Below are 57,671 nucleotides of genomic sequence, written 5' to 3'. Positions count from 1 at the left end.
CAATGAATCTTTTAATAACTTAATTATCTTCTAGTAATATATCTTTTAAAATTTCAAGAGCTTCATTTATCTCCTTGTAGCTAATAGTTAAAGGTGGTAAAAATCTAAGTACATTCTTTCCAGCAGTCAAAATAAGTAATCCTTTTTTTCTAGCTTTTTCTTCTATAGTGCTAGATTCAATAGTAGTTTCGATTCCTATCATCAAGCCCATACCTTTTGTCTTTACTACGATTGTACTATTAAAATTTTCAATAGATTTTCTTATATAATCTCCTTTTTCTAACACATCTTCATAAAATCCTTCTTTAGATATTTCATCTAACACAACAGAAGTTGCCACCATAGCTAATAAATTCCCTCCAAATGTTGTACCTTGGTCTCCTTTTCCTAAAACTTTTGAAAATTTTTCATTTACTAATACTCCTCCTATTGGTATCCCTGCGCCTAAACCTTTTGCAATTGTAACAATATCTGGTTTTACATCAAAATATTCATATCCAAAAAGTTTCCCCGTTCTTGCTATGCCACATTGAACTTCATCAAATATTACTGCTATGTCTTTTTCTTTACATATTTTTACAAGTTCTAAAATATAATCTTTTTCAAGAACATTAACTCCACCTTCACCTTGAACTGCTTCAAGAATTACTGCACAAACAGTTGAATCAATATTATTTTTAAAATCTTCAATATCGTTTTTTTCTACATATTTAAATCCTTCGGGAAGTGGATAAAAATATTTATGGTACTTATCCATACCAGTTGCCATCAAAGACATCATTGTTCTACCATGAAAAGAATCCTTTAAACTTATGATTGTCCCTCTTCCTTCACCATATTTATCACTACTGTACTTTCTTGCTATTTTAAAAGCAGTTTCATTTGCTTCTGTTCCAGAGTTACAAAAATATACTTTATCCAATCCACTTATATTAATTATTTTTTCTCCTACAGACAATACTGGACCATTGAAATATAAGTTTGATGTATGTAATAATTTATCCACTTGCTCCTTTAAAGCAGTTTTTAAATTATTATTACTATATCCAAGAGAAGACACTCCGTATCCGCTTGTAAAATCTATATATTTATTGCCTTTAGTATCAAAAAAGCAACTACCTTCGCCATAATCTATAATAAAATCAGGTTGGCTATATGTATTTATGAAATATTCCTCCCATTTTGAAACTATATTATTGTTATTTATCTTCATTTTTATCATCCTCACTTAAGTTATAATCTTTTTTATATTTAACTTATTTTCTTATTCATTTTCTTTTCTTATTAATGTGCCTATTCCACTATCAGTAAATAACTCTGTTATTATAGAATGAGGAACTCTTCCATCTAAAATATGAACTCTATTTACCCCATTATTCAAAGCGTCTACACATCCATGTATCTTAGGTATCATGCCACCAGTAATTATACCTTCATCAAATAGCTTATCAACATCATCTAGTATAACTTCTGTTATCAATGACTTTTCTTCATCTGGATCTCTTAAAAGACCTGGCACATCAGTAAGAAGTATCAGCTTATCTGCATTTAATTCTTTAGCTATAGCTGATGCTGCTGTATCTCCATTTATATTATAGGTCTCACCATCTTCTCCTACTCCAATAGTTGCAATTACTGAAATATAGCCTGATTTCAAGCAAGATTCTATAAGTTCAACATTTACTTTCTTTATTTCTCCAACAAATCCTAGTTCATAATTTTTATATGGGTCACATAAAATCATATTATTATCTATCCCACAAAGCCCTACTGCTCTTCCGCCTTTTGTATGTATCTTGTTTACTAAGTCTTTATTTACCTTTCCAGCTAAGACCATTTTTACAATTTCCATAGTTTCTTCATCTGTATATCTAAGCCCATTTACAAATTTACTTTCTATATCTACTTTAGCAAGCATTTTATTGATTTCTGCTCCTCCACCATGTACTAAAACTATATTTATTCCAACATAACTCATAAGTACAAGGTCTTCCATAACAGACTCTTTTAAACCATCTTTTTTCATTGCACTTCCACCATACTTAACTACAATAGTTTTGCCTTGATGCTTTTCTATATATGGTAAAGCTTCTATCAGTGTATTTGCTTTTTCTATATCAATCATTAAGCATTTCCTCCTAGTTTCTATAACTTCCATTTATTCTTACATAATCATAACTTAAATCACATCCCCATGCATTTCCTCTAGCATTTCCCATGTTCAAATCTACTAATATACTTATTTCATCATCTTCAAGAATTTTTTTCGCTTTTTCTTCATTAAAATCCAACCCATTTCCCTGTTTACATACTTCTATATATCCTTTCATGCTTTCAAAAATAATATCTACTTTTTCCATATCTATTTCTTCACCCGCATATCCTAAAGCACACAATATTCTTCCCCAATTTGCATCAGCTCCAAATACAGCTGTCTTTACCAAGGAAGAAGATATAACTGTTTTTGCTAACTTTACTGCATGTTCTTCACTTAGTGCTCCATTTATATAGCATTCAATTAATTTTGTACATCCTTCTCCATCTTTAGCAACAAGTTTAGCAAGTTCTATACAAACATATGTAAGCGCACTTAAAAATACTTGATAATGTTCATCTTTTTCATCCATTCTCTCATTTTTCGCTTTTCCATTTGCCAAAATCATTACCATATCATTAGTACTTGTATCTCCATCTACACTAACTCTATTAAAACTTTTATCAACTGCACTTTTTAGAGCTTCTTTTAAGAGAACGCTATCGATATTTGCATCTGTCGTTATAAATCCCAATGTTGTTGCCATATTAGGATGTATCATTCCTGAACCTTTTGCCATACCTCCAATAGTTATTTTTTTATCTCCATACATTATTGCTACTGCTATTTCTTTCTTTATAATGTCAGTTGTCATAATTGCTTCTCTTGCTCCAATATGACCTTGTTTACTGAGATTACTTACTAACTCATCCATATTTTTTTCTATTAAATCTATATTTAGTGGTTTTCCTATAACACCAGTAGATGCAACCAAAACATCATCTTCTTTAATATTTAATTTTTCACTAGTAAATTTAGCCATTTTATATGCGTTTATAAGACCTTCTTTTCCATTAAATGTGTTAGCATTAGCACTATTGACTATAATCGCTTGTGCTTTTCCATTTTTAATATGCTCCTGTGTTACATAAACTGGATTTCCTTTAACTTTATTTTGAGTAACTACTGCTGCTGCATCACATAAAATATCTGAATAAACTAAAGCTAAGTCCCTCTTTTCTTTATTTTTTCTTAAGCCACAGTGAATTCCTGAAGCAACAAACCCTTCTGGAACTGTAACTCCACCTTTTATAATCTCCATTTTTATCCTCCTAATTATATGAGTTTAGTATTTTTCTATTCCTAAAATGCTGGTGCAATATGCTTTAAGCCTGTAGTCTCCTCAATTCCAAACATTATATTCATATTTTGTACGGCTTGCCCTGCTGCCCCTTTAATCATGTTGTCTATAGTTGAACAGATTATTAATGTATCTTTATTTTCATGTACTGATATTACACATTTATTTGAATATACAACATTTTTTAAAGAGGTTATCTTATCTAATGGGAGTATTTCTACAAATTTTTTATATTCATAATAATCAGTTAATTTTTTATGTATATCACCTATAGATACATTATCTTCTTTTATGCAGTATATAGTTGATAGTATCCCTCTATTTACTGGAATTAGATTTGGTGTAAAAACTACATCTACATCTTCTTTATACGCTTCACTTAGATTTTGTTCTATTTCTGGAGTATGTCTATGTTTTCCTATTTTATATGCAGTTATATTCTCATTAACTTCTGTAAAATGACTACTTGTTGATAACTCTCTACCAGCTCCTGTAAGACCTGATTTAGAATCAATTATTATATTATTATTTTTTATTAATTTAGAACTTAATAATGGCATCAATGGTAAAGAAATACTAGTAGGATAACATCCTGGATTTGCAACTATATCAGCACTTTTTATATCTTCTTGATATATCTCACTTAATCCATATACAGCTTTTTTGTGCAAAATTGTATCTATAAAAGATACTCCATACCATTTACTATATATTTTTTCATCTTTTATTCTGAAATCAGCACCTAAATCTATGACTTTCTTTTTAGATTCAATTGCTTTTATTGCAAACTTTTCACTTACACCATGTGGAAGAGCAGTAAATACAACATCACACATATCAATTACTTTTTCGTTTTCTATACATGTCATACTGTTTTCATAACCTATACTTGGGTATATATCAACTATGTTTTTGCCAATGTATGAATTTGAACCTATAGCTGTAACTTCTACTCCTTCATGATTTATTAGTAATCTTAGTAATTCTACACCAACATATCCAGTTGCTCCAATAATTCCAGCTTTTATTTTGCTCATTTTATTTCCTCCGTTTTATAATTATTTTAAGAATATTTCGAATTATTTTTTTAAATTAATATTATTATTTAATAATCATTTGATAATATATAAGTTTAAAACTATCTAACTAACAATAAAAAGCCCCTTAGCATTATAATGCTAAGAGGCGAATTTCCGCGGTACCACTCTTATTGGTAAAATTACAATTATAATAATTCTTATGAATTAAAAAGTATTTGCAAATGTATATTTAAAATTAAAAAAGCCTCTTGGTCAAAGACCAAGAGACGAATATACACCCGCGTTACCACTCTAATTGATAAGATAATCTTACCCACTCTAATCTCTTAAGGCGAGACTCACCAATTACCATACTACTAATTCTGGTAACTTCCTCCAAAGCTCTATTCACAATAAAATTCATTACTAGGCTTCCACCATCCCTAGCTCTCTATCAAATCCTTTTATGCTACTTTCTTTTTCATAGGATTTCAATTTCTTTTCTTGTTGTTTTATATAATAATTTATTTTTAGTAGTTTGTCAATATTATTTATAAATTTTTGGAAATTTTTTCTAGGTTGTTAATTTCCACCATTTTGTATCCGAGTTACGATATAACTTAAAACCACATCTTAATAAAACATTTTGTGAATCTGTATTGTAAGCATCAGTTTCAGCTATCACAGAAGAAACATTTGGTTGACTTAATCCCCAGCTACATATCTTTTTAATAGCTTCTGTCATATATCCTTGTTTTTTATAATCCTCACCTAATCCATAACCAATCTCAATTTCACCATAAGAATTTGGCACATCTTTAAAATCGGCTAATCCTATAATTGTACGGTTTTCATTTAACATAATAAACCAAAATGTATAAAACAATATATTTTTTTCATCTTTTTTAGCAATATTTAATTGTCCTTTTACAATATCATAAAAAAAACCAGTCATTGGTTCTGCACAATAAATGCATTCTAATTCCTTTTCTAATTCTGAATTATTGGAAGTCCAAAGTTCAAGTTGACGAAGTGATAGTGGAATTAGAGTTAATCTTTCTGTTTTTAATATCATTTTTTCTCCTTTTAAGAGAAAGACTAAAATTGTTATCAAAGAATTCTTAATCATACACAACAATCGTCTTTCTGCTGATTTTCTTTTTAATCTGATAAAAGCTCATCTATCACATGAAATTTCATTTATTAGTACTATTAGTTCTATATTTTCTAACAGGCTATAAAGTATATTAGTATCATAAATTTTACTACTCAATATCTTTTTTTATTTCTACAACATCCTCAATTTTACAATTGTAATTATTGAAAATAAAATTGATGGAAATTAACTGATAAAAGTATCATTATTAATTCAACACAGTTGAACAACAAGTGAGAATACATATAGATTTGTGTAAATATATATACATTCTAGCTTGATACTATATATGTGATAATTAGTTGCATAATATCGAGAATGATCTATATTTTTATAAGTTTAAGAATTATTTTTTAGAGAGTGTATTCCATTTATTAATACTTTAGAATCTATTTTTAAATATCTAGAATACATCCAAACAATTGGACTACGAAGCCTACCTCTAGAGCAAACAATTATTATCTTTTTACTATTGTTATCGCTAATAGATAGAAGCCTATCTTTTATTTTTTTACGATTTTTTATTAAACCATATAAGACAACAATTCCTGCGATGGGTTTATTCCTGTGCAGGAAGTCATATTCTTTTTCATTAATAACAGAGATATTATGTTCTAATTTGGCTATACTACCATATTCTATCGATGTACGTACATCAACAGTTACTTCATCAACGATTTCACTATGTTTTATTAGATATTGTGGACATAATTTTTTCATGTATACATCTAAAGTCTGCATAAGTATCTCTCCTTAACTCTTTGCATAATATATTAATTTATTATACTATAAGCAAGTTCACCTTTACAGTTGTTTATTAATATAAATTTATAATTATTATAAAAATATCTTAAATATATCATAGGATTTATATGAAGCTTTTACAATTTAGAGTGGAAATCACACTCATTTAGGTTGAATGGATAGCACAAATAGTATATAAAAAACATTGATACATACACATATAATGTTAATATAAGTATATGGAGAATAAATATAGAAGAACTCAAACAACAGCAAAGGATACTACTATTAATGAAAAGCTTACAATAGATTTAAAATTACTTCCTTTCTTTTGAAATTTTCAAATAAATGAAATTATTCCTTCCCATGTAAGAAAGTGCCAAAACTAATTATTAAAAGTTAATTACAGTCAAACATATCTAAAAACAATACACAACCATCTTGTTGCAATGTTTAGTTATTCTGTAAAATATTATAATTTGACTAGTGAATAAATATACTAACAATAGCAGAACATTTATGACATGAAAAAATTGAAACAACATGGAATGTATATTCTCATTTATGTCCAAACAAACACCTAAAAATTGCACAAAAACTAGAAGATTTAAATTTATATCTTATTTTAATTAAGTTTTAAAAACCTTTACTATCTAAAAATTTTTCAATTTTTTTTTCAGAAAGTATCTCATTAGTTATAAATTCTCCATTGAAAAAAAGACTATATGTAGTAAATGGTGCAGGAGCATTTTGTGCTTCTTTTGCTGTTTCAAATTTTATAAGATTTACTTCAACACCTCTAGCATTCGCAATTTTTTTTAAAATAGGAGTATATTTTGCAGTATATGGACACTGATTACTGTAATATAAAACTATCCCATTCTCCTTTGATTTACTTTGTTTTACACAATCTTTAAAGCATGGAATAGGTGCATTATCAGTAAATGGAAAATACAATAACTCATAACTTGGTTCTGATGTATCTGCCAGATAAAATCCTTTATATTTTAAATACTTAGAATCAGATAAAAATGGTAGCTTTTTTTCAGATGAAAGTACAACTAACCCATATTTTCCTTTTGACTTTGCATCATCAATGCATTTTTGTAGTAATAAATTAGAGTATCCTTGTCCTTTAAATTTTCCAGATACCCAGAAACAATTAATATACATATAATTATCTGCAGTAATAGGACACCATGCATTTTCTGCTGGTATATATTCTATAAAAACTTTACCTCTTTCATCTAATCTTTTAAATACAAGACCTTTGTCAAAATTACTTTTCATCCAATATTTTTTAGAAGAAACACAGTTTTCTCCCTTTTTTTCAGTAATTGCACAACATACATGTTCATTATCAATATTATTTGAATTTATATCTATAATCTGCATATTACCTCTCCTTCTCTCTTTACAAAATAGTTTTCATATATATACTATATCTTTAATTGTACTATTATATATATGACACTTATATGTCATATATATTTTCATTTTATATTAAATTATTTCAAATTTATCATTATTAAATTATATGTAAAATTAAATAAATTTTTATGTTCTAACTATATTATATATGGATTGTTTTATTAATCACCTTTAAATTCAAATTTAATAAAACAATTTATATTGAAATAAATATATTTAAGGTATATAATTATAAGAAAAATTTTTAATAATAGAGGTGTTGTTTATAATGTGTGAAAAGTACCTAATAAGAGAATTAAAAGAACCTGATATTAGAAGTGCATTGAATTTAATTTGGAATGTATTTGAAGAATTTGAGTCTCCAGATTATTGTGCTGAAGGAATTAAGTCATTCCATGAATTTATAGAATATAACTCTATTATTGAAAAAGTCAAAGAAAAATCTATTTTCTTTTGGGGCTGTTTTGATTGTGAAAAGTTAATTGGGGTTTTAGCTATCAGAGACCTAAATCATATATGTATGTTATTTGTAGATAAAAATTATCACAAATGTGGTGTTGCAAAAAAATTAATGGCTATAGGTGTAAAGTATTGTACTGAAAACAGAGATGATTTAACTGAAGTAACTGTAAATTCATCCCCTTATGCTGTTGAAGTTTACCATAAATTAGGATTTAAAAATACTAATGCTGAACAGATTGTCAATGGTATACGTTTTACTCCAATGAAACTATCAATATCAAATTAATTTAACAAAGAAATATATCAAAAGCAAATCCACTTAAAGTTTTTAAAGTTGATTTGCTTTTAGATTAAATTTTTAAAGTACACTATTTTTCTTTAAGTTTTAAGTAATATACTTTGAAAGAATCTTCTAGCAAAGACATTAATATTTATTTTTTTACTTCTTATTTTCTAATCCAATCTATTAATTAAATCAACTATATTATAATTTATTGATATATATGTAATGTTGATTATTAATTCTATCATTTACATTAATATTTAGCGATATATTTAGTCATACTTTTTATGAATACCTAATAGTACAGTATCAACAGTGTCAGATAGACTTTTTATGGCTTCTTCTGAATCTAAAAGAGCTTTTCCAAGTTGCAAAGTTGAATATCCATGAATCACACTCATCAACAAATTTAATACTTCATCTATATTCTTTGTTCTTAAATTACAAGAAAGAATAAGTTTTTCTAATAGCGATTTATATTCTTCAAATATCTCTGATGTTTCTTTGTTCCCATGCCAAATAGCCCATTGAATTGTTTCATAAACCCCAGGATGAGCAATTATAAAATTAAAATATGCAATACTTACAGACTTTATAGCTGTATCTCCAGAATCACCAATAGCAACTTTCTCCATCTGTTTATTCATTTTCCTCATACCATTATGAGCAACCTCTCTCAACAAATCATCTAAGCTTTCTATATGATTATATAAAGAAGGTGTACGTATACTTAGTTTTTCTGCAACAACTTTTAAAGAAAGCTTGTTAAGCCCATCTTTATCAGCTATATCAGATGCTACCTGTATTACTATATCTCTACTAACACGCATGATTATACCTCTCTCAACTAAAATTAATTACTTTATTAGTTTAACTAATCTAATTAGCTTCGTCAACAATTAAGACTTATAAAAAACTTTATATTGAGTGCAATGTTGACAATTTAATTTTAGTTTAATATAATACTAACTATATTAGTATTATAACTAATTAAATTAGTATTATAGATAATTAAATTAGAATATTACAGTATAATTTTATAGTTTAATAGATATATCAATAGATACTATATATTAAACTGAAGGGAGATTTTTATGGAAAAGAAATATTTTCAAATTCATGGAATTCCTTCAATTCTTTGGGGAAATCCTTCAAACAAATTGTATATTTATATACACGGACAATGTGGTTATAAAGAAGAAGCCGAAATTTTTGCTAATATCGCTGTTAATCATGGATGGCAGGTTTTAAGCATTGATTTACCTAAACATGGAGAACGTAAAGAAGAAAACATTTCGTTTGACCCATGGAATGTTGTTCCAGAGTTATTAGCTATAATGAAATATGCAAAATCTAATTGGAATCAAATTGCATTATATGCAAATAGTATTGGTGCATGGTTTAGTATGTTAAGTTTTGAAAATGAGAATCTGGAAGAGTGTGTTTTTGTATCTCCAATTCTCGATATGCAACAACTTATTTCTAATATGATGCTTTGGGCAAATGTATCAGAAGAACAACTTAAACATGAACTAATTATTCCAACTTCATTTGGTCATACACTTTCATGGGAATATCTGCAATATGTCAAAAAACATCCTATTACTAAATGGAACACTACAACAAGAATACTATATGGTAAACATGACGAACTTACAGAACTAAGTGTGGTAGAGAAATTTACACGCCATTTTAATTGTAATTTAACAGTTATAGCAAACGGGGAGCATTGGTTTAATACACCAGAGCAATTAAAAGTATTAAATAAATGGACAAATACTTTATTTGAGTGAAGATAATTTCATTATTACTATTTATCTATAAATTAGAATAATTATTCTATCAATTCACTTTATCTTAATATCATTAAAATAAGCGATAATAAAGTTAAAATTATTCCAACTAGCACAATATTATTCAACATTTTAGAACTTATATTCTTTTTCATATAAACTTACCACCTTAATATTCTTATTTATATATACAATAATATTTTTATATTTTAATCAATATTTTTTTATTGAAAAACAATAAATTATATATTATAATCAATAATATAACCTATATTAAGGAGATGGTATTTATGAGTACAAAATTTTTTAGAAATATTCTAACAGTGTTTTTGTACATTATGTTAGTAAGTATGGCTGCAACAGGTATAATATTCTTATGTATGATACCCATATCTTTGTATAATTTTAGCTTTGAAAAATTGATTATTACAATTGTTAGAATTGTTTATTTTTCTGACTATTATATAGTTATTTTATTCCTAACTTTTATAATTAATAGCACTAAATACTCACCTTTTATACTTGAAAATGTTAAGAGATTTAAAATAATGGGATATTGCTTATTGATAAATACTATAATTGAATGTATCAATGGTTATAGTGTAAATGCTGGTCCTATAAAAATATTTGGAACTGATAATGGAGGAATTTCACCACTTATGGTCATCTCTTTTATCTTTTCACTAATGTGTTTTGTAATTGCTGAAACATTTAATAAAGCTATAAAAATAAAAGAAGATAACGATTTAACGATATAGAGGTGATATTATGGCAATTATAGTTAATCTAGATGTAATGATGGCAAAAAGAAAAATATCACTTAAAGATTTGGCTGAAAAAATAGATATTACAAATGCTAATTTATCAATTTTAAAGACTGGCAAAGCAAAAGCTATTAGATTCACCACTCTAAATGAAATTTGTAAAGCTTTAGACTGCCAACCAGGTGATATACTTGAATATGTAGAAGATGATTAAGAAAAGAGTGTCTAAAACACTCTTTTTGATTATCACCTATAGCTTTTATTATTTTAGTGGAACATTTAGACATGTTGCCAAATCTTTTTCAGGTGTACTAATAGGTATTAAATTAAATGTATCAACTAAGTATTGTAGTACATTTGGACTTATAAAGGCTGGTAAACTTGGCCCTAAATAAATATTTTTTATATCTAGTGATAATAATGCTAATAAATCTGCCACAGCTTTTTGCTCATACCATGATAATATTATTGAGAGAGGAAGACTATTCACATCTGTATCAAATGCATCAGCTAAAGCTAAGGCTATTCTTACTGCTGAATAAGCATCATTACATTGACCAACATCTAACAACCTAGGAAACCCCGCTACTTCACCAAAGTTTAATTTATTAAATCTATACTTTCCACATGCAAGTGTAAGAATTATACAATCTTTAGGAACTTGTTTAGCAAACTCAGTATAATAGTTTCTTCCAGGTCTTGCACCATCGCATCCTCCAATAAGGAAGAAATGTCTTATATTTCCAGATTTAACTGCATCTACTATTGCTGGTGCATTACTTAATGTAGCATTATGTCCAAATCCTACTAATATTTCATATGGTTCTTCACTTTCTTCAAACCCACCAAGTTCTAGTGCTTTATTTATTATTTCACTAAAATCTTTTTCTCCATTTTCACTTTTACCTATATATTTTACACCATCCCATCCGACGACACTAGTTGTAAAAATTCTATCTTTATAAGAATCTCTTGGTTTCATTAAGCAATTTGTTGTCATCAGTATACATCCTGGTATAGAATCAAATTCCTTCTGTTGATCTTGCCATGCTCCTCCAAAGTTCCCTACTAAATGAGTATATTTATTTAATTCTGGATATCCATGACAAGGAATCATTTCTCCATGAGTATATATATTTATCCCTTTTCCTTCTGTTTGTTTAAGTAACATTTCCAAATCTTTTAAATCATGTCCTGAAACTATTATAAAAGGTCCTTTTTTTATTTTTACATTTACCTTATGAGGTTCTGGATTTTTATAAATGGTAGTATTAGCTTCATCTAGTTTTTGCATTACAGCAACACTCATATCACCCGTCTTAAGAGTTAATGTTATTAAGTTTTCTAAAGAAATATCATCATCTGTAATTGCTGATAATGCTCTAAAATAAAATTCATCTACCTGATTATTATAATATCCAAGCTCTCTAGCCTGATGCCCATAAGCACTTATTCCTTTTAATCCATAAAGTATTGTCATTCTTAGTGAACGTATATCAGGGTTTAAACTTTCATCAAACATTATTCCAGCTCTTTTAGCATCTTCTATCATTTGACTTCTTGTTTCACTTAAATTATATTCAGCATACTCATTGTTTACAATAGGTTCTTTAATTTTTTTTCTTAATCTCTGCTTTATTTCTTGTGATTTTCTTAGCATATTTTCATGTACATCACCATCAAAATTTACATTTGTTAAAGTCGTAAATAAACTATTTTCTACAAAAGAAACTATATCTTTATCTATTTTTTCTCCATTATCTAACAAAACTTTAGCATAACAACTTATACCTTTTAATTGATAGATTAATAAGTCTTGAAGTGCTGCTATTTCTGGCGTTTTACCACAAACCCCTATTTTTGTACATCCTTTTCCACCAACAGTTTGCTCGCATTGATAACAGAACATTGAATTTTCCATATATTTATACCTCCTCTTTACCTTGTTACATAGTTTACCCATATATGTTATATATTATAAAAATAGTAAATTAAAATTGCATCTTCAAATGTACATACTATGATAAGTATTCTCTATAATGCAAGTAAGTAAATTTAAAGGTACTCCTAAATTATTTTAGATATGATTTAAAAATTTAAGTAAACTATTTTTAAATTTATTTGATTTTAAAACAAGAATGTTGAATAATAACTCATTCTAATGTATTATTGTAGTTGTAGAATAAAACTAAATCGGCAAAACTAGAGAAATTTAGTGACGCAAAGCTATAGGGACTAAGACTTATAAATTAATTTATGAGTTATGTCAGACAGTCTTAAAAATATATTTTTAAGACTAATAATAACCAAAAATGTTAACTAAAAAATATAATTGAATAGACATTCCTATTAATCTATGATATAATAATATTTGTGGTAATACACAATTAAATCAAGTATATCTTGATATAGGTTAATAGGAGTATTTTTAATGAATAATGGAATAGTGAAATGGTTTAATAATGAAAAAGGATTTGGGTTTATATCAATAGAAGGTGGAGATGATGTATTTGCTCATTTCTCAGCTATACAAACTTCAGGATTTAAATCATTAGAAGAAGGTCAACAAGTAAGCTTTGATATAGTTAAAGGCGCTAGAGGTCCTCAAGCAGAAAATATAACTATATTATAATATATAGATTTTTCGGGAAAGACTCTTTTGAGGGTCTTTTTTTATTGATAATTTAAGCAAAATCTTATTTAAATAAAAAAACTGACTGTCAGTTAAATGTCAGTCAGTTTTTTATAGTATTTTTACTCAAAAACTGATGGATTTGAGATTTTTAATAATTAATCATACTTATTAATATATAAACTTTACTCGTATACAGAATATCTCTTCCAGATTTGCTCTAAGTCATCGAAGTGCTGTTTAATATCTTCTTTTTCTTTCATACCAACAGAGATTGCAAGAGCATTTGAAATACTAAGTGCTGGAACTAGTGAATCTACAAATGAAGCCATATTACTCTTAACCAAAAGAGTATTGTCTGCAAGTGCTGCTACTGGTGCAAATAAACTATCTGTTAATGAAATTACATGTGCTCCTTTTTCCTTAGCATAATTGACAATTTGATAAGATTTTTTTGAATAACGTGGGAAACTAATTGCAACTATAACATCTTCTTCGTTTATTCTTACAATCTGTTCAAATGCATCTCCCATATCCATTCTAATTATATGGACATTATCAAGTATTATATCTAAGTAAAAACCTAGGTATTGAGCTACTACAAAAGAACTTCTCATACCAAGTATATATATTTTTCTTGCCTTTAAAAGTTTATTAGAAGCTTCCTTAAATGCTTTTTCATCAATTTCTTCTAATGTTGATCTTATATTATCTATATCACTCTTTAAAACTTTGTTCAATATTGCAAAATCATCAGAATAATCATGTGCCATTTCAACTCTTTGTACTGTAGTTAATTTATTTTTTATGAGTTCTTGAAGTGCAGCTTGTAATTTTGGATACCCACTATAGCCTAGAGCATTTGCAAACCTTACAACAGTAGATTCACTCACTCCTACAGTTTCACCTAATTTGCATGCAGTCATGAATGCAACTTTATCATAATTATTCAAAATATATTGTGCTATAAGTTTTTGCCCCTTACTTAACCTCGTGTATTGAGATTGTATATTTGATATCAAATGTTTACTATCTTTCATTTCATTTGTTTCTTCCATTTTTTTCTCCTTTTAGTTATATAAACTATTTTCTTTTTATCACTACTAATATTTTTTCTAAAAATTTTATTATTTTAGTTTTTATCTCAGCTTCTTAAACTCATAAAATTCTAACTTTTCTGTACCTTATACTTCACATAGTATTTTCGATTAAATTTATTATACCATCTTTCCTTGCATTTTTTAAGATTTATTCAATATTTCTTTTAAAATTTTCAATTTTTACTCATTTAAAAGTTAAATATTTTATTTTGCATATTTAAGTACATTACTTACTTCAAAAGTAAATTATCATATACTTATTATTTAAAGTGTTTTTAAAAGGTTACAATATATATATTAACTCTTAATAGAATCTTGTCAAGTTTTTTTTAGTGTTTATTGTGATTTTTTCTTTTCAATTAAAATCAATTGTGGTGGGTTATTGACTTGATTTAAAAATTTAGATTCTAAAACATTAAATTCATCTTGATTTAAATTATTTACAAAATTATATATACTATCTTTTTCTTCTTGCCCTCCATCATGTCCTGTATATATAGCAATACTTATTATTCCATTTTCTTTTAATATTTCTAAGCTAGACTTTATAGCTTTTAAAGTTGTATCTGGTTTAGTTATAATTAGATGTTTTGCTCTTGGAAGATATCCTAAATTAAATAAAACACATGAAACTTCTTCTTTTACATATTTATCGATATTTTCATGACCATCAAGTATTAATTTTACTCTATCTATATATCCTTCTTTTTCTAATTTTTTTCTTGTAGATTTTAGAGCTTCTTCTTGTATATCAAAAGCATATACAAAGCCTTTTTCTCCAACCTTTTCAGCCAAATACTTTGTATCATAACCATTTCCCATGGTAGCATCTATTGTTACATCACCTTTATTAATAATATTTTCTAAATAAAATTTATTTATATCTGTAATTTTAGTTAAATGTTTTGCATATGCCATAATATTATTTCTCCCTACTATTAACTTCATTTCATTTTCATGTTATTTTATTGATTTTAAATATTTTATTTCATCTTCTGTTAAGTATCTATATTCACCAACTTTTATATCTTTTAATACTATTTTCCCTACAGAAATTCTTCTTAAGTTTAAAACTGGATGATTTATAGCCTTACACATTTTTCTTACTTGTCTATTTCTTCCTTCATGTATAGTTATTTCGCATACTGAATAATTCTTTTCTTTATTTTCCTTAGTTACTCTGATTTTAGCAGGTGCTGTTGTATAATCTTCTATTTTTAGTCCTTTTTCAAAATTTTTTATTTCATCCTTATTTATAATTCCTTTTACACTTGCCACATAAGTTTTATTAATTTCATGTTTTGGATGAGTAAGTTTATATGTTAAATCTCCATCATTAGTAAGTATCAAAAGCCCACTTGTTTCATAATCTAACCTCCCTATTGGATATACTCTTTCCTTTACATCTTTTAATATATCTATTACACTTGCTCTATTAAACTGATCTTTTACAGTAGTTATATAACCTTCTGGCTTATTCAATACTATATAGACATAATTTTCGCTTGGCTTTACTGCTTTATTATCAAATTCTACTATATCTTTTTCTTCATCAATATTAAAAGATAGCTCTTTTATTATATTTCCATTTACCTTTATTCTTCCTTCAAGAATGATTTCTTCTGCTTTTCTTCTAGATGCAATTCCACAAGAAGCTATATATTTATTAATTCTCATACATAATCCTTTCTTATCTTAAATTATATGTTATTTAATATTTTTATCAACATTAATTTTGTTACATTATTATACTATACTAGACCTTAATTAAAAACAAGCCAAAAAATTATTTAATTTTCCTAAATAATTGTAATTTCTTTTCACATACTATTAATATGTAATAGCTGATTAAACACTATTTTAAGGAAGTGATTATTATTTCAAAAGAAAATGTAAAATATTATTTAATAGTCGTGTTTATTGGAATTTTATTTTTTAAATTTATTAATACTCCAGCAGATTTTATATCTAGCATTGAAGGATTATTAAGTTTTTTTAGTCCATTTTTACTAGCTATTTTACTCGCTTTGCTTTTAAATCCTCTTGTAATGCTTTTTGAAATAAAATTTAAAACACATAGGCTTTTATCCATTTTTTTATCTTATATATTGATAGGTATTATTTTAGCTTTTGGTATTAGATTACTAATTCCTTCAATAGCCAATACATTAAATAGATTAATAAATGAAATGCCTATCTACAGTGATTATATAGATAATTTTATAGAAAAAAATATGTCAAACATAGATTTTTTAAAAGCTCTAATTCCTCATATACAACACAGCTTAGATAATGCATTAAAAGAAGCTAGTAATTTTATTAGTAGAATTCCTAAAAACTTTTTAATCTATACACTTAGCATATCATCTATGCTATTTAGTATGGTAATGGGCTTTATATTATCTATATATATTATATATGATAAGGAAAAAATTGCATTAGGATTTAAAAGATTGCTATATTCTTCTACTGCTAGAAACAAAGCTGATGACATTATAGAATTTTTTAGAACTACCCATGATATTTTTTATGATTATTTAATTGGTAGAATTTTAGACTCTCTCATTATTGGTATAATTGCATTTATAGGATTTCAATTTATCATTCGAATAGAAAATGCTTTATTTTTAGCTTCAATAATATTTTTAGCAAACATAATACCTTATCTAGGGCCATTTATTGGAGCTATACCTCCAGTAGCTATGACAATTTTATACAGCCCACAAAAAACCATATGGGTTATCGTATTTATATTTATATTACAACAACTAGATGGAAATTTCATAGAGCCAAAGGTTATGGGCAAGCAAGTTGGAATAGGAGCTATATGGATAATTTCTGCGATTTTAATAGGACAGTCTCTTTTTGGCTTTATAGGTGTTTTTCTTTCAGTACCTGTAGCTGCTGTTGTAAAAACTTCTATTGACAAATATATTGACAAGAGATTGCAATAAGCTTTATCTTTTATAATTTTAAAAATTAATTATTATCTATTACATTACTATAAAAAAATGAAATTAACTCTTGGCAAAGAATATATGCTAAAAGTTAATTTCATTTTCTGATACAAAGTCTTAATTGTTTATATGTAATACTTTACATTTACTGATTATTTGAGTTCTGAGAATTTCCACTACTATCTGACCCTCCACTATTTTCTGATGAAGGTGGAGTTGGTGTCGGTGTTGGATTGCTCGTATTTGGTTTTTCTTGATTTTGAGAAGAATCATTGTTAGTTACATCTTTGTTATTGTTTGAAGTTGTATTTTTGTTTTTGGAATTAGATTTATTATTTTTACTCTTTTCACTATAGGAAGATTTCTTTGCTTCTGATTCCACTCTATACCTATCTTCTCCAGCTGTGTCTTTTGCCTTTTTCTTTCGTTCTTCCTCTGCTTCATTCTGTTCTTTTTCTAATTTAGTCAATTCCTCTTTCTTTTTAGATGCTTCATTTTTAATAACAGATGAGCCGTTTTTAATTTTCTCTATAAGCTTAAGCTCTTTAATTGCATCCGTATAATTTGTAGCTTTTTCAAATTCATCCACATTTAGCATTCTCATAGATTGCATATACATAGCTCTTGCATTTTCATTAGCGCTATCTTCTTCTAATGCAGAGGATAATGCTTCCATAGCTTTTTTATAGTCATGTTTCTCTAAATATATTTTTCCTTGCTCAGTTGAACTTATTTCATCTTTTTTATTAAATGAACATCCTACAAGAAATATAGATAATATCGATATCAATAAAATTACTCTTCCTCTCATTAAATCCCTCCTTGTCATATACTTTAAATTTTATCATAATCAGGAAGTTTTTAAAATATTTTATATTTATTACAGGAAAATTGTTAATAAAACAGAAAATAAGTAGATATGACTTGAATAACTATAACAAACTAAAAATTAGTTTAAATCTATAGATATATCGTCTAATCTACTTATTTTAAAATTTAATATTTAATTCTTCTTCTATACTTCTAAAGATAATAAGTCTTCATAACTTTGTCTTTTACAAATTATCTTGTCATCTCCATCAAATACTGACACTACTGCTGCTCTTGGTATTTTATTATAATTTGAAGACATTGAATATCCATATGCACCTGTTGATGTTGTTATAAGTACATCTCCACTTTTTATATCCATTATATCTATATCTCCAATTAATATATCTCCACTTTCACAACATTTACCAGCTATTGTTACATGGTTCATGGTTTCATGGTTAATCTTATTTACAATACTGCATTCATAATTAGCTTGATATAGTGAAGGTCTTACATTGTCTGTCATACCTCCATCTACACTTACATAAACTCTAACATCTTTTATATCTTTTATTGAACCTACTGTATACAATGTACTTCCTGCATTTGCAACTATTGACCTTCCTGGTTCTATTACCAATGTAGGTACTTCTATTCCAAGTTCTTTACAAGAATTTTCTGCTTTAGTGATTATAGTTTCACAGAATTCTCTTATAGTTTTAGGTTTATCACCTTTACTATAATAAACACCTACACCTCCGCCTAAGTCAATTTCTGTCAGCTGTATATTAAATTTTTCTTTTATTTCTTTTACTAAGTTCATCATTATATCTACTGTATCTATGTATGGTTCTACATCAAATATTTGTGAACCGATATGAGCATGAAGACCTACCAATTTAATATTTGTATAATCATTCAATTTTTCTATTGCTCTAAACAAATCTCCATTTACTAAAGCAAAACCAAATTTAGAATCTATTTGACCTGTTTTTATATAATCGTGTGTGTGAGCTTCTATACCAGGTGTTATTCTAAAATATATTTCTTGAGTTTTCTTCTTCTCTTCACATAATTTTTCAATTAAATCTAACTCATAGAAATTATCTACTACAAACTTACCTACTCCCAAATCTAATCCCATATTTATTTCTTCTTCAGTTTTATTGTTTCCATGAAAGAAAACTTTTTCCATAGGAAAATTTGATTTATAAGCTGTATATAGTTCCCCTCCTGAAACTACATCCAAACACATCTCTTCTTCATTTATAAGATTACACATATAAAGAGGAAAAAATGCCTTACCTGCATAAGCAACTTTATTTTTTCCATCTTTAGCCTTAAAATATTTTATATATTCTCTACAGTTTTGTCTTACTAAGTCTTCGTCAAATACATATAATGGAGTTTGATATTTTTTACTAAGCTCTAGACAGCTTACACCTCCAATATATAATTCATTGTCTTTTACAGTCATAGTTCCATGAAGTTTCATAATATCCTCCCTAAGTTTTATATATTAAATACTTCTGCTATTTTCTCAATAGCTACTTGTTTATCATCAGAATTTATGGCACAAGTTATACGAATTTCTGATGTAGTTATAAGTTTTACCATTATACCATTTTCATTAAATATCTTAAATACTTTAGCAGCAACTCCAGAAGTATTTTTCATACCAAGACCTACTAAAGAGAATTTAGTGATGTTATTATCAATTACTACATGTTCTTCATTTGTATATTTAGACACTATCTTTTTGCACTCTCCTAATTCTTCTTTTGGAACTGTAAATGACACACTTATTTTATCTAAAATAGGTGCAGTTTGACTTATCATATCCACACTTATTCCCATAGTTGCTATATCTTCAAATAAACTAGATATATTTTCTACTTTAAAATCTTTTATTGTTATAGAACTATCATCATCACTAGTAGCTAATCCTGTTATTACTTTATCCTCTAATTTCATGTCTTTTCCCCCTCTTATATATGTTCCTTTTACTGTACTACATGTACGTCCAACATAAATTTCAACACCATATTTTTGTGCAAGTTCTATACTTCTTGAATGCATTACTTGTGCTCCTAAACTTGCTAATTCAAGCATCTCTTCATATTCAATCTCATCAAGTTTATTTGCCTTTGCATATTTTCTTGGGTCTGTAAAATAAATTCCATCAACATCTGTATATATCTCACATTTGCCATTTAATTTAACTGCAAGAGCTACAGCAGATGTGTCTGAACCACCTCTTCCAAGAGTAGTTACATCACCATCTTCATTGATTCCTTGAAATCCAGTTACTATTACAACATTCCCTTCATCTAAACTATTCTTTATTCTATTTACATTTATATCGTCAATTTGAGATTTTCCATGAAGTCCGCTTGTTTTTATATTTAATTGATAAGCATTATAGCTTATGGCTTTACAACCAAGTGCATTTAATGCTATTGATAATAAAGATGCTGAAATCATTTCTCCAGTAGACATTAAAGCATCTAGCTCTCTTTTACTAGGTTCATTACTCAATTCTTTTGCCAAGTTTATATATTCATCTGTTGATTTTCCCATAGCAGATACAACTATTACCATTTGTGGATTTTCTTTTCTTCTTTCTATTATATTTTCTGCAATTGACTTTATTTTGTCAGTATCTGCAACTGAACTTCCTCCATATTTTTGGACAATTATACTCATGCTTTTTCCCCCTCAAGCTAAATTTTGATAAATAAAAACGCCCAAAGGTATACTTTGGACGTGTGAACTTCATAGACCAAGTAACCTTGTAGCTCACCACTTTAAAAGTGACAGCCTTATGCATATTCTGCATAAGTCCAGAAAATCTGTTTGTCAACAACTTTTCTTCGGCTATAGACCCTTTCATCAATCATCAACACTTACCAGCTACTATTGATTACTCTTGAATATAGCTACCTCTACCCTAGGCTCATTATTATTAATTAATTTATTAATATAGTTTTATCATATTCTATATAATATTGCAACAATTTTTTTACAAAATGTGGCAAATCAAAAACTTTATTTTCTAAAAATATCTTATATACAATTAAATAGTTTATTTAATCCTAAATCTATAAAATTTATACTATATTCATTATCTTCTTTCTCTAAGTCATTTAATTCAGATAAATTATCTGGTGTAACCACCAAAATATTTGGTACTCTAAAAAATGGAATTGTAGATTTATCTATTTTTCTAGAGAGATTCTCATATTTAGAAACATCTATTTCATTATTTAAATCAACATCTACTAAAACCTGCTTTATATTGCCAAATTGATCTGTATATTCAATAAATAAATCATATTTAACATCATCTACACTAACATTTCGATAAAATCTTTTTACATCACAACCTGCAGTATTAATTCTAACAACTAGTTCTGACCCTACTAGAGCCTTTATTAAATCATCTCCCTTAAAAAGCTTACTACCATTCAAATAGTAAACATATGAGAGGTCCTTATAGTTACGATAATCCACATCACATGGATATTTTTTTAGTGTATACTCACTACACATTTTTCTCAATGTTTTTTTGAAATTTTTTTTATTGTATCTTTTTTGGTCTCCATAAATCTTTCTAAATTGAGCTTCTGTAACACATCTAACCCTGCTAATTAAAAGCAATATCTCTTTTTCCATATTCGTCATAGTACATTCTCCTTGAAGTATTATTTGCAAAGTTGTACTAATATTATATTAAATTTATGACATTAAATTTACAAAGAATTAAAATAAAATAGCTAGTTTTTATAGAATTTATTTCTATAAAAACTAGCTATTAATGCACTAAACACTATCTACAGTTTTTTTACTAAGTTACACATTGCTTTGACTTTCAGAATCTTGTGAATTTGTATCTTCATTAGTTCCTGTCTCTTGTTTTGCTTTTTTATCATCAAAATTTGCAATATTTAAGTTATCAAATTCTGACATTTCAATTACACCAGAATCTTCTTTTGAATATGATATTTTAACTTTGTCTCCAACTTGAGTCAATGGTAATTCGCTAGATACTTTTGAGGTAGCTTTAAATATTATCTCTTTATTAGAATCTAAAGTTACATAGTAATTAGTATTTCCTCCTCGCACATCAGGACTTATTCTAGTTACTACACCTTCTATAACTTCATCTTTCATATCATTATCAAGCTTTAAGTCATTGCCTTTAGATTCTAATGAATCTTTATAATTTCTTAAAGCTTCATTTTTATCTTCCCCTAGACCAAGTACATTATAATCTTCAACAGATACAAAGGCTACTCTCTTTACAAGACCAGCTTTATCTTTTAAAGATGATACATATGTTGGCTGACCTAATATATTGTACATAACAGGGAATGTAGCTTCATAATTCTTTTCTTGAACATTACCTTCAGCTGATTTCATCGCAGCTGTCTCAGTTGCTCCTGGCTGCTTATACAGTTTAGCTTCTTTAGTTCTAGAGTCAACAAGCATAAATCCAATTGTAGATTCATCTCCACCAGACGATGTTATACCTGTATACCAATATGACCTATTGTCATTTCCATAGACTAGCGATGTCCCTTCTGTTGGCACTAGTACTCCCTTTTCTGATATAACAGAATTTAAAAATCCATTGACATAAACACCCCAGTCTTGAATTTGGTCTGTTACAAATTTTTGTGGTTGTATTCTATCTACCCATTTAGGTGTATTTTTAACATTATAGACATTTATTTTTCCAGTTTCTGCATCAACGGTAGCTATGCCTGTAGCATTTGCTCCTCCGTAACCAATTTTATGTTCATATAAACTTACAACCCAATAAGGTCTTCCTTCATCATTTATTTCAAGAGTAAAATCTGTCATACCAACATTTACAATACCATGTATGTATAAATGTCTTTGTAAATCTTGATGTAAATAAGCTTCTGGTTGATATACTATCTTTATTGGTTTTCCATCTATTTCTTGAACTAGTTGAACATCTTGAGGATTACTTGCTGATACCTTTACATATCCACTTGTACCACTTAAAGATGTAACCCATTTAATTATATCTCTATGCACAAGAGGTGCTACCCAGTACAACTCTCCATCTACATTTTGTATATGAAACTTTCCTAATTTTGATACACTACCTATAGCTGGAACTTCTCCAAGTTTTTTATCACCTAATTTCATTGCCATGTCTTCATCTACAAGACGAATGTCATTTACACTGACAGGACTCATATCATCAGTAAATTTACTCTCAGTCACCTTTCCTAATAAGTCTTTATAGGCTTTTGCATGAAGTACAGGTGTAGAGGCTATAAAAGGTACAACTACAACATATACAAGTAAAGCTATTGCTATTGAGAAATTATATTTAGCAAGTTTAGATGTTCTTTCATTTCTATCTAGCATCATATCTAATATTCCTGCTACAACAAAAAATATTATTCCTACTGAAAATAAAGATGTGAAGTCCAGTCTAAGTACAGGTAATTTAATAAATGCATAAATTGCTACAATTATGAGTGAAACTCCATATGTTTTAAGATATCGTTTCATTTAATACTCCTCTCTATAAAATATTATTATTACTATTATATCCATATATTTACAAAAAATAAATATTTATCATATTTATTATGTATTAAGATATCTTTATACTTTTGTACCACTATTTATTTATATTTGATTTATATCTCAAAAAAATATTATAATCATGTAAATAACTACAGAAAATCAAAAACTGAAGAAAGTGTTCTAACTAAGATTTACGAATTCTTAATCCTCTCGAAGTTAAACTACCATCTTCAGCCTAATTATTTAGCAATATTTTTATATGATAAATTTTAAAATAAATTTTTTATATGTTTGCCATTTTGGATACATAAGAATGCTGTTTAGAATTATATTCTGACAATAAACCTTCATACTCTAAAGTTAAACCATTTAAATTATAGAAATCATTTGGTGTTACTTCAAATGCTTCTTTATTCAAAATATCTATTTCACTTTTTTCTAACATATCAGCAACAAAGTTTGAACATACGTATTTATATTCAACTTTTCTGTGAATATTCATAGACAAATATATCAATGCCATTATATCATAATAGTAATCTTCTCTATAATCACTAATTAATTTTATATTTTTAAATAGATTTTCATATTGTGAATTATCTACTTCTAATGAATATACTCTACATACAGTATTTTTTCTTATAGCATATAAGCCTTGATTTATATTTTCTTCAACAAAGCCTCCAATAAATGGATTTCTTGGATTTAATCTCCCAAAAGAATACATTGGCTTTAAATTTTCATTTAATGATATTGACACATGTGTATACAGTTTTTTACTTATATTTCTTATTAAATAAGATAATACAGTTCCTGTATATGTTGTTACAATATAAATTTTATTCATCATTTCCCCCCAATCTAGTAATTAAATAATATTATACACTTACAACTTAATGTCATAAAATATTCTAACATAATAAAGGCTATTTTACAAATTTTGATTTTAAAGTGCTTTAATATTATATAAAATATAATAAAAATATAAATATAAATTTTCTATATTTTTAACCAACAGATGTTTTCTTTAAATTAATCAAATGATTTAGTATATACTGAGCTTTTCCAGAATCCTTTAGATAACCTAATGCTCCATTTATTTGTGATTTTAAATCTATTTCTACTTCCATATCCAAATCAACATTTCCTTTTTTTATAGATATATTTTTAAGTGTTACTGGATAAAGATAACTTTTTTCTAAAGTAATTTTATTTCCATTAACCTCAAATGGAACCTTTTTATTGTAATTACTTAGTATTTTTTCTAGCATTTTATCACTTATTTTAAATTTTCCAATCTTTACATTTTCAAGACTTACAACCAAATCTTCATTTTTTAAAGTGGGTTTTAGTTCAAGCTCATATTGGCTATTGATTAGACCAAAGACCTTATATGGACCTGCCACTTTTATTTTTCCATCCTTCATCTCAACAAAATTATTTTCAAATTCTTTAATTCCATGTTTATTCATTAATGTATATATTAGATTTCTAAACTCTTCTTCGGAAACAGATACTTTTCCAACCATTCTAAGTGGATTTTTTACTATTTCCATAGAATTTATATATGAACCTTTTGATAAATACTCTTCGTCTATGATTTTATTATTTTGTGAACTAACATCATATCTCTCTTTTGGTGTTAATGTGTATACAACAATACCTGTTAACACTAAAATAATAACAATTAAGCTTAATATAATCTTTGCAATCCTTCCCATAATCGTCTCCTTTACAAATCTGTCAACAGATTTAAAATAAATTTAGATAACTAACTTCACATAATATTCTTAACAATATACATATTATAATACAGTCTTTTAAAGATTAATTCAACTAATCTGCTTTTTTGTAAATAAACTGTAAAAAAACATGTTTTTAGTATAAAAGTTAATATTTTGCATAATACTCTTAATTACACCTTTATTTTTTTCTAATCTTGGATTAAAATTAATATTATGCAATACAGTGTAGTGTTCTGTATTATAAGCAAATTAAATAGGAGGTATGAAAATATGTCAAATGAAACGAACTCATCTAACTTTATAAAAAATATTATTATAAATGACCTAGAAACAGGAAAACATGACAGTATAATAACTCGTTTTCCACCTGAACCAAACGGATATTTACATATTGGTCATGCAAAAAGTATATGTCTTAACTTTGGACTAGCTAAAGAATTTAATGGAAAGGCTAATTTAAGATTTGATGATACAAATCCATTAAAAGAAGATGTTGAATATGTAGAATCCATAAAAGAAGATGTTAAGTGGTTAGGATTTGATTGGAATGAATTAAATTTTGCATCTAACTACTTTGATGAAATGTACAAAAGAGCTTTAATCCTAATAAAAAAAGGTAAAGCTTATGTGTGTGAATTAACACAAGATGAAATGAGGGAGTATCGTGGCACTCTTACTGAACCTGGTAAAGAAAGCCCTTATAGAAATAGAACTATTGAAGAAAACCTAGATTTATTTGAAAGAATGAAAAATGGTGAATTTAAAGATGGAGAAAAAACATTAAGAGCTAAAATAGATATGTCTTCTCCAAATATAAACCTTAGAGACCCAATTATATACAGAATAGCTCATTCAACACATCATAATACAGGAGATAAATGGTGTATATATCCTATGTATGCTTTTGCCCATCCAATTGAAGATGCAATTGAAGGAATAACTCACTCTATATGTACTTTGGAGTTTGAAGACCAAAGACCTCTTTATGACTGGTTTGTCAGAGAATGTGAAATGGAAAATGTACCTAGACAAATAGAATTTGCTAGACTTAACATAAACAATACTGTTATGAGTAAAAGAAAATTAAAACAACTTGTAGACGAAGGAATTGTTGATGGTTGGGATGACCCTCGTGTTCCTACTATATCTGGAATTAGACGTAAGGGATATACTGCTGAAGCTTTACGTAATTTTTGTAGTGAAATAGGAGTATCGAAAGTTAACTCTACAGTAGACAGTCAAATGCTTGATTATTTCCTAAGAGAAAACTTACAGCCAAAGGCTCCACTTGCTATGGGAGTTTTAAGACCTTTAAAGCTAGTTATAACCAACTACCCAGAAGATAAGGTTGAAATGCTTGAAATAGAAAACAATGCTAAAGATGAATCTCAAGGTAAAAGATTAGTTCCTTTTTCTAGAGAATTATATATAGAACAAGATGATTTTATGGAAGAACCTATTAAAAAATATTTCAGATTTTTCCCAGGAAATGAAGTTCGTTTAAAAGGAGCTTATTTCGTAAAATGTACGGATGTAATTAAGGATGAAAATGGAAATGTAGTTGAAATACATGGTACTTATGACCCTGAAACTAAGAGTGGTTCTGGATTTACAGGTCGTAAAGTAAAATCTACAATACATTGGGTTGATGCTAAATCAGCTATACCATGTGAATTTAGATTGTTTGAGCCATTGATTCTTGATGATTTACCTGAAAATGAAGGAAAGCATTTCTTAGAACAGATAAATCCTAATTCATTAGAAATATTACAAGGTTTCGTTGAGCCTACACAAGTAAAAGATGCTAAACCTTTTGATAAATTCCAATTTGTTAGAAATGGGTTCTTTAGTATAGATAATAAATATACAACTAAGGAAAAACTTGTGTTCAATAGAATAGTTCCTTTAAAAAGCTCTTTTAAACCTGCTAAATAATTGTTATAACTAAAAAATGAAGACTTAAGATATAAATTACTTCTACTATAAATAAATTTAGTTAGAAGTAATTTTTTATTTTAGTCTTCATCATTTATTTTAAATAATTAACTTTTTCCACTACAGATTCCCATAACCTCTATTCCATCTTTTATACATTCTATATTGAGAGGAAAATCTGGACCTTTTTCCCCATCAATGTCTGTTATAAGAGAATCTTTACATTCTATATCTACTTTTTTAGTTTTAAAATACAATATTTCATTTCCATTATATTGATCTAAGTAATCACCTCTAAGCACACTTATCAAAACTGGTATTGATTTTGGAATTGGCATTCCTTTAAAAATAATTACATCTAAATATCCATCATCTATTTCAGCTTTATATGCTAAATTTATATTTCCTGCTGTTTTTCCATTAAAAATCAGCATAAGATACATATCTCCATCATAATTCATCTCTTTGGAATATACTTTTATCTTAAACTTCCTCATATACAATGCTTCTTCTATTCCCTTTATATAATAAGAAATTCTTCCAAACGAATTCTTTAAGTCTGTGCTTATTCTTTGTGATACATCAGTAAACATACCTGCACTTGCGACATTTATAAAGTATTTATTATTTACCTTCCCTATGTCTATTTTCTTTGGCTTTGAATTTATGATTTCCTTTATAGCTTCTTTTATATCAAATGGAATTTGAAGAGCATTTGAAAAATCATTTGCAGTTCCTGTAGGTAAAATTCCGATTGGAATCTTTATATCTAACTCTTTCATTGAATTTACAACTAAATCTATAGTTCCATCGCCACCTGCTATTAGTATATGGTCATAGGAACTATCTACTTCTTTAAATGCATTATTTACAGGCTCTTTAATATTCAATCTATAGGGTATCAATAAATAATTTTGTTTTTGATATAATTCTATAATAGTATCTAAATTTGATAATATTTTTTTTTCACCTGAATTAGGATTGTATATAAGTTTTACTTTTTTCATTATTTCTCCTTACTTATTTTATTCTTTTAATATCCAAAGTCCTCGTTTAAGAAAATTACATGTATTCTTTCTGGTGCTAATTGTCTTTTTATAAGTGTATAGCTACAGCAAATTCTTCCTGGACTTGAACAATCTATACATATGCCAGTAGTCTTACATCCAGTATTTGTATTCAGTCTCTTGCAATTTGCTGGAGCGGCTATTGTTTTAGTTCTTTTTATAGCTTCATCTACATCTTTAACTATTTTATTTACACCTGCTACAACTATTACTTTGTCTGGTCCATATATCATAGCAGCTACTCTATTTCCATTTCCATCTAAATTATAGAGCTCTCCATTTTCTGTTATTGCATTAGTACTTGTAAAATAAGCATCTGCACAAAATGATTTTCTGTATATTTCTTTCATTTCTTCTGGTTTAATATCTTTTGCATATCTATCAAGAAAATCATATTTTTCTCTTATAAAGTCAATAACTCCTGTCTCAAATAAAGTCATAGAGCCACCACAACCTACTAAAGAACCTACTTCTACTATTTCTTCAATTTTTTTAAGAAGCTCTTCTTTATTATTTACTAGATACCCTTTCATGTTATTACTTTCTAGAGATTTTATTGTTTTTTCTATTCTTTTTTCTTTAAGCCAATTTAGATTTTGATCCATCTCAACTTCCCCCTTATTTTCAATATGTATTAGTTTGTTATAAATTTTATTTTCTTTATAGTTTTATTTTAGTACATCTAAGAAAAAATACAATATAAAACTTTAAATAAATTTTCCATAAATTTTTTTATAAGACTAACTCATAATTTATAATTAAAAAGGAAAGTAGATGTATTTTTCTACTTTCCCTATATTGTATGTAGTATTATATATTTTCTGAAATCTATATATTAATTATATGCTTTATTTTATTAAATATCACAATTAATTTAAGTGTAATATCATATTCTTTTTTAAACATATAAATTGTATTATTAAGTTTATTATATCCAATTTTAATAAATAATGTCACTAATTTGATGAAGAAGATGCTATAGCTGCACTTGTAGCTGCCATTACACAAGCAACTTGAATAGCAATAATAATATTTAAAAATATATTATTAGCTATAGAATCTATATTATTTTCTTTTTGTATTGAATCTGCATAAATAGAAGCCACAACAGCAGAACTAATCATTACTCTATTGCTTTTTCCTAAAGACCAATTCCCAAAACCTTTTTCTTCTTTAAGTCTATTTGAAACATTTTTTATATTTTCTATTATTTCATTTTCTTTATAATCTAATAACGAAATTGCTCCTATTATTGGATACCCATAATAATTTAACTTACAATCATTCTCTTTAAATGCTTTTTTAAGTTCAATAGTTTTTTTGCATTTACCCATTGTTCTATCTTCGCTAAATAAAAGAATTTGAGATAGTGCTTGTAAGTCATTTCCTTTATAAAAACCATTTTTATTTAGAAATTCATAGCATTTTTCTATGTATTCTAAATCTTCTTCTAAATTTTTTGAATGAATTGCAATAAGTGCTATATTACAATAGTCATCACTAGATGTTAAAAATGGATGTTTTTTCCTCATATATTCGTATACTGTTTTCATTTTTGATATACATGTAATATAATCCATTTTATCTCTATTTTCATAGACTATTGATGCTGTAAGTGGTAAATATGTATCTCCCCAAAACTTTTCATTTTTAAGATTTTTATATATCTCTAAAATCATCTTAAAACTACTTTCTGGATTTGATTCAAATGAAAGTAGTGTTGCAATATAAAATATGTTATATCCTCTAAAGTTAGAGAATAATCCAGTATTTTTTTTAATAAGCTCTATTCGCTCTTCTACTAATCTAGGGCTTATCCTCTTGTTCTTAAGCGTAAATGCAAGTGCACAACTATGTTGAATTAACCCCATTTGCCAAGAACCTTTAACTTCATTTAATGCTTTATAATTTTCCATTAATAAGTTTATTTTCCCATTTATAAAAGTTTGTTCCATATTGCCCTCCCAGTAATATACATTGTTGTATTAATTAACTTAATATCTATTATATATGTAATAAATATTGCAATCAATACATATTACTTGAAGAAGAACTATTATTCCATAATGATGTATCCTTTTTTATAGTGCCTTCCCATATTATTAACCCTGTCATAATACTCTGATTCACTTTCGTTACTCCATTTGGGTACAAATACATCTATCGCATTAGAATTACTAAAATACTTACTAGACCCCCTATCCATAACGGTTTTTACTTTACCATCTACAATAATCTTAGTTCCAAAACTTAAGTGATTGTTTGCCACAAAACCATCTTCTAAATCATCTCCTGTAGCAGTTATAGCTCCATATCCATTTTCTTGGTTAAGGCTGGTATAATAACTCACTTCAAATGTTATAGGAATTAAATCCTTTATTTTGATTCCTAGCTGGTTTTCTAGTCTCTCTTTTTGCACTTTCAATTTATACTCATCACTGCTTTTATAGTCTTCCATACCTTGATTATATTTAGAATTAAAGTTTTTACCTGACGTTACTATAGTATCTATATTTACTATAGATTCTTTACAATGCTCTGCATCTATTTTTGTTTCTCCATTTACCAATAATGGAGTTAAACATACACTACATACAACACATGTAATCAATGCTTCTTTAAGCTTCATAAATTCCCCCCTTATTATTTTGATATATTAGCATATTTAATATTATATGTCTACATTTAGATTTAAATGCCATACTCATTTGCTTTAAGAAGTTGTCTTATACTTAATTCACCCTAAACCTTTATAAATCCTTCATCTTAGAATCATATAGTATAAGGCTTTTATGACTAAATATTTTTTTTATTAATCTTTTTAATAGCTCAAAACCACTTCTATTTAATTTTTCTATTTTTAAGAATTTAAGAATTAAAATTCTATAATTTTAAAACATATTGATTTTATTTTTTTGAAATGCTATAATTTTTTTAAGAGGTGATTAATATGATAAAAAATACAAAACAAATTACAGTTGAAGTTAATGAAATTTTATTACAAGAAGTATACAAAATGACTAATAATGAAAATACAGATTTATCAAACTTTATAAACGAATCAATCATAAATTATATTCTTGAAAATAGAAAAGATGACATTGAAAATAAAGATTTAGAAGAAGTAATTAATTTCTATAAAAAAGAGAATATAGAAAATCCTAAAAGTGCAGCAAGAGCTATTGCTGAAGCAAAAACTCATACATTATACTAAACAAATAAAAAGTTCCTAAAAATTAGGAACTTTTCTTTTTATTTTAATGGCTATTAATATCTATTTTAGTAATATTTATTTTATACTTATAAATACTTATTTAAACAACAAGATAATCTAATACATTGTCATTTAATATACTATAAATAATCAATATAAAAATAAAATTACAACTTTTAATATACCTAAAAAATAATCAATTTGTATAAATAATAAAAAAATTTTAGTTTTCTATTTTAATAATCGATATTTAGCTAAGCTCCGATTAACTATAAGTCTAATATAAAATTAAATATCAATAAATTTGATTTTATATTAGACTTATAGTATTAAAATGCATTAGAAAACTAGGGATACTTAATAAATAAATCTATGTATTTTACAGTTTACTTCACTTTTAATTCATTTTACTAATTATTGTAAAAACTATTTATTTTATGATAATTAAATTCATCTTAAAAATAACTAATAAGCCTTAGTTTTTATATACTATTAAATGCTTAAATGTTCATACATTTAAACATACAATTACTACAAAAAATATATGTTTAAAGTTATTCTTGCTATTGATCTCAAACAAACTATTCATCTTTCTTAATGTCTTTTACCCATTTTTCAACAGAATTTAATTCCTCCTCATTTACCCCCTTTTTGAACAATGCTTTCATAAAGCTTTCAATAGAACTTCCATGCATATTATCTAGAAAAGTTTTTGTTTCAAAATGTAAATATTCAGCTTCTCCAATAATAACTGTATAATGTGTATGTCTATCTATCTTTTTAGCATCCAAGAACTTCTTATTTACTAATCTTGATAAAAGTGTTAGTGTTGTAGTTTGCTTCCAATCATATAGTTTTTCCATAGCTTCAATGACATCTTTTGATGTTACTGTAAAATCTGATCCCCAAATAAATTTCATGACCTTTAATTCCGCTGGTGGTATTTTAGTAATAGTCATATGATTTTACACTCCTCTCAAACTTATACATAATTAAATACTATATTAATAAACTTTCCCAGTCAAAGGTTTTATTCAAAATATACAATTCAAATTTATTAATATAAAAAACTTATATTTTCAGTACCAATCAAACATAAAAAACCCAAAAGTAAATAATAAATTTTATTTATATATATAAGTATAACAGATTATTAAATTAAAATTCTAATATTTAAGATAATATACTCATTTTATAATCAATAAATATCAATATTTGAAATAGCCATAAATTTATTTCAAAAACTATTTTTGAGTTTATCCATATGTTATAATAAATGTATAAAATTTTGATTGGTGGGTTATATATGAATGCATTTATTAGAAAACGAAACAAGAATTATGTAGTTTATCTTGAATTTACAGATGAAGATACTGGAAAAAGAAAACAAAAGAACATGGGTATTTTTGATAAAAAAAGAGATGCGAGCAAAAGGTTAAATGAAGTAAAGGAAAGTCTGTATAAAGATGGCTTTTTAATTCCAAACGAAATCACTGTCTCAGAATTTCTATTAGATTTTTTAAAAAAGTACAGTGAAAATATATCATTAGCTACATACAACAATTATGTTAGTATTTGTAAGAATTATATTAATCCCTCTATTGGTAAATATAAAATACAGGATTTACATCCAATTCATATACAGAACTACATTGATAAACTATCTCATAAATTGAATCCTCAATCAATTAAGATTCATATAAATATATTGAAACTTGCAATAAAAAGAGCATATAGACTCAAATTAGTAAAAGAAAATATTATGGATAATATAGAAGCTCCAAGATATAAAAAATTTAAAAATGAAATTTATGACAAAGAACAAATGATAAAATTGTTGAACTTGTCAAAAAATACATATATGGAACTACCTATTAATTTAGCAGTTGGCTTAGGTCTTAGAATTTCAGAAGTTTTAGGTTTGACTTGGGATAATATTGATTTTGAAGAGAATACAATAACTGTAAATAAGATAACAACTCGAATTAATGGCTCTGTAATTCTTAAAGAACCAAAGACTGAAAGCTCTATTAGAAAAATATCTGCTCCAAAGGAATTAATCTTTTTACTAAAGGAATATAAGATAAAACAAAATAAAAACTTATTAAAGTCTTCTATTAGAAATAGTCATGACTTGTTATTTTTCAATAAAAAATGTGAACCTATTGCTGAAGATGTTATGAGTAAAAAATTCAAAAGATTTTTAGAAAAGAATGACTTGCCACACATTAGATTTCATGATTTAAGACATTCACATGTTACTTTACTTATAAATTCTAAGGTACCTATAAAAGTTATCTCAGAAAGAGTTGGTCATTCAAATATAAATACAACCTTAAATGTTTATTCCCATGTTCTAAAAGAAATGGATAAAGAAGCATCTGACAAAATTTCTGAGAACTTATTTAATGCCAACTAATATTACATTTTTTAATTATAACTACTCTAGCCTTTATCATCTATAAAATTAATTTTTACTACTAATAAAATTAAAGTTAAATTAATATTCAAATTTAATTTTATAATAGAAGAGTTAAAATATATTTATTACAAAATAGTTTTAGCGTTATAAACTTAATTTATTTTCTCAAGATGTTGATGAAATTTTTATGGAAGCACGTGACACAACAGTTAAAATCATTTGTAGCTTAGGTGGTATTGTTACTAGTAAAGCAGAAGATTTTTATGATGAAAAAGTAACGCCTATAACCTTACAAAAAATACATTATCATAAAAGAGAATGTCTATAGACTTATGAAATTATATTATATAACTTCTTCTTATTATGTCTCCAAACATTATTGTAATTTGACACAATGTAAACAATCAATTTTGATTTGGAGACATGTACTTTTTATAATAAAAATCCATACATCTTTCTATCCGTAGTTCTGTTTGAGTCATCTCTACAACCCTATTTACTACAATATATATACTAAATAAAAAACCTCCTAATATTTGATTAAATACCTAGATACTTCTATAGCGTATTCTCAAACATTAAAAGGTTTTTATTCTAATAATTATAATTAGTAAAAATAATATTTAAACTAACAATTATTTATCTTTCCCATACATTTTAGCTAATTGGTCTTGTATCTCTTTACTTTCTAAATACTCATCAAAATCCATCTTTCTATCCATTATTCCATTTGGAGTTATCTCTATAATTCTATTTGCTATAGTAGATATAAACTCATGGTCATGAGAAGTAAATAAAAGCACCCCAGGGAATTTTTCAAGTCCTTTGTTAACAGAAGTTATACTTTCTAAGTCTAAGTGGTTAGTAGGGTCATCTAACACAAGTACATTTGCATTTGAAAGCATTAGCTTACTAAGCATACATCTGACTTTTTCTCCTCCAGATATAACTTGAGCTTCTTTTAAAGCTTCTTCTCCAGAGAATAACATTCTACCTAAAAATCCTCTTATAAAACTCTCACTTTTTTCTTCAGAAAACTGTCTAAGCCAGTCAACTAGAGAATACTCTACTCCATCAAAAAACTTATTATGGTTTTTTGGAAGATAATCTTGAGAAGTAGTTACTCCCCATTTATATTCTCCACTATCTGGTTCAAGTTCTCCCATAACTATATTTAAAAGTGCAGTAGTAGCTATTTCATCACCCATAAATACTACTTTGTCATCTCTATCCAATCTAAATGAAACATTATCAAGTACTTTAACTCCATCTATAGTTTTAGTTAAATTGTGTACTTCTAAAACTTCATTACCAATTTCCCTAGCAGGTGTAAATCCTACATATGGATATCTTCTTCTTGATGGTTGTATATCTTCAATTTCTAATTTGTCTAATTGTTTCTTTCTAGATGTAGCTTGTTTAGCTTTTGAAGCATTAGAACTAAATCTAGCTATGAATTCCTTTAATTGAGCTATCTTTTCCTCAGTCTTTTTGTTTTGGTCTTTAGCAAGTTGTAATGCTAATTGACTTGATTCATACCAGAAGTCGTAGTTTCCAACATACATCTGTATTTTACCAAAGTCAACATCAACTATATTAGTACATATTTGATTTAAGAAATGTCTATCATGTGATACTATTATAACTATAGACTCTTCTAAATCCATTATAAAATTATTTAACCAATTTATTGATTTAAAATCCAAGTGGTTTGTAGGCTCATCCATTAATAGTATTTCAGGTTTTCCAAAAAGTGATTGTGCTAATAACACTTTAACCTTCTCTCCACCAACTAATTCTTTCATTTGTTTGTAATGCATATCCTTAGTTATACCAAGACCCATAAGTATTTTTTCAGCGTTAGTTTCTGCATCCCATCCATCAAGTTCTGCAAACTCACCTTCAAGTTCAGCAGCTTTTATTCCATCTTCTTCGCTAAAATCTTCTTTCATATATAAAGCATCTTTTTCATGCATTATACTCCAAAGTCTTTCATGACCTCTTATAACAACATTTAAAACAGTTTCTTCCTCATATTCGAAGTGGTCCTGTTTTAAAACTGACATTCTTTCTTTATCAGTTATAGACACATTCCCTGTATTTGGTTCTATTTCTCCTGATAATATTTTTAAAAAAGTAGATTTTCCCGCACCATTAGCTCCTATTATTCCATAACAATTTCCTTTAGTGAATTTTAAGTTAACATCTTTAAATAGTTCCTTATCACCAAATCTAAGTCCAACACCTGTAACTTGTAACATTAATGTATTTTCCTTTCTTTTTGTTCATAATTTATTTTATCATAAAATTTTGATAACATTTTTATTATCACGTAAACAGCATATTTTTTATACCAAATTCGTGAAATATTTATTAAAATTGTACTAAAGATTGTAAGTTTCATAAAAATTAACAATCTATTATATTATACTTATAAAAAAATCAAATTGCAACTTTATTAATTCTTTTACACACTCTAAATACTTTATTTGAATCTTTAAACTGTTTTAGCTATTAGTAAAAATATATTTTCTGTATAATTAATACTTAAAAAGAGTACCTAAGTTTGTAAGTACTCTATTTTTATGGTTTTATATTTTAGCAAAATTACATGCAGGGTAAGTACATACATCACAGTTCATACAAAGACCACCATGACCATATTTAGCTATATCATATTTGTCAAGTTTTTCATCTATTAAAATCCTAGATAGAACTATATCAAACACTGTAGTTTTATGATACATTGCACACCCTGGTATACCCATAATTGGGACTTCTCCATAGTAAGCAAGTAAAAACATTGCTCCTGGTAATATTGGTGACCCATATGTAACTAAATCAGCTCCAGTCTCTTTTATAGCTGTTGGTGTGACATCATCTGGGTCTACACTCATTCCACCAGTACAACAGATAAGTTCTGCTCCTTGACTTATAAATTCTTTTATTGCATTTTTTATGATATCTTTATCATCTGGACATATAGTTTGACCTATAACTTCACATCCAAACCCCTTTACTTTTTCTTCTATTACTGGTCCAAATTTATCAACAATTCTACTGTAAAACACTTCATTACCAGTGGTAACAATTCCTACTTTTTTAGGTTTAAAAGGTATCACATTGACTATCTTTCTGTTATCAAGTACTTTTTTTGCCTCTTCTAGTTTTTTCTCATCTATAACTAAAGGTATGACTCTTGTTCCAGCTACTTTCAACCCTTTATTTACTACAAAATTATTATGAAGAGTTGCCATCATTATTTCACCAACACAATTTAAATCAAAAAGTGCATCAACATCTATTTTTAAAAGCCCATCACATGCTGCTATAAAATCTATCTTTCCTTCTTTTATTTCACTGAAATCTAAATTTTCTCCAGCAGTTAATTCTTTTAAAAATAAAGCTCCTTCATTTTCATGAATCATTCCCTCTGATTTTTCCCATACATATAAGTTGTCTTTACCAAGAGATAATAAAACTGGAATGTCTTCTTCTTTTACTACATGTCCCTTTTTAAATTTTCTTCCTTTAAATTCTCCTGGTATTATTTGAGTAATGTCATGACATAAAACTTGTCCAACAGCATCTATAGTTTTTATTAATTTCATAATTTGCCCCCTATTCTTTCATAATCCACTTTTGTATCAATATCTAATAACATTTTTTCGGGAACTTCTACGTATTTTATTTTTGATGAATTTTTTAAAATAGTTTTCCCTTTTTCATCTTCTTTAAGTGCCAACAATTCCTTTTTTTTGCTAAATGGAAATACAACTGGATTTCCACATACATCTTTGCATCTTGGAATTACTATAAAATCTCTATCTAATTTAAAAGTATTTATAATTTTATCTATATATAAATCATCAATAAATGGTTGGTCTCCCACAAAAAACATATATCCATCACATTTTGAGCTATTTAAAATTCCCAATTTTATGGATTCACTCTGACCTATATTTGCATCTTTATTATCTACATATTTAAAGCCATATTTATTGCACAATGCTAAAACTTCTTTATATTGACTTACAACTACAACTTGATGAAAATTAATTTTACTAACTGCTTTAAGTACATGTTCTATTATATAACATCCATCATATTCCAGTAAAAGTTTATTTTCTCCCATTCTTCTGGCAAATCCTGACGCCATTATTACTGCATTTATCATATATATCATTCCTTAACATTTATAATGTATTGATATTGTTATGATTTTATAGTATCTTTATTGATATTATCTATATATATAATATCACATAAATTATTTTAATACTTCAATATCTTATACAAAAATTTTGTTTTATACTTCCATAAAATATGTCTATTTCACTTTCATGCTCTTTAATAATTTTAATTAAATTTATAGCTAAACTTTCATACATTTCATTTTCGACTTTATTAATAAATAATATTTTTTTACCATGATAATTTTTAAACAATCCTTTTGGATTTAATACTACATTTTTTAAATTATCAAGATTTACTGTAGAATTATCATTTATATTACGCATATTTAAATTAGTTATTTTTTTAAATTCATCTAACCTATGTATATTTTCTTCATTAATATCCATTCCAAATGAAGTTATATCTAATATACCTATAGTTTTTGTAGTTTTACAATATACTACTGGTTCTCCATCATTCCAACCTTTAAGTTTTTTTCTCTTTGAACCATCACCTTCTATCAATACCAAATCAAATTTGTCTATCATTTTTTCTAAATCAGATAACTTGATTCCTACTATTTTATTTTCATTATTTATACAGCTTCCACATACTGTTACTCCATAACAAATAGATGGAATAGAAGTTCCATCTATTGTCATAAATATATTGTCATAGTCTTTTTCATCAGGTAAATATATTTTAGTAGTTGTTGTAAGTAAAACTTTTAGCTTATCTCTATAAAAATTCGCAAAGTATTTTATAAATGAAGTTTTTCCTCCTGCTCCAACTACAGTTATTATTTCATTTGCTCCTATCATATCTGATAATTTCACACTTTCACCTCTCATAAATATTTCTTTTAAATATCCTAAATTTGATTTATTTGAAATTTATAATTTAACTGTTTTAGTAAAAGTGATTTTTGAAATTCTATAAACTAAAAAGTAAATAGATTCTGTTGTAAACAACAAGGCGGATCCAATTCGCCGCTAAGCTGTAAGCTTATACGCTATCAGTTTATCTTTTAATTATTATTAAGATATTCTTATTCTTTGTGGTTGCTTTAACATCTGAGGATTATTCTGCAAGTAAGATAAATCAACTATTTGTGATTTTTTTAATATATTAAGACTTGCATTTACATCCGCATTTATAATCATACCCATACTAGATTTATATTGACCACGTGTTATTCTTTCTCCCTTAAATTTGTGTTTCTGTACATCATCCAAATTAATATCAGGAAGATAATCATTGGCAAAAAAATCTGATTTACTAGTATAACTTTCTTCTTGTCTAATGAAATTAATATTTTTTATTTTACATAGATACTCTAGTTTTCCTTTTATCTCTCCAAAAGGAATTCTTATAAAATTTCTATATATTTTCTTTTCCATATTATCACTTTTTTCTAACTTAGCATTATATCCTACAATCAAATTGCCAATATTATTTTTTACACAGTAGTCAATTATGTAAAAGCAAGTTTTATTTACATAGTCTTTAACCTGATTATTTCTTTTATTCCATACTTTAAATTGTTTTCTTGTAATTAAACTTATATTCTTTTTTAATTTTAAAGCCTCTATTTTATCATTTTGCTTATTTGCCCATTGGTTCACAGACTTAAGCCTTCTTCCATCTATAATAAAACTATCACCTAAGTTGGTAGTACAAGTACATAAGTTTTCTAAACCTAAATCTATTGCCAGTGCATTTTTTTTATTTGAAACTTCCTCTGATTTCGGTATTTCATAACAATACTGAATTTCAAAGAACCTAGCCTTATGTTTAGGTATTATTCTTATTTCCTTAACTTTTTTGTCTAATATATTATTTGGAACTTTTATACTCACCTTTCCATACATTTTTTTAAATACGGGAGACATAGGCACATTTAAAATTCCATCCTCTTTAATTCTTATTTGTCCTATTATTATACTAAAAAATCCTTCTTTATCTAAATACTTAGGTGATTTTATTCCTCTAAAATCATACTTGCCTTCTTTAGCTAATTTAATTAAACCAAAAAATGACCTAAATGAACTATCAACTTCTTTTAGTATTTGTTGTGCTACATTACTATTGAGTAGTTTATAGTTTTCATTTTCTTTACATACATGATAATTGGCTTCATAATTAAGATGCTCCCCTTGATTAAAGTAGTGTTGTCTGACATTATATGTACCAACATTATACAAGTTCTTTGCTAAAAAGCACATCTCTCGCAAAGCCTGATATTCTTTCTTAGTTAAATTTTTTAATTGTTGTCTCTGAGTCCCATAATGTATGTTTTTTGTTCTATTTGGCATAAACTCACCTCCTTTAACTCCTACTCTATTAGACATTATATATGGTATTTTTATAAAGCACCATATATAATGTCTATTAAATTACTTTATTTTGCAAAATAACTTAAATTTATACTTTTATAGTATATCATTTATTAAATTTATTTGTTGTTGTTTTTCATCCCCATGTACACTTTTTCAAAAGTTATAGGAAGCTCTCTTATACGAACTCCAGTAGCATTAAAAATTGCATTTGCAATTGCTGGTGCTGGCGTATGTATAACTATTTCTCCTAAAGATTTAGCTCCATAAGGCCCTCCTGGGTCAAAATTATCAGCAAAATCTACTAATATATTTCCTACTTCTTTTTTTGTAGGAACCTTATACTGCAAGAAACTGTCTGTCAATAACTTTCCATCTTTATCAAATTTAGGGTCTTCATACATTGCAAACCCTATCCCCATCATTACTCCACCTTCTACTTGTATTCTCGCTAATGTTGGATTTATAACCGTACCACAGTCAGGTACACATGCAAAATTTATTACCTTATATTCTCCTGTATTTTTATCTAGTTCTATTTCAGCAAATCCTGCTATAAATGGTTTTATTCTTTTTAACATACCAAATGATTCTGTTGCTTCTAAAACAACTGGTACATCGTCACTTGAAAACCCTATACCTCCAACTGACTCTCTTCCTAATTCCTCTAATAACACAAATTTACTCTCATCATTCTTAACAAAAACTCTATCTTTACTTAACTCTAAATCCTCTTTTTTAGACTCTAGTTTTGATTCTGCTACTGAAAGTATTATTTCTTTTAATTTATTTGCTGTTTTTATTGTTGCATTTCCTGTAACTGTTGTAGTACAAGAAGCAAACGCACCTGTATCATATGGACATAGGTCTGAATCACCTGTATAAACAGATATTCTATCTACAGTCGTATTTAAAGTCTCTGCAGCAATTTGTGCTTGAATTGTATCAGCACCTTGACCTAAATCAGCAAGACCAGATAATAACTTATATGTCCCATCTTCGTCCATTCGTATAGTCACTGTTGCCATATCTACACGTGGTATACCAGAACCATGATTTGCCACTGCCATTCCTACTGCTCTTACCTTGTTATTACCTATATCTTTACATGGGTATTTATCATCCCAATTAATTAATTTTTTCCCTTTTTCTATACACTGTTTTAATTCACAGCTTAGAATTTCTTCTTCTGCTGCTTTTCCATTAGTGTACCTATCTATTATGTTTTTAACTCTAAATTCAAGAGGATCTATACCAATCTTATTGGCTAATTCATCAATAGCACTATCTATTGCAAATATGCCTTGTGTAGCTCCATAACCTCTAAGTGCACCTGCTGGTAATCTATTAGTATATACTGTTCTAGCATCAAATCTAACAGCATCAATATCATTATATATTGGTAATGTATTATGACCTGATTCTGAAGAAACAGAAACTCCATTACCACCATAGGCACCTGTATTATTTAGTGACTTTAATTCTATCGCCTTTAAATTTCCTTCTTTGTCTGCACCTACTCTAACATCAAAAAACATTTCATGCCTACTATTAGAACCTACAAAGGTTTCACTTCTTGTAAAGACAAATTTTGCTGGTCTTCCAGTTTTCATAGTCACAAATGCAGTAAATATATCTGTTGCTGCTATATTCTTTCCTCCAAATCCACCACCTATTCTAGGCTTTATCACCCTTATTTTAGAAGAAGGAATCCCCAATACTTTTCTAAGTATTCTCTTTACATTGTGTGGTGATTGTAATGATGACACAACAACAATCCTATCATTTATATCTTTATATGCATATGACCTATGAGTTTCCATCATACAATGTGATTGACTTTGAGTCTTATATGATGCTTCTACCACAAATTCACTTTCTTTAAGCTTAGCCTCAACATCACCAAACTCGAAAAACTCTTTTGATACTATATTATTTTTTGCATCTAATCCAAAAGGATACGGTTCTACTATATCTTGTTCTGGATGTATAATAACTTCATTTCCTTCTGCTTCTTTTGCATTAAATACAGGCTTTAAAATCTCATACTCTACTTTTATCATTTTTAAAGCTTTAAGTGCAGTTTTTTCATCTTCTGCTGCTACTAATGCTACCTCATCTCCAACAAATCTAACTGTATCCTCAAGTAAAACTCTATCATAAGGAGATGCTTCTGGTTCTGTTTGACCTGGAACACAATATCTAACTTGTGGTACATCTTTATAAGTATAAATTCCTACAACTCCTGGAATTTTTTCAGCTTTTGACGTGTCTATATGCTTTATTTTGGCATGTGCATGTGGACTTCTAAGAAGTTTAAGAGTCAAAACATCTTTATGCATAATAAGGTCTTCAGTATATAGTGGCTTTCCTGTCACAATTGCTGTACTATCTATCTTTCTTATCCCCTTATTAATCATTATTTATTACCTCCCTCAATAGCACTATACATCCTCTTAAGCAGTGCACTTGCCATATCTATTCTATATTCTTTACTTGCCCTCATATTACTTCCATAAATTAATTCTTTACCTACAATAATAGATGCTTTATCTATATCCTTTTCTTTGCTCAATATTTGACTTGCTTCAAGTGCTAATTTAGCTCTTTGAGGTCTTGCTCCAATTGCTATTTTATAAGTATCATTTTCTTTTAACATAGCTGAATTTAATATAGCAAAATCTCCTGTACACTTTCTTATTGAATCAAATACAGCTACTGCATCTTTCTTAGGAAGTATTACCTCAATTAATATATCTTTATTTAATTCACTATCCAAAAACTCATTTAACTCTAATATTCCACTATTGTATAACCTTACCTTCGCACCAACAACTAAAAGTGCTGTAATCAAGTCAGAAAAACCATACTTTGAAAATACACTAGCTCCAATTCTTGCACCTTGTCTAAATTGAACACCAACTATATTAGAAACAGCACTTGAGACTATTCCACTACAATAATTTTTAATAGTTTTGTTTATTTCTAAACTTCTCAAAGATGTATCTGCTCCTATTAGTATATTTTTTTCATCCTCTTTTATATAGTCTAGATTTATATCCTTTAAATCTATGGCTGTTCCTATGTTTTTATTGCTTAATTTTATAAATCCGCAACCACCTAAAATAACATTATTTTTTTTAGAAATCAAAATTTTATATGCTTCTTCTAGGCTTTGTGGAACATAATATTCTTTTATAGTAACCATCTTATCCCCCTTATATTATATTTATTAAAACTTGAAACCTACTAAGTACTTTGCTTTATTTTTATAAATATATAGTAAACTTAATTTAATTCTATTAGTTTTTTACTCTATATATTTTCCTTTTTATTTTTATTGTCCTTACCTTTTGAAAATTTTATCATATATAAACCTTGAACTATTATAGCAACCATAGCTCCTGAAACTACACTTGAATCTGCAAGTAGTGTTTCTATAAATTTTGGAGATTTTTCAAGAACCTGAGGAACTACCATAAATCCTATCCCAGTTGCCATAGAAAGACCTAATATCATACTATTTTCTTGATTAAAACCATCCATACTAACAAGTCTTAATCCAGATGTTGTAAGAGTTGAAAATATTACGAGTGTTGCTCCTCCAACCACACAAGGAGGTATTGTTCTGATTAAATTAGCTAATAAAGGTGATACTCCCGCCAGAAATAATCCAATGCCTCCAATAGCTAATACAAATTTACTTATAATTTTTGTATTAGAAACGATTGCAGAATTCTGACCAAACATTCCCATTGGAGTAGCAGAAAATAATGCTCCTATTGTAGATAATACTCCATTTCCTAAAACAGCAGAAGAAAGTTCTTCATCTGTAACTTGTCTATTAAGTCCTCCTACTGTAGAAAGTGTACATGCTCCCATAATATCAGCTATTTCAACCAAATATATTATTGAAAACATTACTACAACCTCAAGCTTTATATCCAATCCAAAAGCAAGTGGTTTTGGAAGTGCAACCAAAGTAAACTCTTGAATTGAAGAAAAATTTACTATTCCCAAAATTAGTGATAAAATATATCCAAAAACTATGCTAACTAATATTGATGCATCTTTAAACAATCCTTTTCCATATTTATTTAATCCTAATATCATAAGTGATACAGCTATTCCAACTATAAAATTAATTGGTTGTCCAAATGTCTCATTACCCATACCTCCAGCTAAGTTTTTTATAGCTATTGGAAAAAGTCCAAGACCCATACATGCAACTATAGTACCAGATACGACTGGGGTAAATATAAACCTTATTTTTTTAAGACCAAAACCAATTATGATTATCACTATACCAGAGACTATTTGAGAGCCAAATAAGACAGGTAATCCATACTTGCCTGCAACAGAAACTCCAGCTCCTATAAACATTGCTGTAGCTCCCATTATAACTGGTATTCCTCCTCCCAATTTAAAACCTTTAAATAATGGTATTGGATATAATTGTAACAAAGTTGATAATCCTGCAAAAATTAAAGCAGCTTGAATTAATAGTGTAGACATTTTATGATTAAGTCCAGCCGCATTTGCAACTAGTATCGCTGGTAAACAGCTACCTATTACCATTGCCATTAAGTGTTGTAACCCCAAAGGTATTGCTTCCTTTAGTGGTGGTATTCCGTCTAATTCAAATTTTGATGTACTTTTTGCTTTCATAATAAAAACTCCCGTTACATAAAACTTATTGAATTATATAAATACTTAAAAATTTAATATATTAAATTAAATGACTTTTATAAATCTTACTATACTCAGTAATACATTTAAGTTTTTATACTTAAAAATCACGTACAACAAATTTAATTATTAACAATTAAATTTATTCTATTATTTTGTATATGTTCTATAGTGCTTTACAAATATAAGAGTATTGTAGCTATGGACTTTAAAATTTTTTACAACAATTCTAATCCAATCTAAATCTTTCAATCTTAATCATTATAAGTTATAAGTTTTCATAAGTATTTATATCTTGTAAGTTTTAAACATTTACCTATAAACGCTACTTTATAGATGCCACTTTAATCTTAAGTGACCTCATACTTTCATATGAGCGTAGACTATTTCTTCATCTTCAGCATTACCTGTTAAGAGCAACCCGTTTCCACTATCAATAGCTTATAGTGTACTCTCTTTCGAGATAGTCGTTTGACCTTCCTATTTCTAGGCTTGGCGACCAAATGTCCATTGTAAAGTACTTAGGCTCTCACCATATACCATCCTTGCTATTATTTCTGGTTTTCACCACATTCATAAAAGTTTCTTTCTATCTTTTATTGTAGTTGCAAGGCTTTAGGATTTACTGGTTTTAAAGTTGTGTCCTACATAAATTTCTTTATGTACGGGGCTAAAAGTACAACTTATTTAATATACTTTTTTATTACCCCCTGTAAATAATATTATTTACTCTTTCACTGTTTTTGTTATTAAATTAATTACATAATAATTAATTTAAGCATAAAATAATTTTCAAATTGAAAATCAAAATATTTATGAATATTTTATAATATAATTATCATAAGACAGAAAAACTTAATAAGCTATGTATCTCAGTTGTACCCATGTACTCTCCTTTACTATATTTGTATCTGCAACATAAAACATACAAGTTTCTATCTAGCATATAGATATAAACCAATATCTATAATTAAAAATAGTAATACTATTGTATAATACAATCTTTATGTACATTACTATTTATTATTTCTATACAGCAATTTTAATGCCAATATTTGCATACATTTGCATAGAATAATTTTTTTATACTTTCCTTGATAAAAATTTACTTATTCCAACTGTTCTGTAATTTTTTATTAAGCAAATTTTAAATTTTATTTTTATGATATTTTTATAATTACATAAAAAAAAAGACCAAAAGTATTTTTCAAATGATCTTTTCTCAAATTTTTATTTTAATTTCTAAAATTTATAATAAATAGTAAGACTATTATAAGCATCTATTTTTATATGAAAGTTTATACTTTTATGGATGATAAGTTAATGTAATTAAAAGATTATCTAGCTGATTTTAATTTTACAATATCGCTCCAATTTTTGCTTGTAGCTAATTCTACTAAATTTAAATCTCTTCTTATTTCTGAAACATCTTCTTTTATGGAGTTTGTATCACCTTTTATATGTGCTATACTATGTTCCATATTATCATGAGTAGCTTTATTTATTTCAGAGTTATGTAATAAACTTCCTAAAATACTATTTTGTTCAATTTGTTGTTCTTTAATTGATTTTCCTTCAGATTCTAAGGCATCTACTTTAACATCTATTTCATATAGTTTTTCATTAACTACAATACTTTCTGCTTTAATTTCACTTATATCTTTACTTGCACTACTTATTTTATTTTGCATAGAGTTCATTTCTAATTTAACTTCATGTAAATTCTCTTTCACTACATTTATTTCTTTCTTCATCATACTTACTTCTTGTTTTACTTCATTCATTTCTTCTTTCATTACACTTATTTTTTGTTTTACTTCGCTCATTTCTTTCTTCATTATACTTACTTCTTGTTTTACTTCATTCATTTCTTCTTTCATTACACTTACTTCTTGTTTTACTTCATTCATTTCTTTTTTCATTACACTTACTTCTTGCTTTACTTCACTCATTTCCTTCTTCATTACACTTACTTCTTGTTTTACTTCATTCATTTCTTTTTTCATCACACTTACTTCTTGTCTTACTTCTGACATGTCATTTTTTATTATGCATATTTCTTGTTTCACTTCGCTTATTTCTTCTTTCATTACACTTATTTCTTGTTTTACTTCTGACATGTCATTTTTCATGCTAACCACATCTTTATTTATAATATGTAATAATTCTAAAATTTTATCTTCCACTTACATCACCATCCCTATTAATTATTATAACATCTTATACAAATGCTATACAATGTTAACATATATATCTAAAATAGTTGTTATAAATTTAATTATTAAAATTATTATGTATAATTACTACAAAAAATAATTAATATAGATATAAATCTAAAAATAATAATTACAAACAAAAGGATACCATTTTAATATGGTATCCTTTATCTGTATATAAATTTTTATCTTTTGAAGTTATATTTTTTATAAAACATCTTATGCATTTAATTCTGGACATGAAATCTTTCTTCCAAGTGCCTTTGGTTTACATACTGATATACAAAGACCACAATATCTACATTCACCTTCATTTAATTCCATCTTGTCATTTAATTTTCTAGCTTGATATGCACACACTCTCTCGCACATCTTACATTTAGTACACTTTTCTTCATCATAAGTAAATTCAAAACTAAGTCTTTCATTTACCTCTCCCATATGCTTATGTACTACCCCACAAGCATTTTCTATAGTTTTATATCCTAGTCTGTCAAGATTAGAATTTAGGTCATTGTGTATTTTAGCTATTACTTGAGCTCCTTTTAATATTACTACTGAACATATACCAACGAAGTCAGCACCTGCCATAATCATCTCTAAAGCATCATCTCCACTTACACATCCACCTAATCCAATTATAGGTATATTTACCTCTTTTTTTATTTCATATATTCTTTGTAGAGTTATTGGTTTAATAGTTTCTCCACTTAAATATCCAATTCCATTTCCACCTAATAAAGGTTGGCCAGTTTCTATATCTATTCTAAGTGCTGGTCCTACAGAATCACAAGCAGTTATTGCATCTGCTCCTGCTTCTTCTAATTTTTTAGCAAAAGCCCCTATTTCATCTATCATAGGAGGAAGTTTAACTATTACTGGTATATTCACTCTTTCTTTCGCATCCTTAAGCATTGGTATTAAATCTCTATAGTCATAAGATACCAGCTCTATAAAATCAGCTCCTGCATTTGCAATCTTTTCTACTAGTTCACTACTTTCTTCTATTGTATGACCTACTGAAGCTATACATACAGTTCCATCTTTTTTCATTTGTGGTATTTCAAAATCTATCCATTGCTCTGGTTCAAAATCTGTCCATTTCTCATTATTTAAAAGAGCATTAGCTGTATTTCTCACCATATGAGGTGCTGGATTTATAGCTCTTTCTTTTCTTATTGTCTTAGTAACAACTGCTCCTGCTCCTGCATCACTTAGTATCTTACATCCAGCTGCACTATATGTCAACGGACCTGAACCTATTATAAAAGGTGATTTTAATTCTTTCCCTAAAAAATTATACATTATTTACTTCCCCTTTTCATATTTATTTACATTTATTAAAACTTCCAGAATTCACAGGCAACATCTTTCATTTCTTTAACAATAGCTTTTTTATCTAAGTTAACCAATTGTTTTTCTTTTAAAATATGTTTACCATCTATGTATACATTTGATATAAATTCTTTTTTACCTTGCACTACTATCTGGTCAAATATATTATCAAGTGTTACAGGAGTTTTAAATTCATCTTCCATAACTATTATATCTGCTTTATTACCAACTGTTATTTTTCCTGATTTTTGAAGTCCCAATGCATAAGCACCATGTTCTGTTGCCATCTTAAATACTAAACTTGCGGGCATTACAGATGCATCTTCTTCAACTGATTTATGCATTAAAAATGCACCTCTCATAACTTCAAAAAAATCATTTATATATCCATCTGTGCCTAATGCTACTTTTATGCCTTTTTTAATCATTCGTGGAACTGGAGAAAAACCGCCACCTACTTCACAATTACTAAGAGGCATGTGAACTACCTTTACACCTTTCTCCTTTAATATATCTATCTCTTCATCATCTACTTTTACACATTGAGACGCTAATACAGTCTCATCTAATATATCTAAATCATTGTAGTAATCAACTGCTTTTTTATTAAAGTGTTTTTTAGAGTAGTTTGGTTCATATATACTCTCACATAAATGAAATTGCATTGGTGCCTCTAATTTTCTTGCATCTTCTTTAGCTTTTTTGATAAATTTATCTGAACATGTGAAACTAGTATGTGTACACATTATTCCATTTATTAATTTACTGTTTTCTCTACACCATTTTATTAAATTAGAATTTTCATCTAAACATCTTAACCCATTTTCATAACTTATTCTTTCACAACTTTCTAGAGATAAAACTGCTTTCATTCCTATTTCTTCTAGTATCTTCCCTTGCTCAATTAAAGTTCCTTTTTCTGTATTTGGAGCTTCTAATGTGTCACAAAATGCTACTACACCAGATTCTATAAGTTCTATTGCAGATGCTTTAGTTGTGGCTTTTACTTCCTTTAGTCCTATTCTATTTTCTATAAACGGCCACCAATAGTCATTTAAAAATCCTTCGAAATCAGTAAAATGTACATTTGCTGGTATTCCTCTAGAAAGCACTCCATATTGATGCATATGCCCATTGATAAAGCCTGGCATTACTATGGCATCTGATTTATTTATTATCTCTGAAATATCTTTATATTTTAATTCAACTTCTTCATTTGGCAATATATCTTTTATAATGTCATTTTCTATTACAACAGCATGATTTGTATATATTTCATCAGCAGAAGATATTAAGTATTTACTTTTTATAGCAACCATTTATTTACCTCCCTGATTTAGTTTTTTCATAGCCATATAAACCTTTTCAGAAGTTATAGGAAGTTCTCTTATATTCACACCTACTGCATTAAAAATTGCATTTGCTATTGCTGGTGCTGGCGTATGAATAACTATCTCTCCTAAAGATTTTGCTCCATATGGTCCTGTTGGGTCATAATTATCTACAAAATCTACTAATATATTTCCTATATCCTTTTTTGTTGGAACTTTATACTGTAACAAATTAGAAGTCTGAAGTTTACCATCAGAACCATGTCTAGGATCTTCATACATTGCAAGCCCTATACCTTGAGTTACTCCTCCTTCAACTTGTATTCTTGCAAGTGCAGGATTCATAACTGTACCACAATCAGTTGAACAAGCATAGTTTATCACCTTAAACTCACCTGTTGTTTTATCTAGTTCAATCTCTGCAAAACCTGCTAAAAATGGTTTTGCACTCTCTTTTATCCCATAAGATTCAGATGAGTATAAAACATCTTGATTTCCACCACCAACAGATTCTCTTCCTAATTCACTTAATAAAACAAACTTTTCTACATCCTCACTATAACAAACTCTGTCTTCATATAGCATTAAATCATCGATTGGTAGGTCTAATTTCTTCTGTGCTACTTTTAATATCTTTTGTTTTAAACTTTCAGCTGACTTTATTGTAGCATTTCCAGTTACATAAGTAGTACAAGAAGCATATGCTCCAGTATCATATGGACACATATCTGTATCTCCTGTATAAACAGAAATTCTATCAATAGATGTATTTAGTGTCTTGGCAGCAATTTGTGCAAGTATTGTATCAGAACCAGTTCCTAAATCTGAAGACCCAGAAAATAACTTATAAGTTCCATCCTCATCCATTCTCATATTTACTATTGCCATATCTATGTTAGCTATACCAGAACCATGAGTTCCAACTGACATTCCAACAGCTCTTACTTTATTATTCCCAATATCTATAACAGGATATTTTTCATCCCATCCAATTAGCTTTTTGCCTCTAATTATACATTCATCAAGTGCACAACTTCTTATTGGAAAATTCATTATTCCGCCTTCAGTTTGCTTTTTTATAATGTTTTTTAATTTTATTTCTGTTGGGTCCATATTAAGTTTATGTGCTAATTCGTCTATTGCACAATCAAGTGCAAATGTACCTTGAGTTGCTCCGTACCCTCTCAATGCTCCCCCTGGAACTAAGTTAGTATATACAGTCCTTCCATCAAACTTTATTGCAGGTACATTATTATAGGTTGGAAGCACATTATGCCCTGACTCGGAACAAACTGAAGGTCCATTGTCACCATAAGCACCTGTATTGTTTAATGCTTTCATATCTATAGCTTTTATATTTCCTTCTTTATCTGCTCCAACTTTTATGTCAAAAAACATCTGATGTCTAGTATTAGTCATTGCAAAAGTTTCTTCTCTAGTATATATAAGTTTTGCTGGTCTTTTCGTCATCCAAGTTACAAATGACGCATATATCTCTGTTACAGCTATATTTTTTCCACCAAAACCTCCACCTATCCTTGGCTTTATTACTCTCACCTTTGAAAGAGGTATTCCCAATGCTCTTGAAACCTGTCTTCTCATATGATAAGCTGATTGATTTGCAGAAGTTACTACTAGTCTACCATTAGTATCTATATATGTGTAAGCTCTATGAGTTTCCATCATACAATGTGCTTGTGATTGAGTCATATAAGATTCTTCTACTATCACATCACACTCTTTAAACTCTTTTTCTACATCACCTTTACCCATTTTTTCTCTTGATACTATATTTTTTGTAGCATCTAATCCAAAATCAAACGGACAAAACAAATCATCTTCTTCATGTATTAAAATTTTATTACCTTCTGATTCTCTTGCATCTAATATTGGTGTCATTACTTCATATTCAACTTTTATAAGTTTCATTGCTTTAATAGCTGCTCTTTCATCTTCAGCCGCTATTATAGCAACTTCATCTCCTACATATCTCACTATATCTTCAAGTATTAATTGGTCATGAGGTGATGCTTCTGGATATGATTCTCCAACCATTGAATATCTATAATTTGGTACATCCTTGTAAGTAAATATATCTACTACACCTTTTACTTTTAATGCATTTTTTATATCAATATTTTTTATTTTTGCAAAAGCATGTGGGCTTCTAAGAAGTTTAACAGTCAAAACATCCCTATGAAAAATTAAATCTTCAGTATATATTGGTTTACCAGTAACAATGGCTTCACTATCTATTTTTCTTACTTCTTTATTTACCATTAAACTCACCCCCAATACTATTATACATTCTAACAACTAATGCTTTTGCCATATCTTTTCTATACTCTTTACTTCCTCTTATGTTACTTCCAAATGAAAGTTCTTCACTTGATACCTCTCCAGCTTTGTTTGCATCATTTTCTAAGCTTAGCACTTCACTTGCTTTGTATGCAATCTTTGCTCTTCTTGGTCTAGCTCCTATTGCAATTTTATAAGAATTTCCTTCTTTTAACATTGCCCCATTTAATACCGCAAAATCACCTGTACATTTTCTTATTGAATCAAATACACCTATAGCATCTTTTTTAGGTAATATAATTTCCATTAATATATCTTTTTCAAGCTCACTTTCTAAAAAATCAGCTAAATTCATAACCCCTTTTTTATATAACTTAACCTTTGCATCTACTACTAGTAATGAAGGTATTAAATCTGAAAATCCATACTTAGCAAATACGCTAGCTCCCACTCTAGCTCCACTTCTAAATTGAACTCCTACTATATTAGAAACAGCGTTTGAAATTACTCCACTACAGTAATTTTTAATAACCTTATTTAATTCTAAAGTTCTTAAACTTGTATCTGCTCCAATTAATATACTATTCTCAGTTTCATTTATATAATCTAAACCTAGGTCTTTTAAATCTATTGCTGAACCAATATTTTTGCTACCTAGTTTTAAAAATCCGCAGCCTCCAAGTATTATGTTGTTTTTTCTTGATATTAGCAGTTCATAAGCTTCATCTAAACTTTTTGGAACTACATATTCCTTTATAGTTATCATATTCTCTCCCCATATCAATTTAATTTTCACTTAAAAAATTTAAGTGTTCAAATATTTATGTATTGCTCTTAGTTGACCTTTATATCCTGTACATCTACAAAGATTTCCATTTACATAATCTATAACTTCTTCTTCTGTTGGATTTTGAAGTTCTCTTTTCATTGCTAAAACCATCATTATAAATCCAGGAGCACAAAATCCACATTGGTCAGCGCCTTCATCCGCAAGAAAATCCCCAAATTTCTTAGCTTCATCTACTACGCCTTCAAGTGTTGTAATGTGTTGTCCCTCTACTCTAGCAGTAAGATAATTACAAGACAGCACAGCTTTGTTATTTACCATTACTGTACATAGACCACATGAGCCAGTATCACAACCTTTTTTAACACTTACATATCCATTTTCCCTTAATGTATCTGCTAAAAAATCATCTGGTCTTACATTCAATTCTTTTTCTTTATTATTTATGGTACATTTGATAATCAAATAAATCACCTCAAAACTCATATTTTTAAGCCAAAGTCTATACTATATTTAATTTATTTAAGAATAATATTGTATTTATTAATAAAGACTATTCCACTTATGGCCTTCCATTCTATTCTTTATAGTCCCTCTTACACAAAGTCTCTCAGCTGTATCTTGAGCATCTTTTAATACTTTTTCTTCATCAGTTGTTAATATTTTTGAATCTTCCATTATTATATTTCCATCCACTATAACACTCTCTATATTTTTCATGCTAGAAGAATATACTAATGTAGACACTGGATTATGCATAGGTATTGCTTTTGGTGAAAGCATTGGATTAAATATTAGTAAATCTGCTTTTTTACCAATTTCTAGTGAACCTATCTCATCTTCCATTCCAATAGCTCTTGCTCCATCTATAGTCGCTAGTTCAAGAACTTTTTCTGCTGACATTGCTAATGGGTCACATTTATTAACTTTATGTTGAAGTGCTGTTAATTTCATAAGTTCAAGCATATCTTGAGAGTTATTGCTAGCAGCTCCATCTACGCCTAAACTAACTGTTATTCCTTTTTTAAGCATTTCTGGTACTGGTGCAACTCCTGAAGATAAATACATATTACTTGCTGTGTTATGAGACACCTTCATGTCATATTTTTTAGTAAGTTCCATATCCTCTTCAGTTAAATATACACAATGTACCATAAGTACATTTGGTCCAAGTATTCCCAATTTCTTTAAAACATCTATGTCATATTGCCCATGCAATTCTTTTGCTGCTTCTCTATCAAAAGGAGTTTCTGATATATGTACTGTAAATAAAGCATCATCATATTCTTTTACTACTCTCCAAAGCATCTCAAGCATTTCTTGAGAATTTGACCATATTGCTGCTGGAGCTACTCCTATTTTGATTCTTCCATTCTCTGTATTGTGGTGTTTTTCAAACAATCTTCTTACATCTTTTTCAACCGTTTCTACATCTTGCATTATTCCAGGATGAACTCCAAATTGAGCACCTGTGTTCATACATCCTCTTCCAAGTATTCCTCTTATTCCTAATTCTTTATAAGCATCTATTATTCCATCACAAAGACCTTGTTTACTGTGAGGGTACATATAGTCAACCATTGTTGTTATACCACTTCTAAGACCTTCCACACAGCCAAGCATTGCAGCATCATAAGTGTCCTTTGGCTCTAAATAATTGGCTGCTGGAAATGTCATAGTTTCTAGCCAATCTTTAAGTACCATATCATCTCCTAATCCTTTTAATAAAGTTTGGAATAAATGATTATGTGTATTTATAAAACCTGGGAATAGGACTTTGCCCTTAGCATTTATTACCTTTTTAACATCAGTGTACTTACTTTCTATTTCTTTAGAATTCCCAATATCTGCAATCTTGTTATCTTTTACTACTAATGCCCCATCAAAAATAACTTCTCTCTCTTTGTTTACAGTTACTATTATGGCATTCTTAATAAGTATATCCATCATTCTTATTTCCCCCTGCATTATTTAGTAATTTTTCTTTTAATATATTGACCTGCTGGTTGCTCCATGATATTACAACTTTGTACTACATGCTTTCCTCTTAAAAAAACATCTTCAACTTTACATCTGACTTTAACTCCTTCATATGGAGTATAATCTACATTTTGTTTTTGATTCTTATAACTGATTATTTCTTCTTTATCTGTATTTAAAATCACTATATCTGCATCACTTCCTACAGCTATTTCACCTTTTTTAGGATACATCCCAAATATTTTAGCAGCATTTGTGGAAGTAACTTCTACAAATTTATTTACACTTATTCTATTTTCCAAAACCCCATATGTATATAAAAGAGATAATCTATGTTCAACACCTGGTGCTCCATTTGGTATTTTACTAAAATTATCAATTCCCAAATCTTTTTGACCTTTAAAATTAAATGAACAATGGTCTGTACCCACGGTCTGAATATCACCCTCAGACAAACCTTTCCAAAGAAAATCTATATCTTCTTTTTTTCTAAGTGGAGGAGACATTACATATTTAGCTGCCTCAAATTCATCCTTATTATATAAACTATCTTCTAATAATAGATATTGCGGACATGTTTCTACTATCATATCTACATTTTTTTGTCTAGCTATCTTTATACTTTCTAGTGACTCTTTACAACTTAGGTGAACTACATATGATTTTGAGTTTGACAATTCAGTTATATCAGCAAGTCTTGAAACAGCCTCTTTCTCAACTATGTTTGGTCTTGTAAGTGGATGATATTTAGGTTCTAAATCTCCATTTTGTAAACGTTCTTCTATTAATGCATCCAATAAATCTCCATTCTCACAATGAAATTCAACTATACAACCTAGGCTTTTAGCTTCCTTTAGTACTTTGTATATTGTTCCATCATCTACTTTCATACCTTCATATGCCATATACATTTTAAAGGATACTATTCCATCTGAAATAAGCTTTTCCATGTGCGTAAATGTATCTTTATCTAAGCATGTGATTGTCATGTGAAATCCATAATCACAATAACAATTTCCACTTGCTTTTTTATGATATGTTTCTACACCTTGTATTAGATTTTCTCCTTCACTTGATTCTGCAAAGTCTAGTATAGTGGTATTTCCTCCAGCTATAGCCGCTCTTGTTCCTGTTTTAAAATTATCAGCAGTAGTTATAGAGCCTGCATTCATATCAAAGTGAGTATGTGTATCTATACCTCCAGGAATTATAAGTCTCCCTGTAGCATCAATTACTTTATCATTATTTATTTCTAAATCATTTCCTATTTCAGTTATCTTTTCATCTTCTATTCTTAAATCACTTATATAAGTTTTATCAGAGGTAATTATAGTTCCACCTCTTAGTATTGTTCCCATATATACCTCCTAACTTTTAAGCTCTAGTAGATTCTTTTAGAATTTTAATTTTATATTGTTTACATAAATTTATGTTTGCCAAAGGTGCTAAATTTAGCACCTCTAGACTATATTTAAATAATTTATTGTGAACTAAATATTATTTTCCATATACAGATTTTAATATTCCATAGTAACCTTCTGTTCCTATAAATAATTGTTCTTGTTCTATGTACTCATCTATTGTATGAGCAAGATTTTCTTTAGAAGGACCAAATCCTATTGTTTTTATTCCAGCTTCACCTGCATAATGACTTCCATTTGTACAGAATGAATATTGAGTTATTTCTGAATCTATTCCAGCCTCTTTTAATCCCTTATATGCTGCTTGAACAAATTCATCATCTTCATCATATAACCAACCTGGGAAGAATCTTTCACTTTCTATAGTATTTCCTGTATAACAGTCAGCTTTTTCAGATGCATAAGAAACTTTTGCATTTAATTCTGAGTCTTCTTTCATCATTTCATCTAATAATGCTTGTATTGGAGCTAATACTCCTTCTCTTGTTTCTCCAACTAATAATCTTCTATCAAAAGTAGCTTTACAATAATCTGGCACCACTGATGCACCTGGATATGGAGAAGATTTTATATCTGTTAAAACTAATATTCCATCACCT

At 27.8% G+C, this 57,671-nt stretch carries 51 protein-coding genes, 2 riboswitches and 1 other annotated feature; of the genes, 10 read left to right on the top strand and 41 right to left on the bottom strand.

Features of this window, described 5'->3' with window-relative positions; all coding sequences use genetic code 11:
* Nucleotides 1–19: 19 nt before the first annotated feature.
* From IR151_RS13065 to IR151_RS13035, 7 genes are all read right to left on the bottom strand, one after another.
* On the bottom strand, nucleotides 20–1,213 hold the full coding sequence (locus IR151_RS13065; RefSeq protein WP_255613184.1) for an aspartate aminotransferase family protein: 1,194 nt from the start codon (nucleotides 1,211–1,213) through the stop codon (nucleotides 20–22).
* A 51-nt stretch (nucleotides 1,214–1,264) separates the two neighbouring features.
* Complete coding sequence (gene argB / locus IR151_RS13060; protein WP_227435056.1) at nucleotides 1,265–2,125, bottom strand: acetylglutamate kinase; 861 nt, start codon at nucleotides 2,123–2,125, stop codon at nucleotides 1,265–1,267.
* Between the two features lie 13 nt (nucleotides 2,126–2,138).
* Nucleotides 2,139–3,356: a bifunctional glutamate N-acetyltransferase/amino-acid acetyltransferase ArgJ gene (gene argJ, locus IR151_RS13055; RefSeq protein WP_227435055.1), complete on the bottom strand. Its 1,218-nt coding sequence runs from the start codon at nucleotides 3,354–3,356 to the stop codon at nucleotides 2,139–2,141.
* A 41-nt stretch (nucleotides 3,357–3,397) separates the two neighbouring features.
* The gene (argC, locus tag IR151_RS13050; protein WP_227435054.1) at nucleotides 3,398–4,432 is read right to left on the bottom strand and encodes an N-acetyl-gamma-glutamyl-phosphate reductase; all 1,035 of its coding nucleotides are present in this window, start codon (nucleotides 4,430–4,432) and stop codon (nucleotides 3,398–3,400) included.
* 262 nt (nucleotides 4,433–4,694) lie between these two features.
* Nucleotides 4,695–4,908, bottom strand: a binding site (T-box leader).
* 80 nt (nucleotides 4,909–4,988) lie between these two features.
* Entirely contained in the window at nucleotides 4,989–5,489 is a 501-nt protein-coding gene (locus IR151_RS13045; RefSeq protein ID WP_227435052.1) for a GNAT family N-acetyltransferase, read from the bottom strand.
* Between the two features lie 420 nt (nucleotides 5,490–5,909).
* Nucleotides 5,910–6,311, bottom strand: a complete 402-nt coding sequence (locus IR151_RS13040) for a hypothetical protein (RefSeq protein ID WP_227435051.1) — start codon at nucleotides 6,309–6,311, stop codon at nucleotides 5,910–5,912.
* 639 nt (nucleotides 6,312–6,950) lie between these two features.
* Nucleotides 6,951–7,709 (bottom strand): N-acetyltransferase, encoded by a 759-nt coding sequence (locus tag IR151_RS13035; protein WP_227435049.1) that lies wholly within the window; start codon nucleotides 7,707–7,709, stop codon nucleotides 6,951–6,953.
* 304 nt (nucleotides 7,710–8,013) lie between these two features.
* Between IR151_RS13035 and IR151_RS13030 the strand changes: the two genes are divergently transcribed.
* A complete protein-coding gene (locus tag IR151_RS13030; RefSeq protein ID WP_227435044.1) occupies nucleotides 8,014–8,493 on the top strand; it encodes a GNAT family N-acetyltransferase in 480 nt (159 codons plus the stop codon).
* A gap of 269 nt (nucleotides 8,494–8,762) precedes the next feature.
* On the opposite strand, the gene IR151_RS13025 is transcribed toward IR151_RS13030, so the two are convergent.
* Nucleotides 8,763–9,320, bottom strand: coding sequence for a TetR/AcrR family transcriptional regulator (locus IR151_RS13025; RefSeq protein ID WP_227435043.1), 558 nt, complete (start codon nucleotides 9,318–9,320; stop codon nucleotides 8,763–8,765).
* A gap of 264 nt (nucleotides 9,321–9,584) precedes the next feature.
* On the opposite strand from IR151_RS13025, the gene IR151_RS13020 reads away from it, so the two are divergent.
* The 3 genes from IR151_RS13020 to IR151_RS13010 all read left to right on the top strand — a co-directional run bounded on the left by IR151_RS13020 (nucleotide 9,585) and on the right by IR151_RS13010 (nucleotide 11,261).
* Nucleotides 9,585–10,283 carry an alpha/beta hydrolase gene (locus tag IR151_RS13020; RefSeq protein WP_227435042.1) on the top strand — a complete coding sequence of 233 codons (699 nt, stop codon included), beginning with the start codon at nucleotides 9,585–9,587 and terminating at the stop codon, nucleotides 10,281–10,283.
* A 290-nt stretch (nucleotides 10,284–10,573) separates the two neighbouring features.
* Nucleotides 10,574–11,041, top strand: a complete 468-nt coding sequence (locus IR151_RS13015) for a DUF2975 domain-containing protein (RefSeq protein WP_227435040.1) — start codon at nucleotides 10,574–10,576, stop codon at nucleotides 11,039–11,041.
* 10 nt (nucleotides 11,042–11,051) lie between these two features.
* On the top strand, nucleotides 11,052–11,261 hold the full coding sequence (locus tag IR151_RS13010) for a helix-turn-helix domain-containing protein (RefSeq protein ID WP_227435037.1): 210 nt from the start codon (nucleotides 11,052–11,054) through the stop codon (nucleotides 11,259–11,261).
* 48 nt (nucleotides 11,262–11,309) lie between these two features.
* Here the strand turns inward: IR151_RS13010 and hcp are convergent, their stop codons facing one another.
* Nucleotides 11,310–12,968 carry a hydroxylamine reductase gene (gene hcp, locus IR151_RS13005; protein ID WP_227435036.1) on the bottom strand — a complete coding sequence of 553 codons (1,659 nt, stop codon included), beginning with the start codon at nucleotides 12,966–12,968 and terminating at the stop codon, nucleotides 11,310–11,312.
* Between the two features lie 264 nt (nucleotides 12,969–13,232).
* Nucleotides 13,233–13,329: riboswitch (cyclic di-GMP riboswitch) on the top strand.
* 149 nt (nucleotides 13,330–13,478) lie between these two features.
* Here hcp and IR151_RS13000 point away from each other — a divergent pair.
* Nucleotides 13,479–13,679 carry a cold-shock protein gene (locus IR151_RS13000; protein ID WP_021384215.1) on the top strand — a complete coding sequence of 67 codons (201 nt, stop codon included), beginning with the start codon at nucleotides 13,479–13,481 and terminating at the stop codon, nucleotides 13,677–13,679.
* A gap of 185 nt (nucleotides 13,680–13,864) precedes the next feature.
* On the opposite strand, the gene IR151_RS12995 is transcribed toward IR151_RS13000, so the two are convergent.
* From IR151_RS12995 to IR151_RS12985, 3 genes are all read right to left on the bottom strand, one after another.
* A complete protein-coding gene (locus IR151_RS12995; protein WP_227435034.1) occupies nucleotides 13,865–14,737 on the bottom strand; it encodes a MurR/RpiR family transcriptional regulator in 873 nt (290 codons plus the stop codon).
* A gap of 378 nt (nucleotides 14,738–15,115) precedes the next feature.
* Nucleotides 15,116–15,697, bottom strand: a complete 582-nt coding sequence (locus IR151_RS12990; RefSeq protein ID WP_227435032.1) for a tRNA (mnm(5)s(2)U34)-methyltransferase — start codon at nucleotides 15,695–15,697, stop codon at nucleotides 15,116–15,118.
* A 42-nt stretch (nucleotides 15,698–15,739) separates the two neighbouring features.
* Nucleotides 15,740–16,456, bottom strand: a complete 717-nt coding sequence (locus tag IR151_RS12985) for a pseudouridine synthase (protein ID WP_227435031.1) — start codon at nucleotides 16,454–16,456, stop codon at nucleotides 15,740–15,742.
* A 191-nt stretch (nucleotides 16,457–16,647) separates the two neighbouring features.
* Between IR151_RS12985 and IR151_RS12980 the strand changes: the two genes are divergently transcribed.
* Nucleotides 16,648–17,733: an AI-2E family transporter gene (locus IR151_RS12980; RefSeq protein WP_227435029.1), complete on the top strand. Its 1,086-nt coding sequence runs from the start codon at nucleotides 16,648–16,650 to the stop codon at nucleotides 17,731–17,733.
* A 148-nt stretch (nucleotides 17,734–17,881) separates the two neighbouring features.
* Here IR151_RS12980 and IR151_RS12975 read toward each other — a convergent pair whose 3' ends face one another.
* From IR151_RS12975 to IR151_RS12945, 7 genes are all read right to left on the bottom strand, one after another.
* Complete coding sequence (locus IR151_RS12975) at nucleotides 17,882–18,547, bottom strand: hypothetical protein (protein WP_227435027.1); 666 nt, start codon at nucleotides 18,545–18,547, stop codon at nucleotides 17,882–17,884.
* 204 nt (nucleotides 18,548–18,751) lie between these two features.
* Nucleotides 18,752–20,044 (bottom strand): diaminopimelate decarboxylase, encoded by a 1,293-nt coding sequence (gene lysA, locus IR151_RS12970; RefSeq protein ID WP_227435026.1) that lies wholly within the window; start codon nucleotides 20,042–20,044, stop codon nucleotides 18,752–18,754.
* Between the two features lie 17 nt (nucleotides 20,045–20,061).
* Entirely contained in the window at nucleotides 20,062–21,255 is a 1,194-nt protein-coding gene (locus IR151_RS12965) for an aspartate kinase (RefSeq protein ID WP_227435024.1), read from the bottom strand.
* Between the two features lie 81 nt (nucleotides 21,256–21,336).
* Nucleotides 21,337–21,505, bottom strand: a riboswitch (Lysine riboswitch).
* Between the two features lie 110 nt (nucleotides 21,506–21,615).
* Nucleotides 21,616–22,233 (bottom strand): hypothetical protein, encoded by a 618-nt coding sequence (locus tag IR151_RS12960; protein WP_227435022.1) that lies wholly within the window; start codon nucleotides 22,231–22,233, stop codon nucleotides 21,616–21,618.
* Nucleotides 22,234–22,401: 168 nt separating this feature from the next.
* Nucleotides 22,402–24,102, bottom strand: coding sequence for a hypothetical protein (locus tag IR151_RS12955; protein ID WP_227435021.1), 1,701 nt, complete (start codon nucleotides 24,100–24,102; stop codon nucleotides 22,402–22,404).
* 301 nt (nucleotides 24,103–24,403) lie between these two features.
* Nucleotides 24,404–24,967 carry a hypothetical protein gene (locus IR151_RS12950; RefSeq protein WP_227435019.1) on the bottom strand — a complete coding sequence of 188 codons (564 nt, stop codon included), beginning with the start codon at nucleotides 24,965–24,967 and terminating at the stop codon, nucleotides 24,404–24,406.
* Nucleotides 24,968–25,127: 160 nt separating this feature from the next.
* Nucleotides 25,128–25,841 carry a DUF2140 domain-containing protein gene (locus IR151_RS12945; protein ID WP_227435017.1) on the bottom strand — a complete coding sequence of 238 codons (714 nt, stop codon included), beginning with the start codon at nucleotides 25,839–25,841 and terminating at the stop codon, nucleotides 25,128–25,130.
* A gap of 294 nt (nucleotides 25,842–26,135) precedes the next feature.
* Between IR151_RS12945 and IR151_RS12940 the strand changes: the two genes are divergently transcribed.
* Nucleotides 26,136–27,800 (top strand): glutamine--tRNA ligase/YqeY domain fusion protein, encoded by a 1,665-nt coding sequence (locus tag IR151_RS12940; RefSeq protein ID WP_227435015.1) that lies wholly within the window; start codon nucleotides 26,136–26,138, stop codon nucleotides 27,798–27,800.
* Between the two features lie 107 nt (nucleotides 27,801–27,907).
* Here IR151_RS12940 and IR151_RS12935 read toward each other — a convergent pair whose 3' ends face one another.
* From IR151_RS12935 to IR151_RS12920, 4 genes are all read right to left on the bottom strand, one after another.
* Nucleotides 27,908–28,807 carry a YegS/Rv2252/BmrU family lipid kinase gene (locus IR151_RS12935; protein WP_227435009.1) on the bottom strand — a complete coding sequence of 300 codons (900 nt, stop codon included), beginning with the start codon at nucleotides 28,805–28,807 and terminating at the stop codon, nucleotides 27,908–27,910.
* Nucleotides 28,808–28,833: 26 nt separating this feature from the next.
* Nucleotides 28,834–29,472 carry a lactate utilization protein gene (locus IR151_RS12930; RefSeq protein WP_227435003.1) on the bottom strand — a complete coding sequence of 213 codons (639 nt, stop codon included), beginning with the start codon at nucleotides 29,470–29,472 and terminating at the stop codon, nucleotides 28,834–28,836.
* A 351-nt stretch (nucleotides 29,473–29,823) separates the two neighbouring features.
* A complete protein-coding gene (locus IR151_RS12925; protein ID WP_227435001.1) occupies nucleotides 29,824–30,822 on the bottom strand; it encodes a DUF4003 domain-containing protein in 999 nt (332 codons plus the stop codon).
* Nucleotides 30,823–30,923: 101 nt separating this feature from the next.
* A complete protein-coding gene (locus tag IR151_RS12920; RefSeq protein ID WP_227435000.1) occupies nucleotides 30,924–31,496 on the bottom strand; it encodes a hypothetical protein in 573 nt (190 codons plus the stop codon).
* 321 nt (nucleotides 31,497–31,817) lie between these two features.
* Between IR151_RS12920 and IR151_RS12915 the strand changes: the two genes are divergently transcribed.
* Nucleotides 31,818–32,081: a hypothetical protein gene (locus IR151_RS12915; RefSeq protein ID WP_227434999.1), complete on the top strand. Its 264-nt coding sequence runs from the start codon at nucleotides 31,818–31,820 to the stop codon at nucleotides 32,079–32,081.
* 581 nt (nucleotides 32,082–32,662) lie between these two features.
* Here the strand turns inward: IR151_RS12915 and IR151_RS12910 are convergent.
* Nucleotides 32,663–33,040 carry a BlaI/MecI/CopY family transcriptional regulator gene (locus IR151_RS12910; protein WP_227434997.1) on the bottom strand — a complete coding sequence of 126 codons (378 nt, stop codon included), beginning with the start codon at nucleotides 33,038–33,040 and terminating at the stop codon, nucleotides 32,663–32,665.
* A gap of 347 nt (nucleotides 33,041–33,387) precedes the next feature.
* Between IR151_RS12910 and IR151_RS12905 the strand changes: the two genes are divergently transcribed.
* Nucleotides 33,388–34,500 carry a tyrosine-type recombinase/integrase gene (locus IR151_RS12905; protein ID WP_227434996.1) on the top strand — a complete coding sequence of 371 codons (1,113 nt, stop codon included), beginning with the start codon at nucleotides 33,388–33,390 and terminating at the stop codon, nucleotides 34,498–34,500.
* A gap of 190 nt (nucleotides 34,501–34,690) precedes the next feature.
* The gene (locus tag IR151_RS12900; protein WP_227434994.1) at nucleotides 34,691–34,831 is read left to right on the top strand and encodes a hypothetical protein; all 141 of its coding nucleotides are present in this window, start codon (nucleotides 34,691–34,693) and stop codon (nucleotides 34,829–34,831) included.
* A gap of 307 nt (nucleotides 34,832–35,138) precedes the next feature.
* On the opposite strand, the gene IR151_RS12895 is transcribed toward IR151_RS12900, so the two are convergent.
* The 17 genes from IR151_RS12895 to IR151_RS12815 form a co-directional block, all read right to left on the bottom strand.
* Nucleotides 35,139–36,764 carry an ABC-F family ATP-binding cassette domain-containing protein gene (locus tag IR151_RS12895; RefSeq protein WP_227434992.1) on the bottom strand — a complete coding sequence of 542 codons (1,626 nt, stop codon included), beginning with the start codon at nucleotides 36,762–36,764 and terminating at the stop codon, nucleotides 35,139–35,141.
* A 330-nt stretch (nucleotides 36,765–37,094) separates the two neighbouring features.
* Nucleotides 37,095–38,114, bottom strand: coding sequence for a molybdopterin-binding protein (locus IR151_RS12890; RefSeq protein WP_227434991.1), 1,020 nt, complete (start codon nucleotides 38,112–38,114; stop codon nucleotides 37,095–37,097).
* A complete protein-coding gene (mocA, locus tag IR151_RS12885) occupies nucleotides 38,111–38,680 on the bottom strand; it encodes a molybdenum cofactor cytidylyltransferase (RefSeq protein WP_227434989.1) in 570 nt (189 codons plus the stop codon). Before mocA ends, IR151_RS12890 begins: the two co-directional genes overlap by 4 nt.
* A gap of 106 nt (nucleotides 38,681–38,786) precedes the next feature.
* Nucleotides 38,787–39,515, bottom strand: a complete 729-nt coding sequence (gene yqeC / locus IR151_RS12880) for a selenium cofactor biosynthesis protein YqeC (protein WP_227434988.1) — start codon at nucleotides 39,513–39,515, stop codon at nucleotides 38,787–38,789.
* 201 nt (nucleotides 39,516–39,716) lie between these two features.
* Nucleotides 39,717–40,994, bottom strand: a complete 1,278-nt coding sequence (locus IR151_RS12875) for an RNA-guided endonuclease InsQ/TnpB family protein (protein WP_227434986.1) — start codon at nucleotides 40,992–40,994, stop codon at nucleotides 39,717–39,719.
* A 140-nt stretch (nucleotides 40,995–41,134) separates the two neighbouring features.
* Nucleotides 41,135–43,435 (bottom strand): molybdopterin cofactor-binding domain-containing protein, encoded by a 2,301-nt coding sequence (locus IR151_RS12870; protein WP_227434985.1) that lies wholly within the window; start codon nucleotides 43,433–43,435, stop codon nucleotides 41,135–41,137.
* Nucleotides 43,435–44,223 carry an FAD binding domain-containing protein gene (locus IR151_RS12865; protein WP_227434983.1) on the bottom strand — a complete coding sequence of 263 codons (789 nt, stop codon included), beginning with the start codon at nucleotides 44,221–44,223 and terminating at the stop codon, nucleotides 43,435–43,437. The genes IR151_RS12870 and IR151_RS12865 overlap by 1 nt, the downstream gene beginning before the upstream one ends.
* A gap of 107 nt (nucleotides 44,224–44,330) precedes the next feature.
* Nucleotides 44,331–45,683 carry a solute carrier family 23 protein gene (locus tag IR151_RS12860; RefSeq protein WP_227434981.1) on the bottom strand — a complete coding sequence of 451 codons (1,353 nt, stop codon included), beginning with the start codon at nucleotides 45,681–45,683 and terminating at the stop codon, nucleotides 44,331–44,333.
* Nucleotides 45,684–47,041: 1,358 nt separating this feature from the next.
* Nucleotides 47,042–47,890 (bottom strand): hypothetical protein, encoded by an 849-nt coding sequence (locus IR151_RS12855; RefSeq protein ID WP_227434979.1) that lies wholly within the window; start codon nucleotides 47,888–47,890, stop codon nucleotides 47,042–47,044.
* Between the two features lie 249 nt (nucleotides 47,891–48,139).
* Nucleotides 48,140–49,225, bottom strand: coding sequence for a dihydroorotate dehydrogenase (locus IR151_RS12850; RefSeq protein ID WP_227434977.1), 1,086 nt, complete (start codon nucleotides 49,223–49,225; stop codon nucleotides 48,140–48,142).
* Between the two features lie 35 nt (nucleotides 49,226–49,260).
* Complete coding sequence (locus IR151_RS12845; protein WP_227434974.1) at nucleotides 49,261–50,574, bottom strand: amidohydrolase family protein; 1,314 nt, start codon at nucleotides 50,572–50,574, stop codon at nucleotides 49,261–49,263.
* Nucleotides 50,575–52,866, bottom strand: coding sequence for a xanthine dehydrogenase family protein molybdopterin-binding subunit (locus tag IR151_RS12840; RefSeq protein WP_227434972.1), 2,292 nt, complete (start codon nucleotides 52,864–52,866; stop codon nucleotides 50,575–50,577).
* Nucleotides 52,856–53,650 (bottom strand): FAD binding domain-containing protein, encoded by a 795-nt coding sequence (locus IR151_RS12835; protein WP_227434965.1) that lies wholly within the window; start codon nucleotides 53,648–53,650, stop codon nucleotides 52,856–52,858. Before IR151_RS12835 ends, IR151_RS12840 begins: the two co-directional genes overlap by 11 nt.
* Before the next feature lie 39 nt (nucleotides 53,651–53,689).
* Nucleotides 53,690–54,136, bottom strand: coding sequence for a (2Fe-2S)-binding protein (locus IR151_RS12830; RefSeq protein WP_227434963.1), 447 nt, complete (start codon nucleotides 54,134–54,136; stop codon nucleotides 53,690–53,692).
* A gap of 78 nt (nucleotides 54,137–54,214) precedes the next feature.
* Nucleotides 54,215–55,621, bottom strand: a complete 1,407-nt coding sequence (locus IR151_RS12825) for an amidohydrolase family protein (protein WP_227434961.1) — start codon at nucleotides 55,619–55,621, stop codon at nucleotides 54,215–54,217.
* A gap of 17 nt (nucleotides 55,622–55,638) precedes the next feature.
* A complete protein-coding gene (hydA, locus tag IR151_RS12820) occupies nucleotides 55,639–57,009 on the bottom strand; it encodes a dihydropyrimidinase (RefSeq protein ID WP_227434960.1) in 1,371 nt (456 codons plus the stop codon).
* A 139-nt stretch (nucleotides 57,010–57,148) separates the two neighbouring features.
* A partial coding sequence (locus IR151_RS12815) for a M20/M25/M40 family metallo-hydrolase (protein WP_227434959.1) occupies nucleotides 57,149–57,671 on the bottom strand: 523 nt, incomplete at its 5' end.

Source organism: Clostridioides sp. ES-S-0006-03 (assembly GCF_020662275.1).
Taxonomy (GTDB): domain Bacteria; phylum Bacillota; class Clostridia; order Peptostreptococcales; family Peptostreptococcaceae; genus Clostridioides.
Note: the sequence above shows the minus strand (reverse complement) of the source record. Positions and strands in the feature narration are given on the sequence as shown.

Excerpts from the sequence above, each read along its gene's own strand:
- IR151_RS13065 (WP_255613184.1), bottom strand. The coding sequence starts at position 1,213 with ATGAAGATAAATAACAATAATATAGTTTCAAAATGGGAGGAATATTTC.
- argB (WP_227435056.1), bottom strand. The coding sequence starts at position 2,125 with ATGATTGATATAGAAAAAGCAAATACACTGATAGAAGCTTTACCATAT.
- argJ (WP_227435055.1), bottom strand. The coding sequence starts at position 3,356 with ATGGAGATTATAAAAGGTGGAGTTACAGTTCCAGAAGGGTTTGTTGCT.
- argC (WP_227435054.1), bottom strand. The coding sequence starts at position 4,432 with ATGAGCAAAATAAAAGCTGGAATTATTGGAGCAACTGGATATGTTGGT.
- IR151_RS13045 (WP_227435052.1), bottom strand. The coding sequence starts at position 5,489 with ATGATATTAAAAACAGAAAGATTAACTCTAATTCCACTATCACTTCGT.
- IR151_RS13040 (WP_227435051.1), bottom strand. The coding sequence starts at position 6,311 with ATGCAGACTTTAGATGTATACATGAAAAAATTATGTCCACAATATCTA.
- IR151_RS13035 (WP_227435049.1), bottom strand. The coding sequence starts at position 7,709 with ATGCAGATTATAGATATAAATTCAAATAATATTGATAATGAACATGTA.
- IR151_RS13030 (WP_227435044.1), top strand. The coding sequence starts at position 8,014 with ATGTGTGAAAAGTACCTAATAAGAGAATTAAAAGAACCTGATATTAGA.
- IR151_RS13025 (WP_227435043.1), bottom strand. The coding sequence starts at position 9,320 with ATGCGTGTTAGTAGAGATATAGTAATACAGGTAGCATCTGATATAGCT.
- IR151_RS13020 (WP_227435042.1), top strand. The coding sequence starts at position 9,585 with ATGGAAAAGAAATATTTTCAAATTCATGGAATTCCTTCAATTCTTTGG.
- IR151_RS13015 (WP_227435040.1), top strand. The coding sequence starts at position 10,574 with ATGAGTACAAAATTTTTTAGAAATATTCTAACAGTGTTTTTGTACATT.
- IR151_RS13010 (WP_227435037.1), top strand. The coding sequence starts at position 11,052 with ATGGCAATTATAGTTAATCTAGATGTAATGATGGCAAAAAGAAAAATA.
- hcp (WP_227435036.1), bottom strand. The coding sequence starts at position 12,968 with ATGGAAAATTCAATGTTCTGTTATCAATGCGAGCAAACTGTTGGTGGA.
- IR151_RS13000 (WP_021384215.1), top strand. The coding sequence starts at position 13,479 with ATGAATAATGGAATAGTGAAATGGTTTAATAATGAAAAAGGATTTGGG.
- IR151_RS12995 (WP_227435034.1), bottom strand. The coding sequence starts at position 14,737 with ATGGAAGAAACAAATGAAATGAAAGATAGTAAACATTTGATATCAAAT.
- IR151_RS12990 (WP_227435032.1), bottom strand. The coding sequence starts at position 15,697 with ATGGCATATGCAAAACATTTAACTAAAATTACAGATATAAATAAATTT.
- IR151_RS12985 (WP_227435031.1), bottom strand. The coding sequence starts at position 16,456 with ATGAGAATTAATAAATATATAGCTTCTTGTGGAATTGCATCTAGAAGA.
- IR151_RS12975 (WP_227435027.1), bottom strand. The coding sequence starts at position 18,547 with ATGAGAGGAAGAGTAATTTTATTGATATCGATATTATCTATATTTCTT.
- lysA (WP_227435026.1), bottom strand. The coding sequence starts at position 20,044 with ATGAAACTTCATGGAACTATGACTGTAAAAGACAATGAATTATATATT.
- IR151_RS12965 (WP_227435024.1), bottom strand. The coding sequence starts at position 21,255 with ATGAGTATAATTGTCCAAAAATATGGAGGAAGTTCAGTTGCAGATACT.
- IR151_RS12960 (WP_227435022.1), bottom strand. The coding sequence starts at position 22,233 with ATGACGAATATGGAAAAAGAGATATTGCTTTTAATTAGCAGGGTTAGA.
- IR151_RS12955 (WP_227435021.1), bottom strand. The coding sequence starts at position 24,102 with ATGAAACGATATCTTAAAACATATGGAGTTTCACTCATAATTGTAGCA.
- IR151_RS12950 (WP_227435019.1), bottom strand. The coding sequence starts at position 24,967 with ATGAATAAAATTTATATTGTAACAACATATACAGGAACTGTATTATCT.
- IR151_RS12945 (WP_227435017.1), bottom strand. The coding sequence starts at position 25,841 with ATGGGAAGGATTGCAAAGATTATATTAAGCTTAATTGTTATTATTTTA.
- IR151_RS12940 (WP_227435015.1), top strand. The coding sequence starts at position 26,136 with ATGTCAAATGAAACGAACTCATCTAACTTTATAAAAAATATTATTATA.
- IR151_RS12935 (WP_227435009.1), bottom strand. The coding sequence starts at position 28,807 with ATGAAAAAAGTAAAACTTATATACAATCCTAATTCAGGTGAAAAAAAA.
- IR151_RS12930 (WP_227435003.1), bottom strand. The coding sequence starts at position 29,472 with ATGGATCAAAATCTAAATTGGCTTAAAGAAAAAAGAATAGAAAAAACA.
- IR151_RS12925 (WP_227435001.1), bottom strand. The coding sequence starts at position 30,822 with ATGGAACAAACTTTTATAAATGGGAAAATAAACTTATTAATGGAAAAT.
- IR151_RS12920 (WP_227435000.1), bottom strand. The coding sequence starts at position 31,496 with ATGAAGCTTAAAGAAGCATTGATTACATGTGTTGTATGTAGTGTATGT.
- IR151_RS12915 (WP_227434999.1), top strand. The coding sequence starts at position 31,818 with ATGATAAAAAATACAAAACAAATTACAGTTGAAGTTAATGAAATTTTA.
- IR151_RS12910 (WP_227434997.1), bottom strand. The coding sequence starts at position 33,040 with ATGACTATTACTAAAATACCACCAGCGGAATTAAAGGTCATGAAATTT.
- IR151_RS12905 (WP_227434996.1), top strand. The coding sequence starts at position 33,388 with ATGAATGCATTTATTAGAAAACGAAACAAGAATTATGTAGTTTATCTT.
- IR151_RS12900 (WP_227434994.1), top strand. The coding sequence starts at position 34,691 with ATGGAAGCACGTGACACAACAGTTAAAATCATTTGTAGCTTAGGTGGT.
- IR151_RS12895 (WP_227434992.1), bottom strand. The coding sequence starts at position 36,764 with ATGTTACAAGTTACAGGTGTTGGACTTAGATTTGGTGATAAGGAACTA.
- IR151_RS12890 (WP_227434991.1), bottom strand. The coding sequence starts at position 38,114 with ATGAAATTAATAAAAACTATAGATGCTGTTGGACAAGTTTTATGTCAT.
- mocA (WP_227434989.1), bottom strand. The coding sequence starts at position 38,680 with ATGATAAATGCAGTAATAATGGCGTCAGGATTTGCCAGAAGAATGGGA.
- IR151_RS12875 (WP_227434986.1), bottom strand. The coding sequence starts at position 40,994 with ATGCCAAATAGAACAAAAAACATACATTATGGGACTCAGAGACAACAA.
- IR151_RS12870 (WP_227434985.1), bottom strand. The coding sequence starts at position 43,435 with ATGATTAATAAGGGGATAAGAAAGATAGATAGTACAGCAATTGTGACA.
- IR151_RS12865 (WP_227434983.1), bottom strand. The coding sequence starts at position 44,223 with ATGGTTACTATAAAAGAATATTATGTTCCACAAAGCCTAGAAGAAGCA.
- IR151_RS12860 (WP_227434981.1), bottom strand. The coding sequence starts at position 45,683 with ATGAAAGCAAAAAGTACATCAAAATTTGAATTAGACGGAATACCACCA.
- IR151_RS12850 (WP_227434977.1), bottom strand. The coding sequence starts at position 49,225 with ATGTATAATTTTTTAGGGAAAGAATTAAAATCACCTTTTATAATAGGT.
- IR151_RS12845 (WP_227434974.1), bottom strand. The coding sequence starts at position 50,574 with ATGGTTGCTATAAAAAGTAAATACTTAATATCTTCTGCTGATGAAATA.
- IR151_RS12840 (WP_227434972.1), bottom strand. The coding sequence starts at position 52,866 with ATGGTAAATAAAGAAGTAAGAAAAATAGATAGTGAAGCCATTGTTACT.
- IR151_RS12835 (WP_227434965.1), bottom strand. The coding sequence starts at position 53,650 with ATGATAACTATAAAGGAATATGTAGTTCCAAAAAGTTTAGATGAAGCT.
- IR151_RS12825 (WP_227434961.1), bottom strand. The coding sequence starts at position 55,621 with ATGATGGATATACTTATTAAGAATGCCATAATAGTAACTGTAAACAAA.
- hydA (WP_227434960.1), bottom strand. The coding sequence starts at position 57,009 with ATGGGAACAATACTAAGAGGTGGAACTATAATTACCTCTGATAAAACT.